Origin of the sequence: Candidatus Fukatsuia symbiotica, from assembly GCF_003122425.1 — a bacterium.
In the GTDB taxonomy this organism is placed as follows: domain Bacteria; phylum Pseudomonadota; class Gammaproteobacteria; order Enterobacterales; family Enterobacteriaceae; genus Fukatsuia; species Fukatsuia symbiotica.
This window is the reverse complement of the sequence record NZ_CP021659.1, coordinates 576,714-634,384: the sequence shown is the minus strand read 5'-3', so window position 1 is coordinate 634,384 and position 57,671 is coordinate 576,714. Positions and strand designations below refer to the sequence as shown.

Annotated in this window: 43 protein-coding genes, 1 tRNA gene and 5 pseudogenes (2 of these 49 cut by a window edge); 23 read left to right on the top strand and 26 right to left on the bottom strand. The window is 42.4% G+C overall.

The features are described 5' to 3' along the window. On the top strand, positions 1–8 hold the final stretch of the coding sequence (locus CCS41_RS02955) for a YadA C-terminal domain-containing protein (protein ID WP_119797183.1). 304 nt of this gene lie to the left of the window's left edge; the window shows 8 of its 312 coding nt (coding positions 305–312); its start codon lies off the left edge, out of view; the stop codon is at positions 6–8. 202 nt (positions 9–210) lie between these two features. Then, on the top strand, positions 211–336 hold the full coding sequence (locus CCS41_RS17050) for a hypothetical protein (protein WP_275887678.1): 126 nt from the start codon (positions 211–213) through the stop codon (positions 334–336). A 236-nt stretch (positions 337–572) separates the two neighbouring features. On the opposite strand, the gene CCS41_RS02950 is transcribed toward CCS41_RS17050, so the two are convergent. Next, the gene (locus tag CCS41_RS02950; RefSeq protein WP_119797028.1) at positions 573–1,595 is read right to left on the bottom strand and encodes an IS630 family transposase; all 1,023 of its coding nucleotides are present in this window, start codon (positions 1,593–1,595) and stop codon (positions 573–575) included. 471 nt (positions 1,596–2,066) lie between these two features. On the opposite strand from CCS41_RS02950, the gene CCS41_RS02945 reads away from it, so the two are divergent. After that, positions 2,067–2,913 (top strand): IS5 family transposase gene (locus CCS41_RS02945; RefSeq protein WP_240313834.1). Its coding sequence is split into 2 segments (ribosomal slippage): positions 2,067–2,455 and positions 2,454–2,913, totalling 849 coding nucleotides; the frame shifts between segments, so codons are not numbered across the junction. On the opposite strand, the gene CCS41_RS02940 is transcribed toward CCS41_RS02945, so the two are convergent. Further along, on the bottom strand, positions 2,842–3,198 hold the full coding sequence (locus CCS41_RS02940; protein WP_275887688.1) for an IS630 transposase-related protein: 357 nt from the start codon (positions 3,196–3,198) through the stop codon (positions 2,842–2,844). The two genes, CCS41_RS02945 and CCS41_RS02940, sit on opposite strands and share 72 nt — an antisense overlap. Before the next feature lie 340 nt (positions 3,199–3,538). On the opposite strand from CCS41_RS02940, the gene CCS41_RS02935 reads away from it, so the two are divergent. Genes CCS41_RS02935 through CCS41_RS02925 form a run of 3 tightly spaced genes read left to right on the top strand, consistent with a single transcriptional unit; the run spans position 3,539 to position 11,005 of the window. Further along, the gene (locus tag CCS41_RS02935; protein ID WP_119797182.1) at positions 3,539–9,451 is read left to right on the top strand and encodes a TcdA/TcdB catalytic glycosyltransferase domain-containing protein; all 5,913 of its coding nucleotides are present in this window, start codon (positions 3,539–3,541) and stop codon (positions 9,449–9,451) included. Positions 9,452–9,468: 17 nt separating this feature from the next. After that, positions 9,469–10,593, top strand: a complete 1,125-nt coding sequence (locus tag CCS41_RS02930) for a hypothetical protein (protein WP_162859972.1) — start codon at positions 9,469–9,471, stop codon at positions 10,591–10,593. Then, positions 10,538–11,005: a hypothetical protein gene (locus CCS41_RS02925; RefSeq protein ID WP_162859971.1), complete on the top strand. Its 468-nt coding sequence runs from the start codon at positions 10,538–10,540 to the stop codon at positions 11,003–11,005. Before CCS41_RS02930 ends, CCS41_RS02925 begins: the two co-directional genes overlap by 56 nt. A 96-nt stretch (positions 11,006–11,101) precedes the next feature. On the opposite strand, the gene CCS41_RS02920 is transcribed toward CCS41_RS02925, so the two are convergent. From CCS41_RS02920 to CCS41_RS16370, 4 genes are read right to left on the bottom strand one after another with little or no spacing between them, the layout of a single operon-like run. Next, complete coding sequence (locus CCS41_RS02920; protein WP_119797180.1) at positions 11,102–11,410, bottom strand: hypothetical protein; 309 nt, start codon at positions 11,408–11,410, stop codon at positions 11,102–11,104. Positions 11,411–11,421: 11 nt separating this feature from the next. Further along, on the bottom strand, positions 11,422–12,750 hold the full coding sequence (locus CCS41_RS15550; protein ID WP_240313832.1) for a calcium-binding protein: 1,329 nt from the start codon (positions 12,748–12,750) through the stop codon (positions 11,422–11,424). After that, positions 12,744–13,022: a hypothetical protein gene (locus CCS41_RS16375; protein WP_240313831.1), complete on the bottom strand. Its 279-nt coding sequence runs from the start codon at positions 13,020–13,022 to the stop codon at positions 12,744–12,746. The genes CCS41_RS15550 and CCS41_RS16375 overlap by 7 nt, the downstream gene beginning before the upstream one ends. A 14-nt stretch (positions 13,023–13,036) precedes the next feature. Next, on the bottom strand, positions 13,037–18,640 hold the full coding sequence (locus CCS41_RS16370; RefSeq protein ID WP_240313830.1) for an FG-GAP-like repeat-containing protein: 5,604 nt from the start codon (positions 18,638–18,640) through the stop codon (positions 13,037–13,039). 486 nt (positions 18,641–19,126) lie between these two features. Here CCS41_RS16370 and CCS41_RS02910 point away from each other — a divergent pair, with 486 nt between their 5' ends. The 3 genes and pseudogenes from CCS41_RS02910 (at position 19,127) to thiI (ending at position 22,050) form a co-directional block, all read left to right on the top strand. Beyond that, the gene (locus tag CCS41_RS02910; protein ID WP_072550949.1) at positions 19,127–19,882 is read left to right on the top strand and encodes a hypothetical protein; all 756 of its coding nucleotides are present in this window, start codon (positions 19,127–19,129) and stop codon (positions 19,880–19,882) included. 143 nt (positions 19,883–20,025) lie between these two features. Then, complete coding sequence (locus CCS41_RS16000) at positions 20,026–20,226, top strand: hypothetical protein (protein WP_205411478.1); 201 nt, start codon at positions 20,026–20,028, stop codon at positions 20,224–20,226. 349 nt (positions 20,227–20,575) lie between these two features. Next, positions 20,576–22,050, top strand: a pseudogene (gene thiI, locus CCS41_RS02905) (tRNA uracil 4-sulfurtransferase ThiI). Between the two features lie 498 nt (positions 22,051–22,548). Here the strand turns inward: thiI and cycA are convergent. Further along, on the bottom strand, positions 22,549–23,976 hold the full coding sequence (cycA, locus tag CCS41_RS02895) for a D-serine/D-alanine/glycine transporter (RefSeq protein WP_072550950.1): 1,428 nt from the start codon (positions 23,974–23,976) through the stop codon (positions 22,549–22,551). A 534-nt stretch (positions 23,977–24,510) separates the two neighbouring features. Here cycA and CCS41_RS02890 point away from each other — a divergent pair. Continuing rightward, a tRNA-Lys gene (locus CCS41_RS02890) sits at positions 24,511–24,586 on the top strand. Positions 24,587–24,687: 101 nt separating this feature from the next. Here CCS41_RS02890 and CCS41_RS16365 read toward each other — a convergent pair. The 11 genes and pseudogenes from CCS41_RS16365 to CCS41_RS02840 form a co-directional block, all read right to left on the bottom strand. After that, a pseudogene (locus tag CCS41_RS16365) lies at positions 24,688–24,827 on the bottom strand (tyrosine-type recombinase/integrase); the annotation flags it as partial. Positions 24,828–24,958: 131 nt separating this feature from the next. After that, on the bottom strand, positions 24,959–26,023 hold the full coding sequence (locus CCS41_RS02880) for a site-specific integrase (protein WP_072550644.1): 1,065 nt from the start codon (positions 26,021–26,023) through the stop codon (positions 24,959–24,961). Next, positions 25,998–26,228, bottom strand: a complete 231-nt coding sequence (locus tag CCS41_RS02875; RefSeq protein ID WP_072550645.1) for an excisionase — start codon at positions 26,226–26,228, stop codon at positions 25,998–26,000. The genes CCS41_RS02880 and CCS41_RS02875 overlap by 26 nt, the downstream gene beginning before the upstream one ends. A 286-nt stretch (positions 26,229–26,514) precedes the next feature. Continuing rightward, positions 26,515–26,712, bottom strand: coding sequence for a hypothetical protein (locus tag CCS41_RS02870; RefSeq protein WP_119797179.1), 198 nt, complete (start codon positions 26,710–26,712; stop codon positions 26,515–26,517). Between the two features lie 257 nt (positions 26,713–26,969). Beyond that, entirely contained in the window at positions 26,970–27,671 is a 702-nt protein-coding gene (locus tag CCS41_RS02865; RefSeq protein ID WP_240313829.1) for a helix-turn-helix transcriptional regulator, read from the bottom strand. A gap of 136 nt (positions 27,672–27,807) precedes the next feature. After that, positions 27,808–28,074 carry a transcriptional regulator gene (locus CCS41_RS02860; protein WP_119797178.1) on the bottom strand — a complete coding sequence of 89 codons (267 nt, stop codon included), beginning with the start codon at positions 28,072–28,074 and terminating at the stop codon, positions 27,808–27,810. Between the two features lie 175 nt (positions 28,075–28,249). Next, positions 28,250–28,906 carry a phage antirepressor KilAC domain-containing protein gene (locus tag CCS41_RS02855; RefSeq protein ID WP_240313828.1) on the bottom strand — a complete coding sequence of 219 codons (657 nt, stop codon included), beginning with the start codon at positions 28,904–28,906 and terminating at the stop codon, positions 28,250–28,252. Between the two features lie 561 nt (positions 28,907–29,467). Beyond that, positions 29,468–30,403, bottom strand: a complete 936-nt coding sequence (locus CCS41_RS02850; protein ID WP_119797177.1) for an Rpn family recombination-promoting nuclease/putative transposase — start codon at positions 30,401–30,403, stop codon at positions 29,468–29,470. Between the two features lie 219 nt (positions 30,404–30,622). Then, complete coding sequence (locus tag CCS41_RS16360) at positions 30,623–30,892, bottom strand: hypothetical protein (protein WP_240313811.1); 270 nt, start codon at positions 30,890–30,892, stop codon at positions 30,623–30,625. A 3-nt stretch (positions 30,893–30,895) separates the two neighbouring features. Continuing rightward, positions 30,896–32,050 (bottom strand): SIR2 family protein, encoded by a 1,155-nt coding sequence (locus tag CCS41_RS02845; RefSeq protein ID WP_240313827.1) that lies wholly within the window; start codon positions 32,048–32,050, stop codon positions 30,896–30,898. A 193-nt stretch (positions 32,051–32,243) separates the two neighbouring features. After that, complete coding sequence (locus CCS41_RS02840; protein ID WP_205411476.1) at positions 32,244–32,807, bottom strand: hypothetical protein; 564 nt, start codon at positions 32,805–32,807, stop codon at positions 32,244–32,246. 151 nt (positions 32,808–32,958) lie between these two features. Between CCS41_RS02840 and tnpA the strand changes: the two genes are divergently transcribed. After that, positions 32,959–33,390: an IS200/IS605 family transposase gene (gene tnpA, locus CCS41_RS02835; RefSeq protein WP_119797021.1), complete on the top strand. Its 432-nt coding sequence runs from the start codon at positions 32,959–32,961 to the stop codon at positions 33,388–33,390. Positions 33,391–33,494: 104 nt separating this feature from the next. On the opposite strand, the gene CCS41_RS02830 is transcribed toward tnpA, so the two are convergent. The 4 genes from CCS41_RS02830 to CCS41_RS02820 form a co-directional block, all read right to left on the bottom strand. Continuing rightward, the gene (locus tag CCS41_RS02830) at positions 33,495–34,265 is read right to left on the bottom strand and encodes an ATP-binding protein (protein WP_162859970.1); all 771 of its coding nucleotides are present in this window, start codon (positions 34,263–34,265) and stop codon (positions 33,495–33,497) included. A gap of 78 nt (positions 34,266–34,343) precedes the next feature. After that, on the bottom strand, positions 34,344–34,964 hold the full coding sequence (locus tag CCS41_RS02825; RefSeq protein WP_119797709.1) for a lambda exonuclease family protein: 621 nt from the start codon (positions 34,962–34,964) through the stop codon (positions 34,344–34,346). A gap of 150 nt (positions 34,965–35,114) precedes the next feature. Further along, positions 35,115–35,303, bottom strand: a complete 189-nt coding sequence (locus CCS41_RS15995; protein ID WP_205411475.1) for a hypothetical protein — start codon at positions 35,301–35,303, stop codon at positions 35,115–35,117. Continuing rightward, positions 35,300–35,932, bottom strand: coding sequence for a reverse transcriptase domain-containing protein (locus CCS41_RS02820; RefSeq protein WP_205411474.1), 633 nt, complete (start codon positions 35,930–35,932; stop codon positions 35,300–35,302). Before CCS41_RS02820 ends, CCS41_RS15995 begins: the two co-directional genes overlap by 4 nt. 175 nt (positions 35,933–36,107) lie before the next feature. Between CCS41_RS02820 and CCS41_RS15990 the strand changes: the two genes are divergently transcribed. After that, positions 36,108–36,467, top strand: coding sequence for a recombinase family protein (locus CCS41_RS15990; protein ID WP_205411473.1), 360 nt, complete (start codon positions 36,108–36,110; stop codon positions 36,465–36,467). Beyond that, positions 36,464–37,288 (top strand): recombinase family protein, encoded by an 825-nt coding sequence (locus CCS41_RS15985; protein WP_205411472.1) that lies wholly within the window; start codon positions 36,464–36,466, stop codon positions 37,286–37,288. Before CCS41_RS15990 ends, CCS41_RS15985 begins: the two co-directional genes overlap by 4 nt. A 431-nt stretch (positions 37,289–37,719) precedes the next feature. On the opposite strand, the gene CCS41_RS16355 is transcribed toward CCS41_RS15985, so the two are convergent. Further along, entirely contained in the window at positions 37,720–38,193 is a 474-nt protein-coding gene (locus CCS41_RS16355; RefSeq protein WP_240313883.1) for a reverse transcriptase domain-containing protein, read from the bottom strand. A gap of 820 nt (positions 38,194–39,013) precedes the next feature. Beyond that, positions 39,014–39,610, bottom strand: coding sequence for a single-stranded DNA-binding protein (locus CCS41_RS02800; RefSeq protein ID WP_072550880.1), 597 nt, complete (start codon positions 39,608–39,610; stop codon positions 39,014–39,016). A gap of 222 nt (positions 39,611–39,832) precedes the next feature. Here CCS41_RS02800 and uvrA point away from each other — a divergent pair. Further along, positions 39,833–42,663, top strand: a pseudogene (uvrA, locus tag CCS41_RS02795) (excinuclease ABC subunit UvrA). A gap of 12 nt (positions 42,664–42,675) precedes the next feature. Here uvrA and dnaB read toward each other — a convergent pair. Continuing rightward, positions 42,676–44,081: pseudogene (dnaB, locus tag CCS41_RS02790) on the bottom strand (replicative DNA helicase). Positions 44,082–44,516: 435 nt separating this feature from the next. On the opposite strand from dnaB, the gene brnQ reads away from it, so the two are divergent. Beyond that, on the top strand, positions 44,517–45,836 hold the full coding sequence (gene brnQ / locus CCS41_RS02785; RefSeq protein WP_072550877.1) for a branched-chain amino acid transport system II carrier protein: 1,320 nt from the start codon (positions 44,517–44,519) through the stop codon (positions 45,834–45,836). A gap of 245 nt (positions 45,837–46,081) precedes the next feature. Next, positions 46,082–47,458 (top strand): proline-specific permease ProY, encoded by a 1,377-nt coding sequence (gene proY / locus CCS41_RS02775; protein WP_072550876.1) that lies wholly within the window; start codon positions 46,082–46,084, stop codon positions 47,456–47,458. Between the two features lie 119 nt (positions 47,459–47,577). On the opposite strand, the gene CCS41_RS02770 is transcribed toward proY, so the two are convergent. Continuing rightward, positions 47,578–48,177 (bottom strand): peroxiredoxin C, encoded by a 600-nt coding sequence (locus CCS41_RS02770; protein WP_072550875.1) that lies wholly within the window; start codon positions 48,175–48,177, stop codon positions 47,578–47,580. A gap of 107 nt (positions 48,178–48,284) precedes the next feature. Between CCS41_RS02770 and CCS41_RS02765 the strand changes: the two genes are divergently transcribed. The 7 genes and pseudogenes from CCS41_RS02765 to CCS41_RS02735 all read left to right on the top strand — a co-directional run. Continuing rightward, a complete protein-coding gene (locus tag CCS41_RS02765; RefSeq protein ID WP_119963737.1) occupies positions 48,285–48,683 on the top strand; it encodes a hypothetical protein in 399 nt (132 codons plus the stop codon). Positions 48,684–48,813: 130 nt separating this feature from the next. Continuing rightward, a complete protein-coding gene (queA, locus tag CCS41_RS02760; RefSeq protein WP_072550873.1) occupies positions 48,814–49,968 on the top strand; it encodes a tRNA preQ1(34) S-adenosylmethionine ribosyltransferase-isomerase QueA in 1,155 nt (384 codons plus the stop codon). A 202-nt stretch (positions 49,969–50,170) separates the two neighbouring features. Continuing rightward, positions 50,171–51,292, top strand: a complete 1,122-nt coding sequence (tgt, locus tag CCS41_RS02755) for a tRNA guanosine(34) transglycosylase Tgt (RefSeq protein WP_072550872.1) — start codon at positions 50,171–50,173, stop codon at positions 51,290–51,292. A 112-nt stretch (positions 51,293–51,404) separates the two neighbouring features. Further along, positions 51,405–51,737: a preprotein translocase subunit YajC gene (yajC, locus tag CCS41_RS02750; RefSeq protein ID WP_072550871.1), complete on the top strand. Its 333-nt coding sequence runs from the start codon at positions 51,405–51,407 to the stop codon at positions 51,735–51,737. Between the two features lie 27 nt (positions 51,738–51,764). Continuing rightward, positions 51,765–53,623: pseudogene (secD, locus tag CCS41_RS02745) on the top strand (protein translocase subunit SecD). A gap of 10 nt (positions 53,624–53,633) precedes the next feature. Continuing rightward, the gene (gene secF, locus CCS41_RS02740; protein ID WP_072550869.1) at positions 53,634–54,659 is read left to right on the top strand and encodes a protein translocase subunit SecF; all 1,026 of its coding nucleotides are present in this window, start codon (positions 53,634–53,636) and stop codon (positions 54,657–54,659) included. A gap of 402 nt (positions 54,660–55,061) precedes the next feature. Further along, positions 55,062–57,671: the 5' portion of a hypothetical protein gene (locus CCS41_RS02735; RefSeq protein WP_072550868.1), read on the top strand. It continues 210 nt past the right edge of the window; the window shows 2,610 of its 2,820 coding nt (coding positions 1–2,610); its start codon is at positions 55,062–55,064; the stop codon falls past the right edge of the window.

Here is a 57,671-nt window from a genome sequence, read left to right as displayed (position 1 = left end):
AATGGTAATCAGCTGGAATGGCCAAGCAACGCTTAATAATGATCTTTACATTTAAGTTATGTGGCTCAATCCACTGGATCAATTTTTCACCAATAAAAAACACAGAGGGTGCCCACACCAGAAAGTAGTTTTATGGATGGGGAGCCTGTCCTGAAAATTGTGTAAGTGCCTATATTCAGATAATTAGTGAATTTAAAAAGGATATGAGCAATGGCAAGAACGAAGAGATTACCCGATACTCCCCAGCAAGCACAGCCACGACGAATAGCCGTAATGGCTATTCGTCAAAGATCCTCATTTTCCAGTACGGTGAATTACCTATCTAACCTCAATTAGGGATAAGCATACATTAGACCTCTTTCGAAACCTACTGTGTGACGCGAATCCTGCGTTGCCCGGTGCTCGCAATCCTCATATACTTATACACTCCGCTTGCTGTGCGCCAGGCGCCTTGACTTAGCATCACTCGCTACGGTTTGGAAAGAGGTCTATTGTATCTCTAAAAAAAGGAAGCGTTATGTTACAAAACGTGATGAAAGAACCGTCAAGAGATGATTTATACCCAAGTGAAATCAAGATGCAGGATTTAGCGCCTGGAAATTATCGTTTAAGCGAGATACCAGAGAACTTGCCATTTGTGGTAGCTTCACCTCAAAGAAGTTTAAGATATCGTTCTTAAAACTCTGTTTAGATGGGTAATATCTATTGTTTCGTGTTTGCTCATTCATCACCTTCCACAATCGCTCTATCGGGTTTAGATTCGGGCTATACGGCGGAAGGTAATGAAGCTGGATATTCAACGTAAGCGCGGCGTCTTGCACAAGCTGTGAACGGTGATAGCCTGCACCCTCGAGGATCACATGTGCCGTTGTCGTGATGGGATAATGCGCGCGAATGGCAGACAGGAAGTGAACCACATTTTCGCTGTTAATCGTCTCATCATCACGGATTATGGGGTTAGCCACATTCTGGATGTTCAAGGCTCCCATGATATTCAACCGCGTTCTGCTCCCGGTGGTCTCTATCGTTTTATCCTGGCCTTTTCGTATCCAGCCGTAGCTTATTTTGGTGGCTTGTGTCGGATGAACGGCATCAATAAACAGTATGGGGTCATTACCCGCGGCGTCTTTCAATTCGCTGTAGGTCTTTATAAATTGCGGCTGTTTCTCAACGTCAAATTTATGCGGAACACCTTTCGGCTTTTTATAGCTAAAGCCATGCTGCTTCAACCCTTTATACAGACCTGATACGGTAAAGGTGATGTTCCAGCGTCCAGCGATATAGGCCACAATTTGGTGATTGTGGTGGTAGAGCGGCTGGGTGAGATGTTCAACCAGCGACGTGGTCTGTTCCGCATTGAGATAGCCATCGGAGCCGCCATTTTCAGGCTTGAGCTTGTTGAGTTTATGATAGTCTGTAAGGTGGCGCCGCACCGTGGTTTCATTAATGAGCTGTGAGTGAGCAATCATAGGGGGAGTCCAGCCGTCTGCGGACAACAAAACACACCGGATCCTGTCACAGACACGGCGGTCATGGCTTTGACGATGTTGGGCTTCGAGGGTAATTTTCTGGTCAGCAGTCAGCTCTATTTTCATGGCTATGAGCATGATCCTTATCGACTTCAAAATCAAGCATCTTCATTGATCACGGGTATATATTGGCGCGACACTCCACCAAGCACTTGAAACCTTTGCTGCATCTATCAGTGCTCACTCTGAGTATAAAATCACTGCAGCTCATTTCGCTCAATACCTTGCCGACCATTATGGTGAAATAGCGAAAGACACGATTATTGCCACACTGAAAAATCAAAAATGGATTTTATTACAGAATAAATAGAATAGCTTTGCTCGTCAAGACTATTTTTATTGGATAAATTTTATATGATTGTCTCATTATTCGGCCTATAAAGAGAGGACCCTATTTTAATACTACCCCTCATAACAATGAAAGACTCTATTATTTATTGATATTGATTATCCCTCTCATTATTTTTTATTAGACCTCTTCGGAAACTAGCATTCATGTAGGAATTTTGTTAAAAATCTCCTGAACAAGGAGCCCTCATGAAATATGAAGTAATAAAGGTACTGGAAGAGGAAAAATTTCGTCGCTTAACCGGTGTTAAACGCAGTAGATTTGAAAAGATGATAAAGATATTGAATAAAGCGGATAAGTGTCAGCAAGGGAAAGGAGGTCGGAAACCCAGGCTGTGTTTAGAAGAGCGCTTATTAATGGCCCTTGAGTATCTACGAGAATATCGCACTTATTTTCCTGTCAGCCAAAGCGATGGGGTGAGTGAGAGCGCCTGCTATGAAACGATTAAATGGATAGAGAATACGCTAATAAAGCATCCTGATTTTGCCCTACCTGGACGCAAAGCTTTATTAAAAAGTGATAGGGAGTATGAGCTCGTTCTTATTGACGCCACAGAAACGCCGATTGAACGTCCAAAAAAAACAAAAGCAGTTTTACTCAGGAAAAAAGAAACGAACCACCTTAAAAACCCAAGTGATCGTCGATAAAAAAAGCAAAGTAGCCATCTGTACAACCTTTACTAATGGGAAGCGTCATGATTTTAGGTTGTTCAAGGAATCTGGTGTGCGAATACATCCTGAAATCAAAACAATTACAGATACAGGTTACCAAGGGCTTGGCAAGATCCATTCAAACTCGGCGTTGCCTAAGAAAAAGACAAAGAAAAATCCCTTAACAAAAGAAGATAAACGCAACAATCGTAAGTTATCAAGCCAGCGTGTATTAAACGAAAATGTCATTGATATGATTAAACGATTTAAAATTGTATCAGATCGTTATCGAAACAGGCGAAAACGGTTTGGATTAAGATTTAATCTGATTGCAGCAATTTATAACATGGAAATTAGACAAATGAGAGTTTCCGAAGAGATCTAATGTTTTTTTATAGCTAAACCCAGCGCGTTTTAACGCATCGCAGATCCCTCGAGCACTGCCCCCCATACGCTGAGCTCGTTCGTATTGAGACACGTCAGGATAGGTTTCCACATCAAGGAGCAACGCGGCGCGATTTATTTTGGTCGCCGGTTTATTACGCGTCAGGCAAGGGTCGATACGTTTAGCCCAGCGCATTAGACTCGCTATCCCCACACAAAAACGTGTCGCCGTTTCGGCAGTGTCATCTTTGAATTCATCAGCCTTGGGGGCGCATGATGCTTTTATTAATAAATTTTATTATTAAATTATACTGTGTTCATTATATTAACGAATGCAATACTAGGTTATTTAACCCAAGGTAAATTTATTCTTTTTTATTTTTTAAAATAAAACAAAAGATTACTTATTGATATTTTTGCATTTTGCATAGAATTGGTGTAAATTACGTGCAGAATGAATTCTTTTTATTCTAAATCAATTCCTTGCATAATAAATTCCGCTGTATTAACCCTGCCTTTTTCTTAAAACTTATTCGAAGTCTCTATGAGCGACGCCTAGACGCGGGAAAAATTGTGTCACATTGATTACCCCAATAATATTAAAATTACAATCAGAGAATCAAAATATGGAACGTTTAACAATAATCAATGAATTAGCAAAAATAAAAAGAGAAGATCTTTCTTACAACGATAACATATTATATAAAAACTTTATCGATGCAAAAGAAAAATATGAAATAATCACCCCCGCAGTGACTACAAAACAAGAAATGATACTATTATTAAAGATGATTAATAGTATCTATCAAAGCATTTCCATTATATATAAAAATGATACACTTCTAAATAATAAATCACTTAAAGATTTGTTATTATCTCGCACAGAGAGACTTATGGAACTTGTAAATAAAACCTTACATTTTATTTGTCTTGGCAAGATAGAAGATATCCAACGGGAATATATCAACTTATGGATACAGCAAAATCCTGATTATAATATAAAAATATGGACTGACAATACTACCTACTTGGCACGCGAACTTTCTACCTATCTGCAAAAACAAGTCAGTAAGGAAATACTCAATGATCCCCAAAAAAACCACACTGCTTTGTATAATACTTTTAAGAAACGTATTATTGATTGGCAAAATAAAGCCTATAAGTATATTAAACAACAAATGGAAAGCCCTACTATCAGAGCTACTTTCGATCAAGCGGCGCTGAATTTTTTAATCAACCATCATATCAGCACATGGGAAGAGATCGGCAATATCGATACAATCCATCATAGCAGTTTTATTTACGCTTTAGCCAAATTAAAACAAGACAATCCCGACACCATAATTTCTATTGAAAGTATAAACACAACGAATTATACAGCAAAAGAATATCAGATATATGTTAAGGAACTGGTTCTAAGAGGGAATTTGGCAGCGGCTATTGATATATTTCGTTTACTGATATTAAGAAAAGAGGGCGGTATTTGCCTATATACCGATGTATTGCCAGAAATTAATAAAAAATTGTTTATCAATATAATCAAAAAAACATCTAATGACCCTCAAGGGATGAGAGAACAAGCTACTATCGTCAGAACTATTCTTGATCAACTCATGGAAAAAAATAAAATTCCCGGGCGATTGGCGCTCATGGATAGCTATCAACTTGCCCCTATTGACTCACAGATTAAGCAAGCCATCGAAACCGTACTCACATTGGCGCAAAAAGAGCATATTCCGCTATTTGTGCCATTGGGAGAACTCAAAGTCGATGCTTATTTTCAATGTAGTTATACTAATGGCAGTAATCAAATACTTATCGCCCAAAAAAACAGCCTCTTTATTGAGAAGCTTTTGGTTAATTTAGAAAAAACACACCAGATAATTGATAACAAGGACTATAATATTAATGGCCTCTCAGAAAGATTGACATTACCAGAAAAAGTCAGCCCTCAACTTACCATATTGCTCCCTAAAAAGCGATTCAGTTTAAATGCCCACGCCTTAATAAGCTACCGGCACGATATCATGAGCCGATATGACCGTGTGACCCCTGAGCTGGCAGGTGTTTCTGCTTATGATCGTGCCTATTTCCAACTACTGAGCGATATAGATATCGTATCGTTTAAATATGACATGCCCTATAAATTTCAACACTTGATCAGCCCCCCTTTTATTCAGGCTTCTTTTTTAACTGAGGAATTTGACCAATCACGCCTTAGAGGGACAATGCGCTACCTTAATACTTTTACCCTTCATCCCCAATACCACGCCCAATATATTATACAACTTTATGACAACGACCCAATTTCTGAAGCAGCATGTCGATCCCTGTATTATCAAAACACTGAGCTTAATGCTTGGTACCGTTACGATAGAAAAAATAATCAGCTAAAAAAAGTAGAGTCAGCCGCTAACTTGCATCTAAAACATGAAACTCGCGTTACGTTAGTTGGTAATGGTAGTCTCATCGCTTTTTCAATGGATACAATAGCGCATATATTAGGCAAAAAATCTTCAAGAGGCGGATACGATAGAGTAAATAGAAAACAAGTCACCCTCCTTGGCTGTGGGTTGACTAACATGCTGCCCACCAACTCGCCTAAACGAGGAGAACTAAAACAAGGTATTATCAAACAACTCTATCAATCTCTTCGGTCTAATAATGTATTCGTTAATAGTATCATTGTTCAAGAAAGCCTGTTTACTATCGATGTAATGGGCCATCGATGGAGTGGTCAACTATTTTCTGAGCGAGGTCGATCCCTACACAAAATTGATTGGATCCCAACAAAAGTAGATGCTGTAAAAATTAAATTTACCCGACAAGATAATACCATAACATATGAATATCAATCTATTGAACAAGATGTGGCACGGCGTACTAAAGTGATTACACCCTTTGAAAAAGACGGCTTTCTGCTCACAGATACAATACAGCTTTCGACTATCTATATTACCGAACTCAGTGACTGGGTAACTGAGACTTCCGAAAAATTAGACGGATTAATGGATGAAGATATTGCTAGAAGCATTAAAACAGGTGCTTCGTTGAACACATCTCTGTTGATGAATAGCGAGAGTATGGTGCTGATAGCAGGTATGAGCGCAGGCTGCGGTGAAATTTTGATAGCTGATGGTCACTATCATAAAATCGCTATTTTGATGAAAATTTTGGAACAAACCCAGGAGAAGAAAACATACAAAGATTGGTTTGAGGCGCTTACTCTTACCTGTGGCAGAAAAAGACTCGAAGACCTGATAACCAGATTATTTGGCGATCCCCAAACCGCTTTTCTACGGCTGAAAAAACGTGTAACACATAATCGGTTTACTTTTTACCAATTTAATCTTAATGGTAATGCAGATCTTATTCTGCAAAGCAAACACAGTAAGGAAATGATTAGCAGAATTTATCTAGGCGATATTGATGATAGCTTACTTGTTGAAGACATGCGTGACGATGACAATCCAACCAAACTCAATAAGGTAACAGCAACGATTACTCAGCTCAACGCGGCTATCAATAAATTAAATCGGCAGCATACTATTCCTCTTCATTATTACTCTTTTTTCCAACGCCAAGATAAATCTGAACAACCTAATAATAAAAATACTCAATTGATGGAAAAATATGGTAATACTAAATATATACAAAAATACGAAAATTTTAATTTTACTCGTCTGCACCCCAATATCCATGTTATTAGTCGGTTCAATTTACGAATGAGACTCAAACGTACAGAATTGGCATTGAAAGATAAAAATCAGTCTTTCAGTAAGGACTGGGTAATGATATTCGCAGAGGTAAAATACAATCCAATCGGTTCAAAATATGTCATACCTTTCATTAATACTAAAGATTTCACTAGCGTAAAAGAATTGGAAGTTTCTGATAATTTTTTTGAGGAGTTACGTCAGTATTTAGATGATCAGACACAATCTATTGATCAGTATCATCAATTCGCACAAGGGCGAGTACGCCCTAAATTAGTGGGTAAGATAGGGGGGGCCGGTGGTATCGCCAGTGTCTATCATTCATTTTTGTCTGTATATGATGCTTTTCAACATGGTGTTAATCAGATACCAGGCGATTCTATGCTAGCCATAGCAGTACAGGCACATGTGTATATTTCTTTGATGGCAGACAGTAACAACCTAGCGAATACGCTAGGCACCGCGGGTGAGCTAACCCTCAAGGCGATAGCAAATCAGCTAAGAAATAGCGGTCATTTTGGCATCGCAGCGACGTCTCTCGGTAAATACAATACCTTATTGGCAAAAGGAAACTTGGCACTCAGTATCTTCAGTTTTGGATTGAATTCGTTTGAATTACTCCTGGCTGAAAATGAGACACAACGTAGTACTGCACTAACGAGAATGGCCTTTGATATCGTGAGTATTGTTTTGGGATGCGTCGGTTTAGTATTCACCTCCCCCTTTGCTGTAGTCGTCTTATTCGTTGTCGGTATCGCACTCGCCGTTGCGAGTTACTTCATATCACTCATGGTAGAGAGTGCCCTTGAGCGTATAGAGAAAGCCAAAGCCATCGGTCGTTATTTTAATAATATGAAAACAGGATGGATTCGGGGAGGATTCTATCTGGTTAAAGGTACATTAGTCCCCTATACAGGGACAGTTATCACGGAAATCAATTTAACAGATACTGATAATATGTTTGTCACCTTTGATGATAATGGGCAGAGAATGCTTAAAATGGCAGATACTTTTACCCAGATAACGCCTAAAGCTTACGCTAATCTAAGAGAATTATATGGTGTTGGCAAAAAGCAGGAAATCGTTGCATTGCAACAAGAAGATAATGATTCAATCACCTTAGTCTTACCTACAGCACCTGAAGCGACGATGGAGCCAAGGTACGATTCCGTCCTCTTTGTGCAACTCAGGGGAGATGCTGAATTTGACACCGAACGGTTTTTTGCTAAACAACCTGACTCCGGATTTATATTTGAAGACAAAGAAAAATATAGAGCTATTACCGCTCTGAAGTTTGATTATAAATATACCGAAATAAAAATTTTCTTGGGTACCACTCCTAAGTACAGGTTGATTGCTCCAGGGGCAGGGGAACATCAGCGAGTTATCGACAACACTTACAAAAAATATCTTCACTACAGGATTTATGCCCCAGAAGTAGGAAATACCTCTATTTTACTACTGTTGAATAAAGCACAAGCGGATATTACGATTGAATGCGAAAATAAAGCTGTGCAGTGGAATATCAATGCACACCACCTCACGGGTATTAAAACCAGTTTTCATGTCACTAATGAAGGATCTGTCCAGATCTATTTTGATCGTCTCGTGGATAGCGGTAACCGTGAACGCACTAGCGACAAAATAACGATAACCCTTATCCACCGTTATACCACCAAGACAACGATTCAACTGCCTGAAGGGACCTTCGACGTTAATTTAAGGGAGTGCCGTCTTATTCCTTTGATATTTGATGTCAGTATTATCCCCAACCTTGCTCAACAACGTGATAAAAAAAGCGCAGTGAAACGGCATATCGCCCAGAGTATTCAAGGCTTCGGTGAGACAAGAAGATATATCAATGTCAACGGGTTTACACCTGACCCTGACGAGCAGAGCGATGATCCCTGCATTTATGCCTTCGCACAAGACACTTTTCTCTATACTGCTAGCCACCAAAATACACTCTTTGCTGGTACGCAACGCAAAAACGTCCGGCTCATTGTCCCCTACGATGAATGTGCCTGGTACCAAGGTGATCTTGTTATACCTGCGATTGATGATCCCAATGTCATGTATACCTATGAAAATATTATTTGGGTATCAGAAATTGAAACCCATAGGTTACTACAAATTTATCTTCCTCTCTGTCATAGACCGACTATTACAAAAAACACCAATCACACAGAGGTATCACCCCTAACACTTAGCAAGAACATACTGCTCGCACAAGCCATACTCTTTGATCAAGAATACGTTTATAACGGTCAGAAAATCCGGATCAAGTATATGATTGATATATCAGATCCTGAAGAAAAACTTGCATTGATTGAAATAAATGGTTTACCCACAGAGATCAGGGATCAATTAACGAGAGATCGTGATCTCACCCACCTAATTCGTTTTATGGAAAGAACATTATCTAGCCGTCAATTTTCATTTCAGCACCAAAAGATCAATCCATGGCGGAGAGTGGGGCAGAATATTAAAGAACTGCGTAACGCTAAGACTGATACCACTATCAGCATAGGAAACAGGCTAATATGGGCTCTTAAAGACAGCATGGTAGTGACCGGAAATATATCAGCCAACATCAGTAACAGCATAGTGAATAATCCTGGCTACCTGATTAATCTTGCTGGCGTTTTTAAAGAATTTGAAGAGCCAGAAAAAATTGAAGAGTCTTCGGAACCTGAAGAGTCTTCAGAACCTGATGAAAAAATTGCAGAATGCAAAGAATCGAAAGAACCTAACGAGTTGAAAATCTCCAGAAAATCTGAGAAACATAAGGGATGTGCAACACCTAAAGCCCCATACAGGTGAATTACTTTTTCTGGAGTGTGGTTATTCCCCATAACGATCCGACAAATGATGATAAACCACTTCACGCACTTTATGTACAGAAAGATAACACCGACGCCAAGGCAATGAATCTAGCGGATTTCGGATTAACTAACGGTGAGGTATTAACGATAAAAAATGCCCTGATTACTACTAAACAGGGTTTTATTTACCAACTTTCTAATGACAGGATCCTCACCCTATCAGGCATAGAAAACGCTTTTATAGAAAACAACCGAGATTGGTCAATAGCCTTTGCCACTCATATAAAACAACTACAAGGATCCACGAGAAAAAAAGAAACGATTCAAATAGCGCTTCACCTTAGTATCTCTGGTTTGTTACAAGGTGATGAAAATCAATCGATTCCTTTGCTTGCTTGGTATGCCAAAGATAGTCAACATTTTGTTATATGTAAGACTGACCTGGGCCAAAACTTGACAATTTGTGGAATATCGGATGGCCTCAAGGGAGCGTGGATGCTGAATAACAAGGGCGTAAAGAACAAAGAAATTGGCTACGTACCTGTCATGAACGCCTCTTTATTACCCAGTCTTTTTACTGGTTCTGTTTTGCAAAATGAAGACTCGGTCCCGGCTGCCAACGTGCTAACGTTAGATAACATGTTAGGTGATGGCTTCATTAGTGCTCGAGTGAATAGAAAAGGAACAGTGATAGAAGGTGACATACAAGGTGTTACTTCCAAAGGGATCCTACTTAACATCAGCATGACGCATGATAACGAATTTAAAATAACATTAATTGCAGTCACTGATATTTTTACCGATGAATACCGTGGAGATCATTTAAAAACGGCCCTACACAGCCTTTGTCAAAACTATAGCTACAATGAAATGGTTATAGTGGCGTTACCAGATAATAAAAAAGGCTACTATCAACCGAAGAAAAATATACTTTTTATTCTTGCCAATGAGAAATACAACTACTTCGGTTTTGATAGTAAGAAAATTGAAGCTTATTTTTCACGCTGTGATGAACAGTATTTAATCAGAATCAACAGCCAGGGCCAGGACAAGCTCATAGATAACCAACAACACTGTTACCAACGTGAGGGGGGGGGTTATTACCCTAGATACGGGTTCTACCGTAACACTGTGTCATGATGCACATCTCAACATCGATGTGCCCAACCTGGTCATCTCGACATCTGTTGAGCAAACTGAAGAGGCTTCATTTAACTTTGAGTTCGCGTTATTTGACTACCCCATAATATGGTTGCTTCACTACGGTAAAGGCGCATTGCTTTGCCACATTTCTCCTGATATCGGTCCAGCAAATGTCAAAATCTCAAAACATAGCGATACTCTATGCGTGATTATCAGTAATACGCTAATTTTCATCGCAAATGTGTTTGAGTCTGTAAAACCGGCAGACAATGCCTATCATCATAAACTGAAACTGGTGTTCTCCCGTGAACACAGTATTTCAGTTAACGCTATGAAAGAACACTATCTCAGTGTTGCTGGCAACACCAATGATGGCCATATGATTATCCCACTGCCGGCTCTTGGCTGACATGACTACTCATGAGACCTCTTGCATAACTTGCTGTGTGGTGTGAATTCGGTTTTACATAAAAAAATTAAGGCGCTGGTGGTCAGCACCTGCGCCTTAATGCACCAGCAAGGGTACAGTTGCCCACAAGGTATTAATCTGTGCCCGTAAATTATGATTCTGCAATGAGGGCATACTCCCTTGTACGGAAGAAAGAGTAGACATCACACTGACCATTTGAGCAATATTTTCACCGCTTAGCTGGTATCCCCCTGCTTTTATGGTTTCTACTGAGTATTTTGGTTGGCTGTAATAGTTTTTAATCAGCACGCTTCCAGTCACTGTGCCATTATCGGCACCCCTAATCAGCACCTTGAGAGACTTATCCTGTTTTTCTAGCCATATTTTTTCTTTAGTGATGCTCACAGAAACAAATGCTAACGTATCTTCGCCACCACTTTCGGTGATGATATCGTGACCATCACCATTGGCAAACTGATAAATATCGTCTCCTTTGCCCGCTTCAAGGGTGTCGTTGTCTCGCCCCCAGACAGAATATCGTTCCCTAAGCCACCATAGAGGAAGTCAGTCCCCGTGCCCCCGTCAAGAATATTATCACCTTCTTCAACCCATAATATATCGTTGCCTTCACCTCCGTTTAGCGTATGATTTCTGCCACTATAATCTGCCACCATGTCGTCCCCAGCCAAGACATCCAGCTGGTTATTGCTAAGGGCCGTTCCATTATAAATTACGACTCGGTCATTACCTGCGGTAGCGTTCACCCGTCCAAGTGAGACTTGATTTGCGTCATCAACATATAATTCGATTACGTGGTGAGTTTCACTGATGAGTGATAAATGCCTGTGCCGCTCGTTTTTCATAAAGTGGCGAATACGTGTTTTAGGATACTGTGCTGGCTGATCACGATGACTGAGCACGACATCATCACCCTCTATTGCCAAACGGATGTACTTAACGGGAAAGGGTACCGATAAACTATCCCGCCGTACATTTTTAAAATTCTCTTCAGAGCCATCATAATTGTCGATAACGACTTCACGTTGAGGGTTTGTCCCCTTGATAAGATAAAGGTCAGCTCCTCCTTTCCCCATCAAGACATCGTTGCCTTCCTCGCTCAAAAATTGGTTTTTGTCATCATCGCCTTCTCGTCGATCATGATACGGGGTATCTGCGGTAAACAGTTGGATGAACTTTGGTAGCAAAATGATACTGTTACGACTTTTGCCACTCACAGTAATCTGCCCCTGATCTTGCTCATTGCGCGTAACCTGATGAAGCTGTATCTGCTTATTCTTCAATCCTAAAGTACGATTTTGCCAACCGCGATCCAGGTTGGGCTCATATTTCGCTATCAGTGTTGTGATCAACTGCCAGCTATTTTCTGGATCCTTAGCCACCTTCGACGGCCAGCCTTTTATCAAAAAACCATCACGGGTATACAGGAGAAAATCGTGTTGTAGTTCCTTTTGTTTACCGTTTGCAGCAGTAGCATACATATGGTGTAGCTCTAGTGTAGTCAGTGTATGATTATCGTTACGTAAGCTGATAACAATATGCTCCCCACGCAGCGTCACAGATTCTATTTTATCGGCTTGATAATCAATTAGAATATTGCTGATGTCTTCTGTGTTCCCTGTTTCCTGTAAACTGATTAAAACAGAGTGCTCCTGGTGATTTTGCAGAATACGATAGCTATCTGTGCCTGTGCCGCCTTTGGCCGTTCCCTCCGATAAAATCAACACATCATTGCCGCCATTACCGATAAGTACATCTCGGGATCCTGCCCGTTAAGCACATTGTTACGATGATTGCCGATCAGAATATCGCAGGTTTTACTGTGTCCTTGCGCATTTTCAATATTGCGTAAAATGGCTAGCCGTTTATTTTCGTCGATGACCATTTCAGTTTCTTTTATTTCACCTTCTGTTTTATTTTTCGCTATATAGCCGACATAGTTCGAGGCAAGATCGATCAAATACCCCCGTCCATCCGTAGGCTCAGCCGTTGCCATCACGATATCATGGTCACTCAGTGGGATAGGAGAGGTAGGATCTGTCCCCCATCGAGTAAACTCGCTTGACCTGATACCGGGCTTCCCATAAGTAAAAAACTGTCCGCATAGCGTCCACCGGTAAAGGTTTTTTTGCCGGAACCCACTTCAAAATAGTTACGTTGTTCCCAGGAGCCAGTCGCCGTATCATCACCTTCATCCAATTTGAACCAAACTATCCTATCCTGCTTACGTACAGCGACAAAGGAATGCGCGTTGACCTCTCCGGCCGTATTGAGCGACAACAATACTTTTTGGCCTGCTTCTCCTCGCGTGATCCCCATAATATGTTGCTGCTCTCGTATTGCCAGAAAATTGGGCTGATCATCGCCGTTTTCATCCCGCTCTCGACGGGTATGACCGTCAATCATTGTGCCAAACTGCCCATCAGCTTTCCCCTGGGCGAAGGTATAGCTGCCATCGTTGTTGACAATCACCAAATCTGCTCGACCATCTTCATCTATGTCATCGAGCTGTATCTGTGAAGTTTTAATCCCCATCACGCTGTTGAACATGTCGCCGAGCCGCTCACAAGACTGTGTGTTCAAGGCAGTAAATTTTTTCTGTCGATTACTACTGCCCAATAACGTGTGTATTTTTCCTTCTTCAGTGAATGAAACGATATCGTCACAACCGTCGCCATTGATATCAGCTACGCCTTGGTGCACATAATGGCCACTAAAAAACGCGAGAGGAATAGCAGGCACTATAACCGGTATGGGATCTGAATTAACTGTTTGTGCATGTATCCGCTGATAGAGATGCATTTGGCTTCTACTGAATGGCGTATTAAAGGGGGTTAGATTAGTCAACGAAAAGATGTCAGTAGAGATAGGGGTCAAAGGTTTCGGCGAAAGTAACGTGTTATAAATGCTAAATTTTCCGGAACTGGTACCGTAATAGATCCAAATCTTTCCACCACTAAACGACACCAAATCAGCATGGCCATCACCATCAATATCACCGCATACCGGCCCAGGATTTGTTAAATCGTTCAGAATATCTTGCGGCAGTGTTTGTCTGAAAGAGGAAAAACTCCCATCCTCTTGTGCCAACATAATGTTCAGAGTAGTCGTTGCCATCACGGATGAGTTCGAGGAAAAAATAATAATATCATCGCGCCCATCAGAGTTAATATCACCGACCAAAGGTCGTGGATGAGCAAAATCGCGCGCCCGAAAGGGCATATTTTCAATTAATTGTGCTTGACGATAAGCCCCATTTTCACCCGCGGTGAGCAGATAAAATCCCTGAGGAGCAAAGTAGCCAATATCCAGACGACCATCCCCGTTAAAATCCCCCATCAGCGCGTGATAATCATCACTCTCCAGATTTAATGCACTACTGAGCACCAGCGAACTCTCTCCCTTATCAACGACAAGCCGAGCTACCTGCTGCTGACGCCGACCGGTGAATTGTGCTCGCACCGCATTGCCGCTACCTGCATTCGCATCAATGGTATCATCGATACTCTGTAAATCATTTGGCGTATAAAATTGATAATTACTGTCTTGCAGATAGGTGTTAATAAACTCTTTTTGATTAAAATATCGACGTCGACGATATTGCGCATGCACGGTTTCACTTTCTTCAGGCCTAATGTTGTCTTTAATCACCTGATTGTCGATGTAATAGACCGTCGGATTGACATGCCTCGTTGTGGTATGCCTGGCAGGTTGCCCCATCAACCGCTTATAAGGATGTGCTTGTAGGGTGACCTGGCCACGGCTGTAGTAAAGGGTGCTGACATTACGACCATGATTGAGGAAGTGCATGGCGTATTGCTCTTGCTGGTCATTGTACTGTTGACGCACCTGATCTAATGTCTGTTGGTAGCTTGCTTCATTTGAAATAGTGACATCCAGCGGCCGATGCCAGAAAAGCAACCAGCCGCTGTGCAACGTCTGCATGAACGTTAGATTGACATGTTTTTTCAGCTCTTCAATCTGACGTATTGAAGAATAAATCTGTGAGGAGATAATCAGTATAAGCCCTGCCGCGAGCGCCACGGGTCCTGCCACTGTGGCTGCGGTTCCCCCTAAGGCACAAGCGATGGCGGTGCCGATACCCACGGCAGCCCCGATAACCGAGAGTGATCCACTGACAATCAAATCCTGTCGTTCTTTTTTGCCAGTAGTATGGGATAAAGCCGAAAACGACTCCTGTGCATTGTAAATATCGAAACCACTGCCAATCACACTTAATATTGGTCCACCAAATCTCACTATCTTTTGGCCTACCTTGAGGGATGACGGCTTCGAAGCTGAGCTGATGGCAGTTGATCCCACTGTTTTACTGGAATGCAATCCCGTTATCAATTTCTCTCCCAGTTTGTTCAAACCATACTGGGTGCCATCAATAGCCAAATTAGACAGTAAAGAAGCTGCTGACATCTCTAGACGAAATAACGCCTCCTGTCTCTTTGGATCCGATAATTCTTCATTTTCGAGTATTTCAAAATATTTTGTCAGATCATAGATGCCACGGGCGTAACCGTATCCCTGCATAGTTGATCCGCCATAATGGCTGAATCGATTAATATGCCGATACTTGTTTGCAGGCGCCTGGGTATTTAGCCTACCTACCGCTATGGCTACTCTGCTTGATGCTGAGCGATCGACGAGCACAGAATTACCGGTTGGTGCTGAATGTTCAACTCCCAGTGTCCTGTTTTGTTGTGGCGCTGTTTTTTGCCCACTGGTCGCTTGCCCCGGCACGCTAGGCTGCCCTGGTGCAGAGGGTTGCCCGGTCGAGATACTGTTACTGGAATGGGTGAGATAGTAATTAAGTCGTTCAAGATCAAAATGCATCCCTGAGGTTAACGTAATATCAGCTAGACTGGCAGCACTGATGGCATTACCTTCAATGGTTATCTTCATCTGATCCAGCAATTCGGCGGCGAGATCCACATCATGAGTAGGCAAAGACACCGCCGATTGTTGTAAATTGTCTGAAAAATTGTCAAATACTGTCCGTAACTTGTTGAGCACTGGCCAAGCCTCTCTCGCCTGCAGGAGGTTGATTTGGTAAATCTCGAATGCGTATTGACCATTGATTTTTTCCACGCCATAACGTTGAGCACGAGTTTGGTTGTTGGCCTGGTCATTTTCCTCCTCCAGGTAATCGTTGAGTAACGCCTTAAGTGCCTCGGCAGTTTTTGTGGCATAAACCCCACGAAGATGTACCTCTCCTATATGGGGATCATACAAATAATAAACATGTTGTTCATTCTCAACACGGATAGACAGCATCAGCACATGATTGGCTGTTTTTAACAAATAATCACCGACACCAGCAGTAAAAATAGAGACTGAAGAGCGGGTAAAAACCGGCCGTTTACTGATACCCGATTTCTTTAATTGATTGAAGGTTTGAGATAATTCCCTCGCTAACGTGATTTGCGAAAAGGAATAAGTCGGCATTCTATTAAAAAATAGTGCTCTGAAAAAACGTTTCGCATTGCCTGATGAGCGTGCATCAAGCCAAATCAAGCCGAGAGCCACCGCTTCAGTCCAGGTATATCCCATATACAAGCCGTGAATGGCATCGCTCGTTTGTGCCTCAATGTCAGGTAACCGCTTCGCTTTCATCCCTGCGTTTTGTAACGCTACTTCACCCGTTTTTTGCCTGCTGTACCAGGCTTCACTTTTTTCCAGTGCTACTTGCCCACTTAACGAACTGAGTTGAGAATGTATTCCTCCTAACTGCTTCAATTGACGAACCTGAACACTCCACAACCAATATTCCATTTCATTCACTGTGGTTAACATTAATCTTTGGACATCCAGCTCACCGTCACGTTGGAAAAAATCGAGAAGATCGGCACGCTGATTAGCATCCAGCGAAAAAAATGTTATTTTTTTAGGTGAAAAAGTCAGTTGATAAACCAGCTTCCTTGTCCGCTCCAAACGTGCTGCCAAAGTCATTTCCGGCGCAGTCACTTCTTTTTGTTGCGAGGGCTGGCTAGTACCTGTTGCTGGAGCAATAGGTAATCTGCTCCCTTCGACTTTCTGATAAAAAGTATCCAGGTCTAACGCAAGTTGCTCGGTGATTTGCTGCTTTAGAGATTTAACAGGGGTGACAGATGAAGCCTCATCTTGTGGGGAAATAGAAGATCCACTGAGTAAATCAGTGAATATTTTTTGTGTAATAGTGTCGGCCTGTTGTTCAACAAATTGAGCAGGTTTGCCTATTTCATAGGTATCATAATCAAGCAGGTGCTCGTTCACTTTTTCTTTTAGAAAGGGTGTGCTGACTTTCGGCAAAATGAGTGATTTTATCACTTGATCAATTTTATCATGCAGCTGTGCTATCGATTGTTGAAACACAGACTCTGTATGTATTAATTGTTGTTCTTCCTGTTGATCCATCCATTGTCGTAACGATAACACGGACGGATGAAGTGGCAGCAACATTGTCAGTCTTTTAAGTAGTGAGCTCATTTTTAAAACAGTGCCGAAAAGGGTACGCCGTAACATACTCGGAATAATTTTAGCCTGGATCTTTTCTGCAAAAATTCCCGCCAAAAATGTATCCAGTTTTAGTTGATCAGTGATTTTTTGTGTCAAAGATTCGGCTGTTTCGGCAGGAAGCACCTGTTTATTAAAATCGGATAAACGACCTCCAAGTGGAAACTGGTAAATAGCACGACCGAAGGTTGCTCTGTTACCCTTCTGATGAACAGAAATATTGGCAGGTAAAGGAATATTTGTCGGTAAATTTACCTTTTGTCGTGTCACGCTGTTTTGTATTGAAATAAACGTCGGCATTTCTAAAAGCACAAAAGGATTGTCTCCTGTGCCAATTGAGGCGACGGTAACAAAAAATTGGATACCTTCAGCTTCGTCTTTAAACTCAATTTGTTGTCCGGCTGTTGTTACCACTGTTTGTTGTAAACTTTTTTTTAGCTGTATTCGATAGTTACCTGTGCCAAAGAGTGGCTGGACGCTGAAATCTTCAGAGAGTGCCTCAGGGCCAACACCAGATAAATGTAAATCGAAATGACCCTTTGCAAAATCGACACGGGCAAAGGCAGTTTTTCCATCCAATAAAGGCATGGCAATCATACTACCCACATCCTCCTGGGCAAAATTTCGGTTTACTTTCCACCCGTTTTGTTGGCCATTGGGGGCAAATGTGCGTTCAATATGTAAAGGAACTAACGTATTGTTCAATAAGGTAGCTAACGATTTTCGAATAATTTCAGCTGCCTCTTTTTTTACAGTAGCAGGATGAGGGGCGATTTGGCTGATCATCTCCGCGAAATCGTTTTCATGTATCCGTGGTAACACGAAAAATTTGAGAATAGTTGCTACAGAGATACCTAGTTGAACTCGCTGTTCCCGATAAGTTTCGCTGGTGGCATATTGCACTGAGAGTAGATTACTTGGCGTATTTTGATACATGAAAACGTCTTGCAACACCCTCGCCAATTTGCTCTGCGGAAGCAGGGCGGTAACGATTTCTATTGTAGAGCCGAGTTGTTCCGGGCGTTGTAGTATGTCGATAAAAATAGTTTTGAGGGTATCCGAAGAAGGAGTAATTTGTTGAGGGAGTGGGGTATCTCGTTTTGCTGTCAGCATAATAATTCTCTCCGTAGATGATATGCTTCGCGTATTAATGGCAAACTCATGGGGTTTATTCACTAAGAGCCTATTCGAAATCGACTACTCTCGTAGATACTAGGCTTGTTACCTAATAAAAACGTTTTTAGGCATTTTTAGGGGTGCGTTTTGCATCTACGGTTTTATAGGAAGTCATTATTCATCATTAACTATAGTTCATAAAAAACCAGCATCAAGAAACAACAGCAAAGAGTTAGATGATTCTTCCTTTATCCATTGTTCTACTTATCTGTGTCTATTAGGCAACCAAAATTAAATTGCGCAGCTATATATACCGTTACTAAAACAGGCTACTTATTTTACTATTAGGCAACAAGTCTAGTTTTGCAAAAAGTCTATTGACGTTGAATAAAAATCAGGAGTAACCTACTTATATTGAGCTACGAGCTCATGTGATATAAAGATGAACTTTCCGAGCAATTTTATTAAACAACGGAGTGTTGAATGAAAAGCATGAACGTACCTTTGGCAGAAAAAAATAGTAGCGATTTGTCAACGGTTCGCCTTTTTCGGATCATCACAGATCTACCTGAAAATCACCCTCAAATTGTCACTAGAGATAAATTCCATATCATCGATCCTGTAAAAGATGCTAATAGACAACATGTTAGCAGCAGTCGTATTGAGGTAGGATACGACGTGGATAAACAGTTATTCTTCCGACTTGAGACTAAGCCCGATGCAGATGGGCAAGTGCTCTTCCTGCGCGAACTTAAACACGATGCTAATGGACAACTAACCTATCACACTGTAGTCAGCCATAAATACGATGCTGATAGACAATTCATTGGCAGCAGTTATGTTGAGAGAAAATACGACGCGGATGGACAGTTGCTTTTTCAGCTTGAAGCTGAACTCGATGCTAATGGAGAATTAGTCAATTATGGTGTAACCAAAAGTCAACACGACGCTGGTGGCCGGTTAATCGGCTACACTGAATCCCAATACGGTGATACTAATCACCAATTGCTTAGCCAAAGCGAGCTTGATGCTCATGGTCAACTGATTATCCATTCCAAGTCAGAATGTGATTCCAGTAATAAATTAGTAGAAGCAATACATAACTGGGCAAACATCGGAGAAATTAGCGGTTCCTTCGTAGTAGCGGGCGCCTCTATTTTAATTGGGCTTTCTGCTGCAGTGGCTGACGTCTCTGCTACGATAGCTACCAGATTACTTCACCTGACAATGGCCAGGTAAAACCATGATCTTTCTTAGGTCATCTTGATTAAAATATAGCGTGAGCGATGTGACAGGATCACTTTTATTTATGATCTTAAAATTAGTTTATGTCGCTTCCGCTAAGAGCTGTTGACATTTGATCGTAATCATTTGAAAAAAAGATGAAAAATCGTAACATTACGGTTCTGATACCCAATAAAAAGTGCCATATCCAGAAAACACAACTCAATAATTGGCGATGGAGAAATGGATTGGGGTCTCTATTAATACCGGCATCTGGTAAAAACCAGAAAAAACGGGCGAAAAAGCGCAATTTACATAGAGTCAATCAGCACTTTGAGCATGTTTTTGACGGAGTATAGCTGGGCAATATAATTTTGATTGTCTAATGGATACGTTAAGGAGTCAATCTACGGAATGGCACATCTTTGTGTTCTAATCAAAATTATATCGTCCAGCTATATCAGCGAGTACAAGAGATTTCGAACAGGCTCTAAGATATGGCGCTAAATTTGTTCAGCACCGTCACTGTGAACTGTATGACAAACGACGCCGATACTGTCATACTACGACGCGAATAACAGGTCAAAAGAATAGATAACTCATTGATAGGAATTTAGCCAATACATCTTGACCCCGTACTACAAATTGCGGTTTCGCCAGAGGTCTATTTATTTTTCAATCGCTAACCTACCTGATAAAAAAACCACCATGAAGTTTATCATCAAATTGTTCCCAGAAATCACTATCAAAAGTCAGTCGGTACGCCTGCGCTTCACTAAAATTCTTACCACTAACATTCGCAACCTACTTAAACCCTATGATGATTCATTGGCGGTTGTTCGCCATTGGGATCATATCGAAGTGCGCACAAAAAATAGTGAATTGTCACCGGAAATTTGTGATGCGTTGACACGTATACCCGGTATTCACCATATTCTTGACGTTGAAGAACGGTACTATACAGATATACATCATATTTTTGAGCATACGTTGGAAGCTTATCGCACGATATTGATCGGTAAAACTTTTTGCGTGCGGGTAAAGCGTCGTGGTCAACATGAGTTTACTTCAAGTTATGTGGAATACTATGTTGGAGGTGGCCTTAACCAACATATTGAAAATACTAAGGTCAATCTTACTAACCCGCAAATAAAAGTACAATTGGCGATAGATCAAGACAAATTAACCTTAATCAGAGCACGTTATCAAGGGTTAGGAGGCTTCCCGATTGGTACGCAAGAAGAAGTATTGTCACTGATTTCGGGGGATTTGACTCAGGGGTATCGAGTTATATGTTGATACGTCGTGGCTGTCGGGTGAATTTTTGTTTTTTTAATCTTGGTGGCTCTGTTCATGAAATCGGCGTTAAGCAAGTTGCTCATCATTTATGGCGTCGTTTTAGTCTATCCCATCGAGTACGCTTTATCACGATCGATTTTATTCCGATCGTCGCTGAAATTTTGGAAAAAGTGACCGATGGTCAAATGGGAGTGGTGCTAAAACGCATGATGGTACGTGCGGCATCACAAATAGCCGAGCGCTATGCGGTACAAGCCTTGGTGACGGGTGAAGCTCTCGGGCAAGTCTCCAGTCAGACATTGACGAATCTGCGTTTGATCGATAATGCTTCCGATACGCTGATTTTACGACCGCTGATCTCTTATGATAAAGAGCAAATTATCAAACTGGCACGAGAAATTGGTACTGAAGATTTCGCGAAAACTATGCCAGAATATTGCGGTGTGATTTCGAAAAAGCCAACAGTGAAAGCAGTAAAAGCGCAAATTGAAGCCGAAGAATCTGGTTTTGATTTTTCCATTCTTGATCATGTGGTCAATCAAGCCAAGAAGATCGATATGCGTGAGCTTGACCATGAAATCATACAGCAAAGTAATGAGTTATCGGTGCAAGTTGAAACTGTGACTCAATTGACTGACAACGACGTACTGTTAGACATTCGCGCCGAAGATGAGCAGGAAGAGAAACCCCTGAACTTGGACAGAGTACAGATTTTGCCATTTTATAAATTGAATAGCCAATTTAGTAAACTTGACCAGAGTAAAACTTATTTGTTGTATTGTGACCGCGGTATTATGAGCCGTTTGCAAGCGCTTTATTTACGTGAACAAGGGTTCGCCAATGTTAAAGTTTTCCGAAGGGAAAAAAGTACAGAACACATTTAGCGGTGAGTGTAGCGTTCTGCCTTTGACTTCACTGAGCTAGTACTACAGTCGTAGCTAGGTTGTGCATAATGAAGGGCTGCGAGATTGGTAGTTTTTTAACCTATGGTATTAGATGACGTCGGTGGCTCAGCGATTTTTGACAAATTAACGAACAGGCTGGGGAGTTTATTCTCTCGTTCTGAAACCCGTGAACGGGCAGCAAACGGTAGGGCACGACCCCTTCTTTTCACGAAATCAGAAGCTTATCAGCCAGGCTGCACAGTGAGACAAAAGGTAACACGTTTGCGCAAAAATTACTGGGACATAAATCTTCGGCTATGATGGACAAATACTGTGATAGCAGAAGGCAGGGTTGGGACAAAATGTGAGGCAGTTTTATGTTGTTTGGGTGACCGAAGAGACGTGAAGAGCACGACAATTCGGCACGCATTTTGACCTTATTTCGATCGACTGTGACCTTTCCGTTTTAATCACATGATATTTATAGTAAAAATAACACTACGGATATGGAAGACCTATTCGCTGTGGTTTCACTTTACGTTTTTGTAGCAGCCAATATGCTACTGATAAAATAACGAACCATAATGGTGTGACCATCAACGCTTGACGGGTATGGGTTTCAAAGGTGAGTAATATCAAAATAAAGGCAAAAAAAATCAGACAGACCACTGACATCAAAATACCCGCTGGCATTTTATAGGTGGATCTTCCATGCAATTCTGGACGTTTTTTGCGGTATACCAGATAAGAGCACAAAATGATTGTCCACACAAACATAAACAGAATGGCGGATACTGTAGTCACCAGAGTAAATACAGTGATCACATTGGGGATAAGATAAATTAATACCACGCCGCCTAGCAAACAAATACAAGAGAATGTTAAACCGAATATTGGTACGGAATAACGTGACAACCGACTAAATTGTTTGGGCGCATCTCCTTCCTGTGCGAGGCCAAATAACATACGACTGGTAGAAAATACACCACTATTAGCGGAGGACAGCGCAGAAGTTAACACCACGAAATTGATCGCACTGGCAGCGGTAGGTAGGCCAGCCAAGATAAATAATTCAACGAAAGGGCTTTTATCTGCGGCAACAGAACTCCAAGGAATGACAGACATAATCATGATCAATGAAAAAATATAAAACATAATAATACGAACAGGAATAGCGTTGATGGCGCGGGGTAATATCACTTTAGGATCTTTCGTCTCTGCTGCGGTGGTTCCAACCAGTTCAATACCGACAAAAGAAAAAATGGCTATTTGAAAGCCAGCGAAAAACCCCATCAAACCTTGGGGAAACATACCACCATCGTTCCATAGATGACCAAACGAAGCGACAGAGCCGGAAGGGGACGGATAACTCATCAATACCATAATGATACCAATGACAATTAATACCACGATAGCCACAATTTTGATCATCGCAAACCAAAATTCCATCTCACCAAACATCTTTACTGTTGCCCAATTCAGTGACAACAACAGTAAAACGACCAATAGAGACGAGAGCCAGTGTGAAAATTCGGGTAACCAAAATTGTGCATAGGCAGTAACAGCGACGACATCAGCTATCCCGGTAATGATCCAACAGAACCAATAAGTCCAACCGGTAAAAAATCCAGCCCAAGACCCCAATAAATCAGCAGCAAAATCGCTAAACGACTTATATTGTAGATTAGACAATAATAACTCACCCATAGCGCGCATCACAAAAAATAACATAAATCCGATGATCATATACACGAAAATAATCGATGGACCTGCAAGACTGATGCTTTTACCTGCTCCCATAAACAATCCGGTACCGATAGCACCACCAATAGCAATCAATTGAATATGGCGGTTGGAAAGATCGCGTTGCAGATATTTTCCTTCTTTTTGTCTAGAGCTTTTATCAATTTCAGTTTGTTCTGTCATGTCTCAGATTCTCTCTTATTATTTTATTTTGTTTGTATTTTGAGCCGAAAACTTATTTTTGTAACCCCTTATAAACCTATATGTTGTTGTTATGTCTATTAGCTACTAGCTACACGAGCATCATTTTCAAAGGTAGATTTTTCAAGTACTGACAGAGAAAAATCGCTTAGTGAACCAAATTTCATAGAATGTATGTTTAATTTTCTGATAGTTTTTAAACGAACAGCAGTAAACTAGCGATTAATGAAAAAAATAAGATTTTTTACGACCTATTGCCAGTGGCGTTAATTTCATAGTGTGTCTTTTAATTCATTTCAAAGTAATTTTCCAGTGGTTTTAATGGTGATGGATATAATCGCATCACGATATTCTGGAATTACATCACGTTTTTAATAGAGCAACAATATGAGATAAATTACATTGAGATTACGGCGCTTCAGGCGCCTTGAATCTGCATAACGCACTACGGTTTTGCAAGAAGTCTAATGAAGTATTTGACAGTAGCACCGAAGAAAGGAATAATCCCCGCCGCGTGGGTCGTTAGCTCAGCTGGTAGAGCAGTTGACTCTTAATCAATTGGTCGCAGGTTCGAACCCTGCACGACCCACCAGTTTTATCAATGAATTACAGTGTTTTGGACGATTCTGGAATATTCTCGCGTGCTGGATTAGTCTTGTTGACATGTAGCATCCCGTCGATTTTTTTAGCATGTTACGTTAAATGACTCTGTGCTAAATGGGTATACCTGCTTGTTGTTTCAATACTTTCCCATCCCCCATTTCTTGTCATGCAGAGATAGGAATCCCGGACTGAACTAGCCAACTTGCCCACGTGTGACTTAACTCCTCATAGTGCGAGTATTTTATTTATCATATAAATCAATAAATTAAAAACAAAAAGTCACAATCGATCGAAATTAGGTCAAAATACATAGATGCGGCTCGCATCCTAACACCTTACTTGGTAGCCCAAAAGGTAATAATTAGTATCGAATTTCGTCCCACTCACTTCCTCGGCTATCACGGTATTTATCCGTCATGGCAGAAGATTTGTGTCCCAGTAATTTTTGTGCAAAATCGTTACCTCTGGCTTCACTGTGCAGCCGCGCGGATAAACTTCTAATCTCGTGAAATGAAGGCGGTGTGCCCTGCCATTTCAAGCCTGATTTCTCTCTTGAATCGGCAAAACCTGTCGATAGCGATCTCTGACTGAAGCGGGTTTTATTCCTTCCCGCAAAGACATAATTTTCACCCCTTATTTGTTGCCGACAATCCGCGAGAACACCTTCAAGGTTCTTGTCAATCACCTCCAGATTCAAGGTTAAAGGTATCGCCAATTTCATCCCTGTCTTCTGTTGCTCTACCCACCATTTCCCATCATGAACATCTTGCCATTTCATCCGTTGGATATCCCCCACCCGCTGACCTGTCAGTAAGGCCAAATCCATGCTTAAACCTATCAACGGCTGCCGTTTGTTTGCCGCTTCTCTTATCACAAGAAACTCTTCCAGTGATAAACGTTCTCGCTGTATCTGTACGCGAGGCTTCTTCGTCGCTGTAGCCGGATTGGTTGCCAAATGCCCTTCTGCAATGGCTTCATTAAACATATCGATCAACAAGCTGCGAATTAATTTTGCACTGGCGGTTTTGCCTTGTTCGCTGTAACTCTTTAAAAATTTAGCAATGTCTTTGGTGGTAAGGGTGTTCAATGTACTATCAGGAAAAGCCTGGGTGATGGCCGTTAATCTTGATTGGTAGTCTGTGAGTGTTTTAGAACGAAGGCCACGTTGATGCAATTTTTCTTTAAATCTGGCTATCCATTCTGTCACCGACAGCGTATTCACCTCGTTAATTCTGTCTACCAAATTGTAGCGTTGGTCAAAAATCTGCATATTCATGGCAATCGCTTCGTTGATTGCGATACGTTTCACGCTCCCTAGGCCGTATTCCTTACCTGTGCGGGGGTCTCGGTAGCAATAGTAGCCGTTATTGCGGACATACAGATTGGGGGGCAGGTCTCGGTTAGCCGGCTTTCTTTTGCGTGCCATGATACAGTCTCTCCATTAAGCGCTTTCCGGCGTAACTGGCGGGGGTTGTGGGGTCGATCTTCACGGCATTAGCGTTAACAAGGTATTCTCTGCCATCGAGCCGTGGTGGCGGTTGGATGGCACCAGAGCGGACCCATCGACGTACTTGTTCCATGCAACGTGGGCGAGGCTGATTTTGATTCCATTGCTTGAGGCTGATTTCCATCGCAGTGCTTTCCTTATCAACGTTAAAAACGTCATGACCTCGTCCGTGTTTTAGACAGAAGAATCATAGAGGGTCATGTGAATAACTTTATTTCAAGAATAAAAAATAATGAGAGGAATAATCAATATCAATAAATAATAGCGTCTTTCATTGTTATGAGGGGGTAGTATTAAAATAGGGTCTTCTCTTTATAGGTCGAATAATGAGGCAATCATATAAAATTTATCCAATAAAAATAGCCTTGATGAAGAAGGCTATTTTATTTATTCTGTAATAAAATCCATTTTCAATTTTTCAATGTGGCAATAATCGTGTCTTTGGCTATTTCACCATAATGGTCGATAAGGTATTGAGCAAAATGAGCTGCAGTTATACTGTATCCACAATGAGCGCTGACAGACGCGGCAAAGGTTTCAAGTGCTTGGTGGAGTATCGCGCCAATATAAATCATCTCTGACGGTTCTTTCATCACGTCTTGTAACATAACGCTTCCTTTTTTTAGAGATAATATGTAAGTACTCCACTTGTATTGATAAGACGAAGCCCTTCGCTAAACGCATTATTTTTCGAAGAAGCAATAAAATGGTTTTATGGCAATCGATGTGTAGGCTTTTTTCTCTTTTTAAACCAACTTCTTAATCGAGTAAACCAATTTTTTTTCATTTCGCTTAGCTTCCAAGACCTTATCTTTTAACGCTCGTTTTCTCGCTCTGCTCTGTCTGTTGCTCATAAGAAAACCTCCTACTCAATAAACTGTATCCCGGGGCGTATAAACGCGTGGGGAACAGTGCGGTCAAAGCCGGTTTGATGACAAAAATGTTTAAAGTCCAGCAATGAATGCACTTTCGCTTTTTGGTATAGAATACGAATTCTATTTTCTATTGTGCGATGAGAACGTGCCAATTTCTTACCTATTTCCTTGGCACTCATCGTGCGTAATAAATAAAAAATTATCCTCAATTCAGATTGTGTGAAGAGAGTCGAGGGAGGTTCAAATAATAGCGTGGCCGTCAGCTTGCCCACGTAGTGAGGCAGTGAAATAATAGCCAATTTTCTGCCATAAAAAACGGTGCCGATGCATTTATTTCTTTTATTATGCAACGGAAAGGTTTCGTATAAATAAGGTTGCAGTTTCTGCTCACGACCAAAGAAATGCGTTTTAATGAGGGTAATTTTCTGTCCGCTTTTTATAACCTCTCTTTCCAGTTTTTGAATTATTAAAGCAAATTCTGCAATACACGTAGGAAGTTCATCATCACGTCGTCCTATTACATAAAATCCGTGTGGCACATTTAAAAAATCAAGAAAAGCACGATTCGTATAAATAAAGCGTGAGTCACAGTCTTTTATTCCCCAAACATCTTGACTGTTTTCCATCATAGCTGTCAGAGGTAATGAGCGTGATACCTTTGCTATTTTTTTCATCATCTGTCCTAACTCCATTCAGTCCCTTCATTGTGAATGACGCCCATTTAGGAGAGGGTAAATTACTTAGTCAGTGCGAAAGTCTAATTAGAAAAATAAAATGGGATAGTCTCCACAAGAGAGACTATCTTTTCTATTTTTATCATGCTAAACGCTATCGCTTTCTACATCCCTTCAAAGCAAAAAGCGCAAGGCGGACATGAAATACGGTAAACAGACCATGCAGAGAATACAGTTCAAATTTGAGTTTTGCACTTGCCAACGTCTGTTTCACTGCGGGATAGGATACCGAGCGTAATAAAGCGATGTCTTTTTGTGATACGCCTAACGCGAAAAGCATCGCCGTTTCAAATTGAACAGTCGTTAACTCAGGAAACACTTCCCGTAATTCAGGAAATTGGGTAATATCGAGGTGAGCCATTGTAGCCTCCGTGAGAGGTTATGGTGGTTAGCTGACAGGGGTGGCTGAATTCCATCTCTGTTAGCGCTAGGGTTAGTATGTATATGGGAAGGCGATTGGGGTCGCCGTTACTATCTTGCAATTTATTGTGAATGTTATGTTTTCATGGTGTATGACTCCGTTGGTTTATGATTTATTACGCAATGTTGAGTTCTTTGGCGTGGGTGAATTGCCCGTCCCAATGGGTTTTCATCGGCGGCTTATTTTTGCGGTAGAGGTCAAATAATCGGATTGCCCCTTTGCGCAATAAAACCAGTTGGTACTTGATAAAGTCATCACCGCTATGAATGCTGATTTTATGTTGATGTTCCGTTAGATATCGGTCACGTGCATAAGAGGTTGCACGCCAGCGGATATGGGATTTACTTTCGTTATAAAGCCAATTTCTGTCCGCTAAACAGTGATTAATCTGTTGTGTGTTAATACCGTTGAGCATTTTGCAAAACTGAGTCGTCGTTATTCCTTCCTTAAACAGGTTTTTCAACTCCTGTAATTCCGCTTCCTGTTCTTTGTTTACTAAAGCCAACTTGGTTTTTTCACGAAACTGCTCTGCCCATGCCATAGCCGCAACAGGGGGGTCTTCGAAATTAGGTAATATGCAGACAGGCCGCGTTGCTTTCTCTTCCAGCTCTCGCCAGCGCGTGGCAACTCTATGGCGAAGTGGAATACTGTAACCCATGACCAGTGTCATGGTTAAATCCTGGTCAAGCAAATACTCTTGATAGGTGCGACCACTGGTGTCTTTATAATCAGCCGAAAACTCGGCCGATTGAATGTTGATCGATGTGAACATTTTGCGACAATCATCGAGAACATGTTTATGTTATTTACCCGTTAGTTGAGCAATTTCACGGCTAGACATTTTTACCTGTTGATAGATAGTGATGACATTTGACATGGAGAATTCCTTGCAAGTGAATTGCGATTAATGACCTCCGGTACGTTACCGGAGCAGAAGATTAATTAAGCTTTGATGTTTCGGCAGCGGGAGGTTGGGCTTTGCTTCTATTAACAAAATTAACGAATACCATCCCATCTTTGAAACAGTCACAAAGACGGCAGGCTAAAGGTGAATTTATAGCAGGAGCCATGTAACATGATTTACTTGACCAGTAAATATTATTTAATATCAATATATTAGTGTAAATTTTTACAATCAACTTATACGGCCCCTGTTATAGTTTTATTGAAGGCGTATAGTTGTTCACTATCTGACCATTACACGCTATGGGCGTAAAAAAACCGCACTACTTGCGTATGCGGTATTGGTTAGGCGTGTTCAACATCTACAATGAACATTCCCTGTGGCTGGAGCATTGTTCAGCCTGTTCAAGTAACGGGCACTACAACACAGTTAATGTAGCGAGGTGCCAAGATCCTGGTCAGAAAGACCAGTATATTTTTTAATCGTATCTCTATCTGCTCCGTCATCACGAAGTTTTTTAGCAAATTCTAGGGCAGCTTGTTTTTTCCCCTGTTGCATGCCCTGTTGCATGCCCTGTTGCATGCCCTGTTGCATGCCTTCCTCACGGCCCTCTCTTCTCAAGTCTTGTGCAATCGTCATGATGTCCTCACTGTAAGTCGGTGCGTGCTCCACAATCGTTTTGAAAAATTGCGGTGTATCCGCTGTTTTTCCTCTCTGAGCAATATAATACATTAATGTCTTAACCAGTTCACTCTCTGTATAACCCGTATTCAGTAAATGTGCAATAGACTGACTTATCACTATGATATCACGCGCATAAATGTGCTTTTGTACTAATTCAAGAAGAGCAACACTGCGGTGAGTCAAGATTTCTTCATCGGGTATCGTGGTCACATCCACCAAAGGAAAAGGCTGAGAATAGACTCTTTGTGCTAAGTCTCTGTCAGCAAAACAATCCAGCCAATCCATACTGTAGGGATAAGGGCTTGTTTCTCCATGATAAAAGAGGATCGGTATTACCACCGGCAACTCGTCATGGCCTTGGTCAAGATGCTGTTGCATGATGGGAATACTGTAGCGGAACAAGCGGAAAGCCATTAATTTTTTTGGCGTGCTTTGATGTTCGATGAGACAATGAATGTAGCAACGCTTACCCTCCTTCGTTTTGAGTGAATAAACAATGTCAGAATAATGTTGTCTCAAATTCGGCTCAATGAATGAACCCGGTTCGATCTTCAACGTAGAAAAATCGCATTGCTCCTTGATTTCAGGCGGTAAGTGGAACTGTAGGAAATCACGGGCAACGTTAACATTGCTCATGCACTTCCTAAATGTTGCATCATGTGGGTTCGGTACCTGAGGCACGGCGCAATCTCCCTGTGATTATTCTCTACAATGTGGCGTCGATATTATCGACAGGCAACTCTACGCGTATTTCATCCGGTAGACGATCACTTTTTTCAGTGGCGTTATCTTCATGCCACTTTTCCATAGGGTTTTAATGCTCAACGGGCGCTTTGGATTTGACTTGATATCTTATAATCATAAAGACACAGTAATCTACGGTAAGGCGTCTCATTTTTTTTAGGATAATAAATGTTCTCTCACTTCGTTGAGTGGGATCTGGTCACGATATACGCTATAAATGATACAATTTTCTTTTCTAGCGTCAGAGATAGCGTTATCACATAAAATGGCGCGTAGGGAGGTAGGGCTATTTTTACAGATTTGCTCTATACGTTGAAAATGTTCATTGACTTTTTTAAGTTGTTGTGCTTTTAAACAGTCAACATTATCCAGAAAAGAACAAATAGCGCTAAATGCAAAAACAGAAAAAAACGGGTTAGATTGCATTTTTTATTTATTCAATGACTCTACCATTTTACCCTTCGCCTCATCAATGATACTGAAATAATTTTGCCTCATCTCAGATTTCGTTTGAAATTCATAGGAGAGGGTTTTTTCTGAACCAACAGCAATAACCCTCTCCTCATTTTTTAGATCGTCGATGTTTTCCGTTATTTTTACCTTAATTTCTCCGCCGCTTATTATTGTGTTCCACACTTTTTGTACTTTCCTGATATCCCTTGCTGAGACAGGAAGAACAAGACGAGACAGGGCGTCATAAATTGCTTTATAGTTATCCGTTTTGATTTTATTGATCCGTATCGTTGCCATACCTTCTATTTCTATGTCATGTTCAGTGATGTCTATCGAGTCGGTCCCTTTCTGATATTCAATCAATAAAAAATTATCACGAATTCTCTTCGCTAATTCAGTGTTCACATTCACATAGGAAAACACCGTTTTAAGTAAGTATTTAATATTTTGGTCGCTTATGCTATAACCTATAAATACTATGGGATTATGGATAAATAAAGGAAGCAGGTGAGACCTGATTAATTCGTATTTATTATTAAAATGGGCATAGTCTTCATGCGTTATGATGATATTGCAAGGGTCTTGGGCACACCCGTGAATTTTGTAAACTGACCCGTAGGGATTACTGAGTAATATGTCATTTCCTATTAATGGGGTAAAATTAAAAAACTTCTCTATCAATCCATCGTAGTGGGTTGTTATAACAGAACCCATATTTTTCCTTGCTTTAATCAGGTCACTGATTTCTTCCTGCCGCTCTTCTCTTATCTTCAATTGAGAGAATAGGGATGAAATGTATATTTTAAATCGACTTAATTTAATATTTTTTTTCATGTTTTCATAAAAAACAGTATTAATCTCTTTAAATTTACCGTCTCTCTCTTTAGATAAACGTTGATTAAATTCTTTTTCTAATTTTGTCGCCAGGCGATCAAAGTGACAAACACCAGATAGCATACAGGACGCTTTGAGATCATAATAGAATTCAGCATTGTCGGTTAACTCCAAGGAAATCTTTGATAATAGCCCATCCCAGCTATAGGCATTTTTAAGGTAACGTAAGCTAAAGCCGGTACCTATAAACAGAACGGGGTGGTTTTTATAATGACTGATAAATTCTTGAATATTCATGTCGATTTTTAGCGTTGACAGAGGGAATATTTATTAGCGAAATTTTCGCTAAACACCTATTTGGGTTGTCGTTTAATGACCTTTCAGACAATGGTTACCTCTTGCGTAAGGTTTTAAGGTGCCTTGGCGTCATATTAGGTGTTTACCCAGCGGGAGCCGCCTCATTTTGTAACTAGCAACTTGTACCTCAGTATTATTCACTTTTTTCATCATCACCCCGCAGGTGTGCAACTTTATCTTCAGTAGAGGTTAACGGTGTGTAACGACTGTATTTACCCATAGCGAAGGCGGAATGTTCTCCTGCCACACGGTAACGTTGAAAATCTAACGGGACACCGTGCGCTTCCGCCAGCATTCTTATGTATCCCCGCAGCATATTTTCTCTGAAACGATACCAGGAGGGACGTTTACCTAAGCCTGGGATGATGATTTGACCGTGACTTTCCCTACGCAAGGCTAAAAATTTTCGATTAAAGTTCTCTTCTGTAACCCTGTCTGTCGGAATATTTTGGCACACAGTGTGATAGGACTCGATAATATGCGCTTTATGTCTAATGAGATCTGCCGTATCTGCGATAGCCCAAAGAATATGTTTACATGACTCTTCTCTCCCTTCGGTTGCCCAAGCATAGTCGTGACGTAATGTTTCAGCCACAGACTTAATCGCATCATTCAAACCGGCAATAAAAAGCGGAAAATCGATGACCTTATGTTTTTTCTTTGATAAGTGGGCTACTGTTAATATTTTTTCACACATCAAATGAATATAGCTCGGGAAGCCATCACTCAAGCCGGCCAATTTAAATAAAATTAGGTAATCCCCGGCTTTGCCGGGGGACTCCGTAAGGTTTGACCGTGTGGTGCGGTCACCCGAATCTTCTATCTCGACCAAGAGATAGGAAATTCAAATGAAAGATTACCAGAGTCTTAGCCATACGAAATGGGATTGTAAGTATCACATTGTTTTTATCCCGAAAGGCCGTAAAAAAACAATATTTGGTGAAATTAGAAAGCATCTCGGTGAGATGTTTCACGAGTTAGCAAGTCAGAAGGAATGCAAAATTATTGAAGGACATTTGATGATTGATCATATCCATATTTGCATAAGTATTCCGCCGAAATATTCAGTGTCATATGTAATGGGTTATCTAAAAGGAAAAAGTGCAATCTCAATCGTACGACGGTTTATGGGTAAAGTCCGGAATTATAGTGGTGAGAATTTTTGGGCTAGAGGTTACTTTGTATCTACAGTGGGTTTGAACGAAGAGCTGATACGAGCTTACATTCGATACCAAGAAAAACAAGACAATCATTATGAACAATTGAAGCTTAGGATGTAATGACCGCCTTCAGGTGGTTCAAGGTTTGTTGGTTTCTTCTAGGGGCTAATAATTAAAGCCCCCGGCTTTGCCGGGGATATTTACTCTCACCGTTTCATCAACGGTTACATTAAACTCTGAAAAGGCGTTATCAATGATAGCAAATCGGCCGTTCCAGGATAAATTCTCAAGTTTAATTTGGTGTAGTTGACGCTCACTCGATTTATGTCCCCGATTAATGACATTAACGACTCGCCTATTCCCGTGAAGATAAGCTTTACTTCAGAAGCGCGGTCTCCGAGTTGTTTAACAAGAGCACCAAATTGGGCGCGTTCTTCTTGAGATCCAATTTGATCAAATTCATCAATAACAATGAAAGGGCGCTTTGAGTGTTTTTTTTCTAACGTTCGTAATGCATGTACCGCAGAGGAGACAGTGCTTATATCAGTATGTTGTGATGAATTCTTATGCGTTCTCGCTATGTTAGCCCCGTAGCCTCCCAGTTGAACCCCAATATTCCACCTGTGCTCATGTCCTGATTGTTTATCTTTTGGTAAGGCGTTTAACATAATATCACTTATCACTGACTGTAATGTTGATGTCGTTTCACACCCCACTAATATACATTCTTTTCCTTCCTGTAACTTTCCGGCCACGGTTTGAGCCAAAGAACTTTTGCCCCCCCGGTCACCATAAATAAACGCATGACGTCCGGTTGCGTATAAAGCGTGTTCCAGATCATCGATTTGTCTTTCTCGACCAAAAAGCAGCTTAAGGGTGGCAACGGGTCCTGTGGGGCGCAGCACTTTATTTAACTTAGTAAAAAATATTTCAGACTTTATTCCATCGTGGATCATATCATCTCCTTTTTCAATGCAATGAAAGACATTTATCAAAACGTAAACGATAAACAGTCTTCTCTATCAAGACTATCATAATAGAAAAGAAATGTTTTTCCGGTAGGAAATTTATCCTTATGCTACTCTGGCATACGTTTTAATCTGTTCGATTTCATCTTCAAGTTCCTGCAGAAATTTGCGCACTTCGGTTTCAATTTCCTTGCCCAGCGCTTCATCAAAGTGAATGCGCTTTTTGAAGTAGGCTAATGTGTCAGGCAGTCGATTATCATAACTGACAAAGTCACACCATCGACGCCCCGTACACAGCATTTGCGCGTGCATTTGCAGGAGGTATTTTTTTTCGAGTACACCTGTTCTTATCGTTTTCAGATGCGTCCAGGTTCTGGGGCATTTAATCTCGATCAGGCCATCCTCATTAACCAGTCCGTCGGGACTGGCGGCAAACCCCTCAATAGTGGGGTGGTCGACGAGACCGACCTCCGTGACTTCTACTGCAAATTCACGCAAGATGTAAGCCTCACGGGCGACGGGTTCCAGTGCCGTCCCGTGCTTCATATCGAGCGTGACAAAGGTGTCTCCCCGTTTCCCCGTCAGACGCTGGCAAATCAGCTCGGCCCTGTATTTTTTTCGCGTTGCGGCATCGCCGGTTTTGACTTTTGCCATCACCTCTGCCAATTTGCTGGCCGTCACTTTGCCGCTTCTTGCAGCAAACCAGGCTTCTGTTCGTTGTTCCATTTTTACCTCGATAAATTGTCTTGTCATCAAAACGGAGAACCCCTCGTAGAGTAGGTCTCTGGTTTGACATCATCTCCCCAGCGACCTCTCGTCAAACCGTGCTTGCAGTTTTCCCGCACACGGCTTTCCGACTGTCTTCTTTCCACAGCGTTACGACGGCACAGGTCGGGCATACCGACTCCCTTCATCTCCGGTTACGGACAGGCTGTACAGCTTAAACAGCCCGTGGTAATCGTAGAACCAGGACGGCGGGTGGTCCCTCCACCCCTTACCCCGTTTCTTGTGCTTCTTCCGCAACATGATGCAGAGTGTCCATATCGTGTAATTCGCTATGCTCAAGAAATGCTTCCTTGAATTACCTGTCTTGAAGTAATTCCCCATCCGCGAAGAATCGGGTTTACCTTTTCTTTCACCAATGTGGGCCAATCCCAGTGCTGCCCTTTTCGGACAACATCACGGATTTTCTGCTTAACAGACTTCATAGCCTTGGGAGTCGGATAGTAAAAGGTCTTCAACTCGCCCGTCACTTTCGATGGTTGAACTGCGAACCTGTGACCTAGAAAGTCAAACGGCTCTTTCATGGCATTAACTATCCGCGTTTTCTTGGCATTAAGCGTCAACCCAAGTCGGTCTAAGACTTTCTTGGCCTGATCCAGATAAAACTCCGGGCGCTTGCTGCACAAAATCACAAAATCGTCGGCATATCGCACGATATGAGCATCATGCGGACGTTTACCGAACGCCTTTTTCTCCCACGTCGAATCAAGCCAGTGCAGGTAGAGATTAGCGAGCAAGGGAGAAATTACTCCGCAAACAATAGTGCAAACTTTCGCGTAAGCTGGGGCCTGCGTTTTCACCGGCGCTGCCTCAAGTCTGGTCATCCGGATGGGAGCATCACTGAGTTTTCCCTCGTTATTGAGACTGATAACGGCACACGGAGTGACCCTCAGCAATGAAACCGAAGCCATTTTCACAACACGTACGTATCACTTTCGAGCCCAGCCGGTTTTCTGACGACCAGCTGACGGATGTTTATGAACAGCTGACTCCCGTTAACCACCACGTGCTTACCCCTCACGACCAGGCCCAGGCCAAACCTCACCGGGCTCCTGCCCGCTCAACCGCTAGACGGAGCAAAATGTTATGAACAAGGCACTGGTCGCACTCTACGCCCGCGTTTCTTCCGGGCAACAGGTAAAAAATGGCACCATCGGCAGTCAGCTTGCAGCAATCAAGGACCGCATCCGTGAGGACGGCCACGTGTTGCCTGACGCCATGCTCTTTATCGATGATGGTGTCAGCGGTGCTACACTTATCCGCCCGCAACTAGAGCGCCTGAGGGACTACGCGGCGGCAGGCGATATTGAATGCCTGTACATCCTGTCGCCCGACAGGCTAGACCGTAAATACGCCTATCAGGCTCTGCTGATGGAAGAGTTCAGCGCCTGCGGCGTGGAGGTTATCTTTATCTGTCACACCCCGGCGACACGCCGGAAGACATGATGCTTCTGCAGATGCAGGGGATGTTTGCTGAATATGAGCGGGCAAAGATTATGGAGCGCAACCGGCGTGGTAAGCTTCACGGTGCACGCTGTGGTAATGTCGGTGTCCTTTCCGGTGCACCTTACGGTTATCGGTATATCCGCAGGCAGCCGGACGGGACACCCGCACAGTATATTGTCAACCTTCATGAAGCCTCCGTGGTCAGGAAGATATTTAGTTGGGCTGGCATAGAGCGCCTGAGTCTAGGCGGTGTGGTCAGACGTCTGGCTGAGAAAGGCATAGAAAGCGCCACCGGCAAACCCGGCTGGGACCGCAGTACGGTATGGGGCATGTTAAAGAACCCCGCTTACAAAGGACTTGCTGTGTTCGGAAAAACGAAAAACTGCGCCCCCCGTCCCCGGGTGAGAGCAGCGCGCAACAGTGCAGATATCCTCAAGAACGGTTATTCAGTAATACGAAGTAAGCCGGATGACGGCATCGGGATCCCTGTGCCTGCCATCATCAACAGCGCTCTTTTCTTGACGGTCAACGAACAGCTGGAAGAAAACCGCCGACATGCACGACAGGGGCGCCGGGGAGCCGCTTATCTCTTACAGGGGCTGACTGTGTGCGGCCACTGTCGCTATGCGTATTATGGCAAAAAAGTCAGTAAATCTGCGGCAAAAGGGGGGCGCAGTATTCTTATTACCACTGTACTGGGACGGATGCTTACCGCTTTGGGGGCATTCGGGTGTGTGACAATAAACAGGTCAGGACATCCATGCTGGATGAAACGGTCTGGGCACAGGTCATTGCGCTGCTGTCTGAGCCGGAACGGCTGAAAAAAGAATATGAGCAGCGTCTAACGCAGGCGTCAGAGCACAGTGGACAGACCGCAGATGCTGAGCGTCTGAAAAAGCAAGAAAATCAGCTAAACGTGGGGCGGTCCCGATTGATTGATAGTTTTGCCGAAGGGCTGATTGGCAAAACAGACTTTGAACCACGGATCAGAGTGATGACGCTCAGGCTGGCGGAACTTGCGCGCCAGAGAGTGAAGGTGAAACAGGCCACAGAGAACCAGCATGAGTTGCTGCTACTGGTTAACCGGGTGGAGGATTTTGCTGCTGCGGTCACGGAACGCCTGAGTACGGACGATTTTCTGATGAAGCGAGAAATTCTGCGTGCGCTGGTGAAACGGATAGAAATTTATCGTGATGAAATTGTGGTGGTTTTTCGGGTGAATCCCGGGAATGATACCAGCCTGGAAGCAGGATCAGACAAAACATATGGCAGAAGTTTGCCAGATTGTTTGCGGAGTAATCACTCCCCCTTGCGGCGTACCGGTCGTCTCCTTCCGGATTTTCATCTCTTCCATCGCTCCAGCTTTAAGCCACATCTCGATCAGCTTTACAACCGAGCGATCAATGACTCTGGTTCGAACGGACAGCAGTAATTTATCGTGCGGAATTGTGTCAAAGTACGACTTCAAATCCGCATCTACCACCCAGTGGCACTTGAAATTCAGCCACTTGTAGATTTCCCGCAATGCTTGTTGTGCATTCTTCCGAGGCCGGAAGCCATACGAGCAATCCTTGAAGGTAGCCTCAAAAAGAGGTTCGATAACAATTTTCACCGCTGCCTGAACAACACGATCTGCGATAACGGGAATGCCTAGAGGTCTTTGCGTTCCGTCAGCCTTGGGGATGTACACCCGTTTGACCGGCAGAGGCGTGTACCTCTTTTCCATGAGTTTTGTTTGGATTTCAGCCAAGAATGACCCAACTCCAACTTCCTTTTCAATGACTTCAAAAGTCTGCTGGTCGATGCCTGGGGCACCTTTGTTGGCTCGGACTTGCTTGTAGGCCATCCATAACACATCGATCTGACACACCTTGTCATACAGCATGCCGAATTTCCGTGTTGGATTCGTCTTGGCTGCTAGGTATAACTTTCGTTGCAGTACTCGCACTCTTTCTAGCGACGTGTTTTCAGCTTTCGCAATCACGTAATGCCTCCTACAAAAAATAGCATGACAGAAGCAGAGGCCCTTCTCTCCGACGAGGTTATGTTGTCCTCATCATCAACAGTACTATGGCCTCCTCCGACTCCTCTATCCCGCGTCTATTCGAACTTCGGCGGTTACCTTATATCTTCAATTACGCGGTGGGTTAAACCACGACGGGTAGAGGTCTCGTTCGTTCCGCTCAGTTCTATGCGCACATCCCATCCTCAATACCCCGAGTTCCCGTTCTAGCTTCAAGTGGTTAGTTAATCCACTAGAACTCGATGACCTTCGCCCCCATTCCAAAGGCTCGGCGGAACCACCCTACACCACACTCTCCCAGCATTGCCGTGTGGCTGACATTTACGAGGCTTGTTCAGGTTCACTTTCGTTACGGGCTGTGTGCTTGCGCGCGCCCACGGACTGGGTCAGGGGCAACGTTTATCCGGCGTTGCTTCCATGTTTCAGTCGCCTTCCACATGTACGCCATAGCTACGCAATCAAACTAACCAATTATTGCAGCAGGACTCGCACCTGCAAGAAACTGAGCAGCTTAGCGAACCGCTCAAAACGGGATATCATCGTCAAAAGCTTCTGCAGGCTCGCTGCTATTGTTGGGCCGAACAGCCGGTCTTGATTGATCATGGCGTGGCGCAGGAGGGGCGTTAAAGGGTTTGCTGCTCGATGGCTGCTGAGGCGGATAACCTGGCGCACCATCATGCACCGCACCACCCTGTAGTGGCATACCTGGTGGCATCATCGTGTTCGCCCCGTCTTGCAAGTTGCTAGCAGGTGTACCACCCGTTTGACGTCCACCACCACCTAGCATTTGCATTACGCCATTAATGCCAACGATAATTTCGGTAGTGTAACGATCTTGACCGGTTTGGTCTTGCCATTTGCGCGTTTGTAAAGCCCCTTCGATGTAGACTTGAGCACCTTTACGCAGATATTCACCTGCCACCTCTGCCAGTTTGTTAAACAACACGACACGATGCCATTCCGTTTTATCTTTCTGTTCACCGGTTTGTTTATCACGCCAGCTTTCTGACGTCGCTAAGGTGAGGTTGACCACGGCACTTCCGTTCGGCATGTAACGAACCTCGGGATCTTGCCCTAAATGTCCAACCAAAATTACTTTGTTTATGCCTCTACTGGCCATGTTGATTCTCCCGCTGCAGTATATTTTTTAGTATAAACGACTGAGTTTAACATGCGATAGGCAGAACGACATAGCGGTTGATAACCGCAAAACGGCCCGCAATTTTCTTGCAATAGCCTGAATAAGTTGCACACTGATCTGGATGTCTATTCAATTTTTTTGTGCCATAATCGTCCGCTTGGTACTAGTTGTATTTTTTTTCGACAACCGGAAAAGGGTGGCATGGATAATATCGAAGTTCGGGGTGCTCGTACTCATAATCTTAAGAATATCAATTTGATTATTCCGCGAGATAAACTGATTGTTGTTACCGGCCTATCCGGTTCAGGCAAGTCTTCGTTGGCTTTTGATACTTTGTATGCCGAAGGTCAACGTCGTTACGTTGAATCTCTTTCTGCCTATGCCCGTCAATTTTTATCGCTAATGGAAAAACCCGATGTCGATCATATAGAAGGGCTATCCCCCGCTATTTCTATCGAACAAAAATCGACCTCACATAACCCGCGTTCCACTGTCGGTACCATTACGGAAATTCATGATTATTTACGTTTGTTATTCGCTCGTATCGGCGAGCCGCGCTGCCCTGATCATGATTTACCTTTGGCCGCACAGACTGTGAGCCAGATGGTGGATAATGTTTTAAATCAGCCAGAAGGTTGTCGGCTGATGTTGTTAGCTCCGGTGGTAAAGGATCGTAAAGGTGAGCACAGTAAAACACTAGAAAATTTGGCAGTACAGGGTTATATCCGTGCGCGGATCAATGGTGAAGTCTGTGATTTGTCTGATCCGCCAAAACTGGAGCTGCAGAAGAAACACACCATTGAAGTGGTGGTTGACCGATTTAAAGCACGGCAAGATTTATGTCAGCGCTTGGCCGAATCATTTGAAACGGCTTTAGAATTATCCAACGGTACCGTTGTCGTGGCTAATATGGATGATCTACATGCTGAGGAATTGCTTTTCTCTGCCAATTTTGCCTGTCCCACTTGTGGTTACAGCATGAGTGAGTTGGAACCTCGTTTATTTTCGTTTAATAATCCAGCGGGTGCTTGCCAGACTTGTGATGGACTGGGAATACAACAATTTTTTGATCCCAACAGAGTGGTACAAAATGCTGATTTGTCTTTGGCAGGTGGTGCTATTCGTGGTTGGGATCGCCGAAATTTTTATTATTTTCAAATGCTACGTTCGTTGGCTGATCATTATAAATTTAATATTGACGCGCCATTCCATTCGCTGAGTTCCAGGATAAAAGAAGCAGTGTTGTATGGTTCGGGAAAAAAGGTCATTGAATTTAAATATATCAACGATCGCGGCGATATCAGAGTACAACATCATCCATTCGAAGGTGTGTTGCACAATATGGAACGCCGTTATAAAGAAACGGAATCCAGCGCGGTACGTGAGGAGTTGGCTAAATTTATCAGTAATCGTTTATGCAGTTGCTGCCGAGGTACAAGGTTACGTAAGGAAGCACGTCATGTTTTTATCGAAGAAAAAACGCTACCCGAGCTTTCTGCGTTGAGTATTGGTGAGGCATTAACGTTTTTCCAAAATATTAAATTAACGGGTCAGCAGGCACAGATAGCTGAAAAAATATTAAAAGAGATTGGCGATCGGCTGAAGTTTTTAGCTAACGTTGGTTTGAATTATTTGTCACTTTGCCGTTCGGCCGATAGCTTGTCTGGTGGTGAAGCGCAGCGTATTCGGTTAGCTAGTCAGATTGGTGCCGGTTTGGTGGGTGTGATGTATGTGCTAGATGAGCCTTCTATCGGTTTGCATCAACGAGATAATGCACGTCTGTTGGAAACATTAATCCATCTGCGCGATTTGGGTAATACCGTGATTGTAGTCGAACATGATGAGGATGCTATCCGTGCTGCTGATCACGTGATTGATATTGGCCCGGGAGCCGGTGTGCATGGTGGTGAAGTGGTGGCTGAAGGCACTGTTAGCGATATTATGCAGGTGCCGCGGTCGATAACCGGTCAGTTTCTTAGCGGCAAACGCCAGATCGTCATTCCGGAAAAGCGTGTACCTTATGATGCCGACAAGGTATTGACGTTAATTGGTGCTAAAGGCAATAACCTGAAAAATGTTAATTTGACACTACCAGTAGGATTGTTCACTTGCATTACTGGTGTTTCTGGTTCCGGTAAATCAACGCTGATTAATGATACCCTCTATTGTATCGCTCAGCGTGAACTTAATGGTGCCACCACCGCCGAACCTGCATCTTACGAAGAAATTCAAGGGCTAGAACAGTTCGATAAAGTGATCGATATTGATCAAAGTCCGATTGGGCGTACACCGCGTTCTAATCCGGCGACCTATACGGGTATTTTTACTCCGGTACGTGAATTGTTCGCGGCTGTTCCTGAATCCCGTATGCGGGGTTATACCGTAGGACGTTTCAGCTTTAATGTGAAAGGGGGGCGTTGTGAAGCCTGTCAGGGCGATGGGGTGATTAAGGTTGAAATGCATTTTTTGCCAGATATTTATGTGACCTGTGATCAATGTCAAGGCAAGCGTTATAATCGTGAAACCTTGGAAGTGAAATATAAAAATAAAACTATTTACCAAGTGTTAAATATGACTATTGAAGAAGCCTATGTTTTCTTTGACGCTGTGCCTGCTTTAGCGCGTAAACTTCAAACCTTGATTGATGTCGGATTGGCGTATATTCGCCTTGGTCAATCTGCGACCACCCTTTCTGGTGGTGAAGCACAACGGATAAAATTGGCACGTGAACTTTCAAAGCGAGCTACCGGTCAGACATTGTATATTTTGGATGAACCCACTACGGGTTTGCATTTTGCTGATATTCAGCAATTGTTAACTGTATTGCATAAGTTGCGAGATCAGAGCAATACCATTGTGGTCATTGAGCACAATTTGGATGTGATTAAAACGGCTGATTGGGTTGTCGATCTTGGCCCGGAAGGAGGAGATGGGGGGGAGAAATTCTGATCGTCGGTACGCCAGAAGAAGTAGCAAAATGCGTGAGATCGGATACCGCACGCTTTTTGAAACCGCTATTAGAGGGGCAGTAACCCGATTTTGGGTTATCCGTCCTGATATTGTGGAGCAGCATAATTGTCGAAGCGTGACCAACGGCCATTAAATGTCAGGCGTACCGAACCAATCGGCCCATTACGGTGTTTACCTAGAATAATTTCTGCAATCCCCTTCATTTCACTGTTCTCGTGATAGACCTCATCGCGGTAAATAAACATGATCAGATCAGCATCTTGCTCAATCGAACCGGATTCACGTAAATCCGAGTTTATCGGACGTTTATCCGAGCGTTGTTCTAAGCCTCGATTTAGTTGAGATAACGCCACTACCGGCACCTGTAATTCTTTTGCCAAGGCTTTCAATGAACGGGAGATTTCTGCAATTTCCAAGGTGCGGTTATCTATTAATGCCGGTACGCGCATTAATTGCAAATAATCAATCATAATAAGACTCAACCCACCGTGTTCACGGAAGACCCGTCTGGCACGTGAGCGTACTTCAGTGGGTGTCAGACCAGAAGAGTCATCGATGTACATGTTGCGTTTTTCTAACAATATTCCCATCGTGCTGGAGATTCGCGCCCAGTCTTCATCGTTCAATTGACCGGTACGAATGCGGGTCTGATCGACACGAGAAAGCGACGACAGCATACGCATCATAATTTGGTCCGCAGGCATTTCCAGGCTGAAAATCAGTACTGGTTTATCTTGGGTTAGCGCTGCGTTTTCACACAGATTCATGGCGAAGGTGGTTTTGCCCATTGAAGGACGTGCGGCGATAATAATCAGATCTGATTTTTGCAACCCCGCCGTTTTCTTATCGAGATCTTGGTAACCGGTGGTAACGCCGGTGACGTCATCATTAGGTCGACGGTGAAGTTCTTCAATACGGGCAATAGTATCTTCCAAAATCCTGTCGATACTTTTCGGCCCTTCATTTTTATTAACGTGATTTTCGGCAATTTTAAAAACCCGAGATTCAGCGAAATCTAGTAGGTCTTCGCTGCTGCGTCCTTGGGGATCATAGCCTGCGTCAGCAATTTCATTTGCCACTGAGATCATTTCGCGTACTATTGCACGTTCACGCACGATATCGGCATAGGCACTGATATTCGCGACACTAGGTGTGTTTTTAGACAGCTCAGCCAAATAGGCAAAACCTCCTACAGCCTCGAGATCTCCTTTTTGCTCTAAAGAAGTAAACAAGGTTATTAGGTCAATCGGTTTGCCCATTTCCAGCAAACGTTGCATTTCAGTAAAAATGTGGCGATGCGGCCGACTGAAAAAATCATTACTGGTTACATGTTCAGAGACATGGTCCCAACGTTCGTTATCCAACATCAAGCCCCCAACACGCATTGCTCTGCTTCTAGCGAATACGGTGGCAGTTTCAACCCTTCTACCTGGTGGTCTCTTGGCGCTACTAGATTGTTAGTGAATTTTTTTCCGGCCATAACACGTGCTTTTTACCTGTAACGAGAAAATATAGCGACTGAGTATACGTGATGATGTCCAGTGAGTAATAAACTTCTTACAAAACCTACTACGTGCTGCAAATTCTACATTACCTGGTGCCCGCTCCCCTCATGTGCGCTACGCTCCATACCCCTTGATTTCGCATAACGAACGACGGTTTTGCAAAAAGTCTAATTGTTATAGATACAGAATAATTTTCAGCACGTACCCTAAAAAATTATCATGTATATTTGCTGCTCACTAGTGTGTTTGACTGTTATTTTATTTTATCTAAGAGAATAATTCTGCTTTTATCATACTGGCTTGCCTTTCTGCACGATAAAAGTTTATCTTAGCCTCCATCGTTGGCTTATCATTTTAATAGAACCGAAAAATCAACAATTTTTTTTTGAACATTTAACTGGGCAATAATTATGGGTCATCATTTATCATTTAAAGACATTTTGGCGTTAGGTTTTATGACGTTTGCTTTATTCGTCGGTGCCGGTAACATTATTTTTCCTCCTATTGTGGGTTTGCAGTCAGGTGAGCATGTTTGGCTAGCCGCCCTTGGTTTCCTGATAACTGCTGTGGGTTTGCCGGTGATGACTGTCGTTGCGTTGGCACGGGTAGGCGGGGGTATTGATGCCCTCAGTACACCTATTGGTCGTAGTGCCGGCTTGCTATTAGCAACCGTTTGTTATCTATCCGTAGGCCCTTTGTTTGCTACTCCTCGTACTGCAACCGTTTCTTTTGAAGTGGGTATCGCTCCTTTGACCGGTGACAGTAGTTTGGCATTGTTGATCTATAGCCTAATGTATTTTTCATTGGTGGTGGGTATTTCGCTTTATCCCCGTCGCTTGTTAGACACTGTAGGGCATATTCTAGCGCCGTTGAAAATCATCGCTTTTGGTGTTTTGGGGGTCGCCGCGTTATTCTGGCCTGCGGGTTCACCTATTCCAGCCATCGAGGCTTATCAACGAACACCTTTCTCCACCGGTTTTGTTAATGGCTATTTGACGATGGATACCTTGGGAGCTTTAGTATTTGGTATTGTGATTGTCAACGCCGCTCGTTCCCGTGGTGTTGTTTCGGTTGGTTTACTGACTCGCTATACCGTTTGGGCGGGAGTGATTGCTGGTGTCGGCTTGGCACTGCTTTATCTCAGTTTGTTTAAGCTTGGTTTAAGCAGTGGTGTTTTGACACCAGATGCACAAAATGGTGCTGTCATTTTACATGCCTACGTGCAGCATACCTTTGGTAGTTTGGGCAGTATCTTTTTGGCAGCCTTGATTTTTATTGCCTGTATGGTTACTGCTGTGGGTTTGACCTGTGCTTGTGCTGAATTTTTTAGTCAATATTTACCGTTGTCTTACCGTAGTTTAGTATTTATTCTTGGTCTTTTCTCAATGTTGGTCTCCAATCTGGGGTTAAGTCATCTGATCCAAGTCTCTATCCCTGTGTTGACGGCAATTTATCCACCTTGTATTGTTCTGGTAGTACTGAGTTTCACATTACACTGGTGGCATAATGCGAAAGTAGTGATTGCCCCTGTGACCTTGGTGAGTCTATTGTTTGGTATTCGCGATGCGGTAAAAGCGGCAAACTTTGACTATTTGTTGCCTACCTGGACTCAGAATCTGCCAATGGCAGATCAAGGGTTGGCTTGGCTGCCGCCGTCCGTGTTGGTGCTTGTTTTGGTCGTCCTTTACGACCGTATCAATTGTTACCGTAGGATTGCTGCCAAACAATAATATACCCTTCGCTTTTCAAGTTACGGCGGCGTTGGCTGCTCGCACTTATCCCAGTCATGTACTACTTGTACACTCCTGGGATTCGATTGATTGCCGCCTTGCCGTAACTCGAAATTCATTGGGTATAGACTTCTTGCAAAACCGTGGTTCTCTCACCACGCTGCAGGTTATGCAAGGGGTCTACTCATAGTTATCTATCATCGGCCACGTGCTGGTAGACGTGGCTTTCGCCAGACGGGACTTTTATGGAATTACCAGTCAAAAATAAACTAAAGCGTGGTTTAACCACCCGGCATATTCGTTTTATGGCATTGGGGTCAGCGATTGGTACGGGTCTATTTTATGGTTCGGCAGATGCGATCAAAATGGCTGGCCCCAGTGTGCTGTTGGCTTATTTCATCGGTGGTTTAGTGGCGTTTATTATTATGCGCGCTCTTGGTGAAATGTCGGTTAATAATCCACAATCTAGCTCCTTTTCGCGTTATGCTCAGGATTATTTAGGGCCGATGGCAGGGTATATTACCGGTTGGACTTATTGTTTTGAGATCTTGATCGTCGCCATTGCCGATGTTACCGCCTTTGGTATTTATATGGGGGTATGGTTTCCTGATGTGCCACATTGGATCTGGGTATTAAGTGTCGTGCTCATCATAGGCGCTATTAATATGATGAACGTCAAAGTATTCGGTGAGTTGGAATTCTGGTTTTCCTTTTTTAAAGTGGCGACTATCATCGTAATGATACTAGCGGGTATTGGCATCATTTTTTGGGGTATTGGTGGTAGCTCGCCGACGGGAATACATAACCTGTGGACTAACGGTGGTTTCTTCAGTCACGGTGTGATAGGTATGTTGTTATCACTGCAATTGGTGATGTTTGCCTACGGCGGCATTGAAATTATCGGTATTACTGCAGGTGAAGCGGCGGACCCCAAAAAATCCATCCCTAAAGCGATTAATTCGGTTCCTTGGCGTATTTTAGTTTTTTACGTCGGTACGTTATTCATCATTATGTCAATTTACCCGTGGGATCAGGTGGGAACCCACGGTAGTCCCTTCGTATTGACTTTCCAACATCTGGGGATCACTGTTGCTGCCAGTATTTTAAATTTTGTGGTTATCACGGCGTCAGTGTCGGCGATCAACAGTGATGTTTTTGGCGTTGGACGTATGTTGCATGGTATGGCCGAACAGGGTCACGCACCTAAGGTATGCAGTGCGATTTCTAAACGTGGCGTACCCTGGGTGACAGTGGTGATGATGATGTTGGCTATGCTGGTTGCGGTCTACTTAAATTACCTCATACCCGAAAAAGTATTTTTAGTGATTGCATCCCTCGCGACCTTTGCCACGGTTTGGGTGTGGATTATGATCCTATGCTCGCAAATTGCTTTTCGTCGTTCTCTGAACCAAAGCCAGGTAAAAGCGTTGGATTTTCCGCTACGGGGTGGTGTTTTTACCTCGGTCGTGGCCATTATTTTTCTGCTATTTATTATCGGCCTGATCGGTTACTTTCCTACGACTCGTGTCTCGCTTTTTGTCGGATTGGCCTGGATAGCATTACTGTTGGTTGGCTATTACGTTAAAGTGTGTTATCAGAAGGATAAGAAGGGTACGGAGTAAATTAGGGTCGTTTGAACAAATTATTGGATAGCGAATTTTATCCAGATAAAACATAAAACCGCTAAAGATCGGTTTTATGTTTATGGGGTAATGATATTATCTTATCAGTTCAGGGTGCATTACAGTTTAGTGGCGTTTTCAGATAAGTATTTTGCCACACCATCGGGTGACGCGACCATACCTGCTTCACCCGCTTTCCATTGTGCAGGGCAGACTTCACCACATTTTTCGTTAAATTGTAAGGCATCAACCATGCGCAGCATTTCATCAATATCACGGCCTAATGGCAGATCGTTAACCACCTGGTGACGAATTATACCTTTTTTGTCGATGAGAAAAGAGGCACGCAATGCAATACCTGCTGGATGTTCAATACCGTAAGCCTGAACAATTTCACGTTTAATATCAGCTACCATAGGGTATTGCACTGGACCAATACCGCCTTTATCAACAGAGGTATTACGCCATGCGTGATGAGTAAATTGTGAGTCAATGGAAACGCCGATAACTTCGACGCCACGTTTTTGAAATTCCTGGTAGCGGTGATCGAAAGCAATCAATTCTGAGGGACAGACGAAGGTGAAATCCAGTGGCCAGAAAAATAATACGGCCGCTTTACCGTCCAAGTGTTTTTTCAAGTTAAAGTTGTCAACCATTGTGCCGTCACCGAGGACAGCCGCGGCAGTAAAATCAGGTGCTTCATGAGTGACTAAAACCATAAATGACTCCTATAAGTTGATATTAATTGACGTACTTTGTACTTTTTTCCGCCTAATACGGAGTACAAACACAGACGACTAAATACAGATAAAAGAGATAAATAGCAATGAGAAATATTTTTCGTGGCGCTAGCACAGCATCATTCCGGCTATCAATAGGGATCCTGATGATATCCACCCATTATGCCCATGCCGGTTTTTCAGAGACTAGCTGGAGTTTTGGCGCCCAGGAACAGGTTGTCATACAACCGAGTCCTTGGGGATCGGCATACATGTGTAAAGAATTCAGTCCTAAAAAAGTCAGTTTCATTATCAGGGCGGTAAGTGGCAAGGAAAGTCAATTTGGCTGGATGAGCGTCGATAACGTCCCAATACAAGAGAGAGAACACAAGGTTCAGAGTGCTTCAACCTTGTCGATAGATTTTCAACCCCACATTGGCTATCACATCATCAATACAACAGGAGTTGCAATAGAAGGTCGTCAGTGTGAAGCGGCGGGCAACTGAGTATTTTATACGTATCATATTTTAACGGGTAGCAACACTTCTTTAATTAATTTCTTGCAGCTCACTGTGGGTGGCTCTAGACTAAGCCGCCTGTTTTTTTAGTGAACGTTTTCTAACTGAAGTGAAACCCATGCGTGTTACCGATTTTTCTTTTACACTGCCAGAGTCGTTGATTGCCCATTCCCCGTATTCTCAACGCAGTGGTTGTCGTTTGCTATCGTTGGATGGACAAAGTGGATGTGTGACGCACGGCATTTTCACCGATTTATTGCAGACATTACAGAGAGGTGATTTGCTGGTATTCAATAATACACGTGTGATTCCTGCGCGTTTATTTGGTCGTAAAGCCAGTGGTGGCAAGCTAGAAATCTTGGTGGAACGGGTACTGGATGATCATCGGGTGTTGGCGCATGTTAAAACCTCTAAAGCGCCTAAACCGGGTACCGCGTTACTATTGGGTGATGACCAGCCTGTTGATATGACTGCTGTTGGCACTGTTATTCCAGCAACTGTGTTAGCTCGCCATGATAGCCTGTTTGAATTACGTTTTGATGACCAACGGGATGTTTTCACTCTCTTGCACACTATTGGTCACATGCCTTTACCTCCCTATATTAACCGCCCTGATGAAGCCGTCGATCGTGAGTTATACCAAACGGTTTACAGTGAACGGCCAGGTGCCGTTGCTGCTCCGACGGCGGGACTACATTTTGATCAGCCACTGCTTGATGCGTTACGTGCTAAAGGTATCGAAATGGCGTTTGTTACCTTGCATGTTGGCGCAGGAACCTTTCAGCCAGTGCGTGTGGAAAATGTCGAACAACATGTTATGCACGCTGAATATGTCGAGGTACCACAAGCTGTGGTTGATGCGGTATTAACCTGCAAGGCTCGTGGTAAAAGGGTTATCGCAGTAGGAACCACCTCGGTGCGCTCATTGGAGAGTGCCGCAAGGAATGCGGAGGAAAATGCGGTTCACAACAGCAAAAATGCAGCGATTGTGCCTTTTTTGGGTGATACACGTATTTTTATTTATCCTGGATACCATTATCGGCTAGTCGATGCACTGATCACTAATTTTCATTTACCTGAATCAACGTTGATAATGTTGGTTTCTGCTTTTGCAGGTTATAAAAATACGATGAAGGCTTATCAACAGGCGATCGGAGAAAAATATCGTTTTTTCAGTTATGGTGATGCCATGTTTATTAGTCGTAATCCATTGGCAGCACAGGAAGAAATAAAGCACTCAATCTTGGAGCCTATTCGAGATCGTTGTGAATAGACTTCTTGCAAAGCCATAGCCATAGCCATAAGCCAGTGCTGTGAAGTCAAGGCGCCTGGCGCGCAGCAACCGTAGTGTTGCAGTACATGAGGATTGCGAGTACCACGTAACGCAGAATTTGCAGCACGTAGCAGGTTTTGCAAGGCGTCTAATGAAGTTCAGACGATAACAACATCAGATGCGTTGATCTCTGGGGGGTGATGTGAAGTTCGAGTTACAAAAAACCGATGGGTACGCCCGTCGTGGTCGCTTGGTTTTTGAACGTGGGGTGGTAGAAACGCCCGCGTTTATGCCAGTTGGCACTTATGGCACGGTTAAAAGTATGACACCAGAAGAGGTCAAAGCCAGTGGTGCACAAATTTTATTGGGTAACACCTTTCATCTTTGGTTACGTCCAGGCCAAGAAGTGATCAAAGCACATGGCGATCTTCACGATTTTATGCAGTGGCATGGTCCGATCCTGACTGATTCAGGTGGCTTTCAAGTGTTTAGTCTGGGAGCAATGCGTAAAATAAAAGAAGAGGGCGTTCATTTCAGTAATCCCATCAATGGGAATACGGTATTCCTTAGCCCAGAGAAATCGATGGAGATCCAACGGGATCTGGGTGCCGATATCGTGATGATTTTCGATGAATGCACACCCTATCCAGCCGATTGGGACTATGCTAAGCGTTCAATGGAATTGTCATTACGTTGGGCTGCACGTAGTCATCACCAACATTTTGATAAACTGAATAACAAAAATGCATTGTTTGGTATTATTCAAGGGAGTGTGTATCAAGATTTACGTGATATTTCGCTAAATGGGCTGCAGGATATTGGTTTTGATGGCTACGCTGTGGGCGGTTTGGCAGTGGGTGAACCGAAAGAAGAGATGCACCGTATTTTAGAACACATTTGTCCACAGATCCCTCAAGATAAACCGCGTTATCTAATGGGGGTGGGTAAACCGCAAGATCTGGTTGAAGGGGTACGTCGTGGCATTGATATGTTCGATTGCGTTATGCCAACACGCAATGCGCGCAATGGTCATCTGTTCGTCACTGAAGGGGTTGTTAAGATCCGCAATGCCCAATATAAGAGAGATGAATTCAAGCTGGATAAAAATTGCGATTGCTATACTTGTTGTCATTATAGCCGTGCATATTTGCATCATCTCGACCGCTGTAAAGAAATATTGGGTGCCAGGCTCAATATCATTCATAATTTGCGTTACTATCAACGTTTAATGGTGGCTTTACGTCAGGCTATTGAAGAAGGTACATTAGACCGCGTTATTACAGAATTTTATAAGCGAATTGAGAAACCTGATTTAGAGGTTTAGTGTTGCAATTATGAGTTTTGTGGCTAGGATCAAACGGCTAATAATCTGTGATTGCTCGCAAAATTTTTAACCGATTGATAATTAATGTTAATAATAATATGAGGTCATGTTAATGAGTTTTTTCATCTCCAATGCTGTTGCTTCTGCTGGTGATCCGGCGCAAGGAAGTCCGTATTCTATGATCATTATGCTGGTGGTATTTGGTCTGATTTTTTACTTTATGATCTTACGTCCACAGCAGAAGCGAACAAAAGAACACAAAAAATTGATGGACTCAATTACCAAGGGAGATGAAGTTTTAACCACAGGTGGGCTGCTGGGTCGTGTTATAAAAGTTGCAGAAACGGGTTATATTGTTATTTCGCTCAATGACACCACTGAAGTGATGATTAAACGTGATTTTGTGGCTGCCGTTCTGCCGAAAGGTACCATGAAAGCGCTGTAATTTTCGATTTTTCCGTAAGGAACTACTGTGTTAAATCGTTATCCTTTATGGAAGTATCTGGTGTTGGTCTTCCTGATACTCATCGGTTTTCTATACGCACTTCCTAACCTTTATGGTGAGGATCCTGCGGTACAGATTACTGGTGCTCGCGGTGTCGCCGCCAGTGAAGCCACCCTGGATCAAGTCCGTAACCTGCTGGGAAAAGAAAAAATAGCGAGCAAATCTATTGCGCTTGAAAAAGGTGTCATCCTTGCTCGCTTTAGGGATCCTGATGTTCAGTTGCATGCTCGTGAAGCATTAGTGGCAGAGCTAGGGGATAAATATGTTGTTGCATTGAATCTAGCACCGGCGACACCATCCTGGTTAGCTAAACTCGGTGCTGAACCGATGAAATTGGGGCTTGATTTACGCGGGGGGTTCATTTTCTAATGGAAGTGGACATGGATGCCGCATTAAGTAAGTTGCAAGAGCAAAACATAGATAATTTACGTTTTGATCTGCGTCAAAAAAATATTCCCTATACTTCCGTGTCTAAGCTTGATGGCTTTCAGGCTAGCTATGGTGTCACTATCCGCTTTGCTGATGATAATACACGGGACGCAGCGATAAGCTACCTCTCATCCCGTCATCGTGATCTAGTGATAAGTAACGATGGGAGTCAGAGGCTAAAAGCGTTGATGAGTGATGAGCGTCTGCGTGAGGCACGCGGATATGCACTGCAACAAAATATTAGCATTCTGCGTAATCGGGTTAACCAACTGGGTGTTGCAGAACCCTTGGTACAGCGTCAAGGTACTGACCGTATTGTCGTTGAATTACCTGGTATCCAGGATACGGCACGTGCCAAAGAGATCCTTGGTGCTACCGCTACACTTGAGTTTCGTTTACAAAATACCAACGTTGATGCTAGCGCCGCAGCGGCAGGTCGTGTGCCGGGTGATTCAGAAGTAAAAAATACCCGTGAAGGACAGCCAATTGTTCTTTACAAACGGGTGATTTTGACTGGCGACCATATTACTGACTCGACTTCCACGACTGACGAATATAATCAGGCACAGGTTAATATTTCGTTAGACAGTGAGGGGGGATCGATCATCTCTAATTTTACTAAAGACAATATTGGCAGGCCGATGGCGACTTTATTCGTGGAATACAAAGATAGCGGTAAGAAGGATGCTAATGGACGTACGATTTTGGTTAAGCAGGAAGAAGTGATCAATATAGCGACCATTCAATCACGTTTGGGTAACAATTTCCGTATTACTGGTATTGCTAATCCGGTTGAAGCACGGCAGCTTTCATTATTATTACGGGCTGGTGCTTTGATTGCGCCTATCCAAATTGTAGAAGAACGTACTATTGGTCCCACTTTGGGAGCACAGAATATTGCTCAAGGTCTAGCTGCTTGTTTGTGGGGTTTGGCTGCATCGGTTATTTTTGTGGTTTTCTACTATCGTAAGTTTGGTTTGATTGCTAGTAGCGCTCTACTCGTTAATTTAGTGCTCATTGTAGGTGTGATGTCGCTGCTGCCTGGGGCGACGTTGACTATGCCGGGTATTGCGGGCATCGTGTTGACATTAGCTGTAGCTGTTGATGCGAATGTACTGATTAATGAACGAATAAAGGAAGAAATTAGCAACGGTCGATCGATCCAGCAAGCCATACATGAGGGCTACAAAGGTGCTTTTTCCAGTATTGTTGATGCGAATGTGACGACATTGATCACGGCGATTATTCTTTATGCGGTAGGTACTGGCTCGATTAAAGGTTTTGCTATTACCACTGTTATCGGTGTAGTGACTTCAATGTTTACTGCCATAGTGGGGACGCGTGCTATTGTTAATCTACTTTATGGTGGTAAACGTATTAACAGGTTGTCCATTTAAGGAATAAATAGTGGCACAGAATTATACTGTTGAACAATTAAACTATGGCCGTAAAGTTTATGACTTTATGCGCTGGGATAATATAGCCTTTGGTATTTCGTTGTTATTACTGGTGGCATCGGTTGCAGTCATGTTAACCCGTGGTTTTAACTGGGGGTTAGATTTCACCGGTGGCACTGTGATTGAGGTTAACCTAGAAAATCCAGTTAATCTCGATAAATTGCGTGATACGCTGCAAGAAAAAGGTTTTACTGCACCGGTTGTTCAGAATTTTGGCAGTACACGTGATGTCATGATACGTCTGCCGCCGATTGCAGGTTCTTCTACAACGTCTTCTACTACAGGATTTTCCACTACGACTTCTTCTACTGCCGTTAATACGGGTCAGGAACTGGGTAATAAAATTATCACTATTATCAATGATTCAATTGATAAAAATGCGAAGGTTAAACGTATTGAATTCGTTGGGCCTAGTGTGGGTAGTGAGTTAGCTCAAGCAGGTGGTATGGCGCTACTGGTTGCGCTGCTCTCTATTCTGGTTTACGTCGGCTTTCGTTTTGAGTGGCGGCTGGCATTGGGGGCAGTTATTGCCTTGGGTCATGATGTCGCCATAACCTTGGGTATTTTATCCTTATGTAAAATTGAGATTGATTTGACCATAGTTGCTTCTTTGATGTCGGTTATTGGTTACTCATTAAACGACAGCATTGTCGTTTCGGATCGAATTCGTGAAAATTTTCGTAAGATAAATCGTGGCACACCGTATGAAATAATGAACATTTCACTGACACAGACGTTAAGTCGCACCATTATGACTTCAGCGACGACTTTAGTGGTGGTGCTGATGCTGTATATTTTTGGTGGCGCGATGCTACAAGGATTCTCTTTGGCTATGTTAATCGGGGTTTCTATCGGTACGATTTCATCTATTTATGTGGCTTCTGCATTAGCATTAAAATTGGGGATGAAACGTGAGCATATGCTACAGCAAAAGGTTGAGAAAGAAGGGGCTGATCAGCCTTCGATTTTCCCTTGATATTGCGATATCTTGACATTATGGCTGTTATTAACGACTTGTTTATAACGGCCTATTTGTACTTTCTTACTTCTGATAGCAGATCAAAATAATCGTGAAGCCATCCACAGCAGTATAATATTTATTATATTAATGTTTAATATAAGACTTTTTTATATTAAATTAATTTATTATTACTTATATTATTGTTATTTTAATTATTCATTCTGATAATATATTCATTTAATGAATATATATATTTTTTTTATTAGCTTATTTTTTAAAAGATATGGTTGATAATTGGTATCTATCCTGTTTTTCTTCTCGTAGTATTTATATGAAACATAATTTTATTCTCTTATTTTTTATTTCAATAAATAATATCTAAGATCCTATTATATAAATATAATTCAAGGAGAAGGTATGACTATACTAAAGATCCCTACAAGTCATCCTATTGAAAATCCTGAAAATAATACTAATACTGCCAGTGAAAATAAATTCTCAGCCATTTCAGCCGCTTTTGGTAATAATAAAGAAATAAAAGTTCCGGCTATCAGTGATATTCAACGTGTAGGCAATACTTGTACAAAAAAAGAAGTATTAGTTACTAAAAATAAAATAAAAAATAAAGGGAATATATTTTTTAAAATATGTGGTGTTAGTGTTAGGAGAAAAAAAGCAAAGAAAGAAAAATCATTATATTGTAATGGTAGCGGTAATGATGGCGATAAGAATGTTGGGGTGGTAGTCATTCCTTCAAATTCTCTTTTGGGTGGTGATAAAACACCATTTCCTGCTAAGTGGTATCCATCGGCTAAGCCTTCTGCCGCTAATCTGTCTACTAAAGGCATGAAAGAATCTGATGTTGCTGAGGACTCCAATCCATTTGCTGCGGATATGGAAGAATCTGATGTTGCTGAGGACTCCAATCTATTTGCTGCAGACATGAAAGAATCTGATGTTGTTGAGGATTCCAATCCATTTGCTGCAGATATGGAAGAATCTGATGTTGCTGAGGACTTCAATCCATTTGCTGCGGATATGGAAGAATCTGATGTTGCTGAGGACTCCAATCCATTTGCTGCAGACATGAAAGAATCTGATGTTGCTGAGGCCTTCCCTCAAATTGCATCTAATCTATTAACTGCGGCCCCTTCATATCGAAAGTCAGCGACCTTTGATACGGAGCAAACTATAGACAGCTGCGATAATTATGGCGCGGATCTTAATAAATTAAGTAAAGAATTTTTAGATTTCTTTCACCAATTGCCCAAAAAACAGCAAGAAAAATTTTCTGGCTCTGTTAACAATACTGAAGAGCTAGTAAATAAAATAAATTCTTATCTGGATAATAAAAATAAAAATAAAAAATCGTTCAAAAAATACTTATCAATCAACATATTAGAGCAATTGCAAAGTAAACAAATAAAAAAAACATTGAAAAAAAATTCGATATTAAAGGCGTTAAGCAATGTGATGAATACATCAAACTCTGAACTTGCACGTTACTATCAATTAACGTGCGGAAAGAAAGGGTGGCAACTCGTCGCAAAAACACAGGAACCAAAAATACAGGAACGAGAAAGCGAGACAAAATCGAGAATTAAAGATCTTCCACCATCAACAAGCACTTCGGTGAACAAGGTCGCTTTAACAGAGGTTATCTCGACAGAAACTGCCGTAATAAAGATCGCTCCAGTAACAAATGAACAACAACAGATTAATACACTGATTGACGAATATAACGAAAGAGTAGTCAGTAAATATAAAGGAGATAAAGATATTAAGCTTAATGATGGCATTACATCCCTCAATGAATTATGTCAAGAAATCAATAAGCACATTGATAAAATACGGAAAATAAAGAAGAGTACTCTTAGGGTACTAATTGAAGATTTTGTGCAAGAAATAACCAAAAAACCCATTAATCCTTTTGGCGTTATGTCTGATTTTCCGTACCACCTGTACCCACTTGAAGAAGCAAAACAGGTAAGTAAACATCAGCTATTATTCACTGAATTTTTGAAAGGATATATCAATAATAATAGTGACAGACATTTACCACTTTTCAAGAAAATCTTGAAAGAAGGGGAAATTCAAAAATATGCAGTGATTGAATTAGAAAATAAAACAAATGTTATTGTCAGAACTTTTCCTGAAAATAATAGAGACATATGCAATTTACTGAATATACTATCGCAACATCACACTGCACGTAGAACATGGGCCAGGGATTTAGCTGTATTTCTTGAAGAATCTGAATTAGCGGCTTTTATGAAGATCGAACCGTTACAAAATGAGAAGCATTTACAGATAGTACCCTTAGAGGACGATTTGAAATCAGTTAATAAACGCATTGAGGAATTAACCTCGTTAATGCGATTTATGGGTAATGCTATTCCTCATATTAATAGTGAGTTGGCTAACCTTAATCAAGCGAATCATGATGATGGACAGAATGCACAACTGACTTATTATCGTATGACCCAGATTTTTTCTGGTAAGGCGATGAGACAAAGCAATGGAGCAAAAAAATGGGCTTATGGTGTCTTGCGCACTGTGGTGGGAAAGAGTAATACAGATTTTGGTGATAAAACCCATGACATACATGCTACCGTGAATACACTTATCGATCGGGTTAAAGAAAAAACACTGAGAAAATCGAATTCAGCTTCAATTATTAATAGTGATCAATACAAAAAAATGAACGCAAGATTGAAACATATCGCGGTTATGGCGGGTAAGTGGAAGTCGTTAAAAGGCAGTATTGCTAACGATATCACGGAAAATATAGATACCGCTCTGCGACATGCAATAGCAGCCGATATTATTCAGCTAAAACATGAGTTGAAATCAATCAATCTTAATACCTTTCTTAACAAAGGTAAGTGGGTCTTAGCCGGAATTATCACAGGGACAATTTTATCACTGGCTACCCTATCATCTTTGGCAATCATTGTTGTACTTCCCTTAAGCGTTATCGGTGGTATTTTTGGTTTGGCTTACCTTATTACTAAATGTAAACCCAAA

What these genes read in the sequence shown, in the direction of transcription:
- CCS41_RS02875 (WP_072550645.1), bottom strand. Translation starts at nt 26,228, where the DNA reads ATGGAAATCAGCCTCAAGCAATGGAATCAAAATCAGCCTCGCCCACGT.
- CCS41_RS02855 (WP_240313828.1), bottom strand. Translation starts at nt 28,906, where the DNA reads ATGTTCACATCGATCAACATTCAATCGGCCGAGTTTTCGGCTGATTAT.
- CCS41_RS02845 (WP_240313827.1), bottom strand. Translation starts at nt 32,050, where the DNA reads ATGAATATTCAAGAATTTATCAGTCATTATAAAAACCACCCCGTTCTG.
- CCS41_RS02825 (WP_119797709.1), bottom strand. Translation starts at nt 34,964, where the DNA reads ATGGAACAACGAACAGAAGCCTGGTTTGCTGCAAGAAGCGGCAAAGTG.
- CCS41_RS02820 (WP_205411474.1), bottom strand. Translation starts at nt 35,932, where the DNA reads ATGGCTTCGGTTTCATTGCTGAGGGTCACTCCGTGTGCCGTTATCAGT.
- CCS41_RS02770 (WP_072550875.1), bottom strand. Translation starts at nt 48,177, where the DNA reads ATGGTTTTAGTCACTCATGAAGCACCTGATTTTACTGCCGCGGCTGTC.
- yajC (WP_072550871.1), top strand. Translation starts at nt 51,405, where the DNA reads ATGAGTTTTTTCATCTCCAATGCTGTTGCTTCTGCTGGTGATCCGGCG.
- CCS41_RS02880 (WP_072550644.1), bottom strand. Translation starts at nt 26,023, where the DNA reads ATGGCACGCAAAAGAAAGCCGGCTAACCGAGACCTGCCCCCCAATCTG.
- CCS41_RS16355 (WP_240313883.1), bottom strand. Translation starts at nt 38,193, where the DNA reads ATGGAAAAGAGGTACACGCCTCTGCCGGTCAAACGGGTGTACATCCCC.
- CCS41_RS02765 (WP_119963737.1), top strand. Translation starts at nt 48,285, where the DNA reads ATGAGAAATATTTTTCGTGGCGCTAGCACAGCATCATTCCGGCTATCA.
- CCS41_RS02870 (WP_119797179.1), bottom strand. Translation starts at nt 26,712, where the DNA reads ATGTTACAAGACGTGATGAAAGAACCGTCAGAGATGATTTATATTGGC.
- brnQ (WP_072550877.1), top strand. Translation starts at nt 44,517, where the DNA reads ATGGGTCATCATTTATCATTTAAAGACATTTTGGCGTTAGGTTTTATG.
- CCS41_RS15990 (WP_205411473.1), top strand. Translation starts at nt 36,108, where the DNA reads ATGAACAAGGCACTGGTCGCACTCTACGCCCGCGTTTCTTCCGGGCAA.
- queA (WP_072550873.1), top strand. Translation starts at nt 48,814, where the DNA reads ATGCGTGTTACCGATTTTTCTTTTACACTGCCAGAGTCGTTGATTGCC.
- CCS41_RS02950 (WP_119797028.1), bottom strand. Translation starts at nt 1,595, where the DNA reads ATGAAAATAGAGCTGACTGCTGACCAGAAAATTACCCTCGAAGCCCAA.
- CCS41_RS02840 (WP_205411476.1), bottom strand. Translation starts at nt 32,807, where the DNA reads ATGTGTGAAAAAATATTAACAGTAGCCCACTTATCAAAGAAAAAACAT.
- CCS41_RS02910 (WP_072550949.1), top strand. Translation starts at nt 19,127, where the DNA reads ATGAAAAGCATGAACGTACCTTTGGCAGAAAAAAATAGTAGCGATTTG.
- CCS41_RS16360 (WP_240313811.1), bottom strand. Translation starts at nt 30,892, where the DNA reads ATGCAATCTAACCCGTTTTTTTCTGTTTTTGCATTTAGCGCTATTTGT.
- CCS41_RS02865 (WP_240313829.1), bottom strand. Translation starts at nt 27,671, where the DNA reads ATGGAGTTAGGACAGATGATGAAAAAAATAGCAAAGGTATCACGCTCA.
- CCS41_RS15985 (WP_205411472.1), top strand. Translation starts at nt 36,464, where the DNA reads ATGATGCTTCTGCAGATGCAGGGGATGTTTGCTGAATATGAGCGGGCA.
- CCS41_RS16370 (WP_240313830.1), bottom strand. Translation starts at nt 18,640, where the DNA reads ATGCTGACAGCAAAACGAGATACCCCACTCCCTCAACAAATTACTCCT.
- CCS41_RS02860 (WP_119797178.1), bottom strand. Translation starts at nt 28,074, where the DNA reads ATGGCTCACCTCGATATTACCCAATTTCCTGAATTACGGGAAGTGTTT.
- proY (WP_072550876.1), top strand. Translation starts at nt 46,082, where the DNA reads ATGGAATTACCAGTCAAAAATAAACTAAAGCGTGGTTTAACCACCCGG.
- CCS41_RS02935 (WP_119797182.1), top strand. Translation starts at nt 3,539, where the DNA reads ATGGAACGTTTAACAATAATCAATGAATTAGCAAAAATAAAAAGAGAA.
- CCS41_RS17050 (WP_275887678.1), top strand. Translation starts at nt 211, where the DNA reads ATGGCAAGAACGAAGAGATTACCCGATACTCCCCAGCAAGCACAGCCA.
- CCS41_RS16000 (WP_205411478.1), top strand. Translation starts at nt 20,026, where the DNA reads ATGAAAAATCGTAACATTACGGTTCTGATACCCAATAAAAAGTGCCAT.
- CCS41_RS02800 (WP_072550880.1), bottom strand. Translation starts at nt 39,610, where the DNA reads ATGGCCAGTAGAGGCATAAACAAAGTAATTTTGGTTGGACATTTAGGG.
- cycA (WP_072550950.1), bottom strand. Translation starts at nt 23,976, where the DNA reads ATGACAGAACAAACTGAAATTGATAAAAGCTCTAGACAAAAAGAAGGA.
- tnpA (WP_119797021.1), top strand. Translation starts at nt 32,959, where the DNA reads ATGAAAGATTACCAGAGTCTTAGCCATACGAAATGGGATTGTAAGTAT.